We start from the raw sequence: 55,773 nt of genomic DNA, 5'->3' as shown, positions 1-55,773 counted from the left end.
AACGGGTGCGGGTTCGAGCACCGGAGAGTCGAGCGGGACGCTGGAAGCACGCAGGGCATCCAGCTTGGACTCCACGCAATGGCATCCCGCATTCATTATCTCCGCGGCGACCTCCACATCGATTCGACGCCGGGATGGGGCACCGGCATCCGGGCGCAGGTGCCGTATTCCTCGAACGGGGACGAGTCCCGGGAACGGTGGAAAGTCCTCGTTGCGTGCACCCGGCCGCTTGTCCGGGCCGGACTCGTCCGCCTGCTTGAAACCTCCGAGCCGTCCGTGCAGGTCCTCGGAGAGGTGTCCGCGCTGGAGGACCTCACCGAATCGGTGTCCCTGCTCCAGCCGGACATGATCGTTCTCGACGATCCGCTCCTCGGCCCGTATGCGCGGGCACTGGCAAGCGGCGCTGACACCGTCGAGCGTCCCGTCGTCGTTGTCGCGGATGACCCGAGCTATGAGCAGCTGGCGCTGTCTGCGTCGTCAGGCGTACGCGGATTCATCTCACTGGCATCCTCGTCCGCTGAGGTGGCGCGCGTCGTCGTGGCGGCAGCACGCGGAGATGCCCTGCTGGACGGGGCCGTCTTCAGCCGCTTTGCGGAGGGCCGCGAGGGGGCGGCTCCCCCAGCGGCCCCGAGGCTGACCGCCCGGGAGCTGCAGGTACGCACGCTGCTGGCCGAGGGGCTGGCTGATAAGCAGATCGCCACCCGCCTGGGGATCTCCGTGAAGACGGTGGAGAAGCACGTGGGAGCGATGCTGCGGAAAACCGGTGCCCGGAACCGCACCATGCTGGTGACCCTGCAGTAGGAACGCGTTCAGAAGGCGGCCACCCCTGCCGAGGCAACCTCCTGGTCCTGCTCGATGGTCCCCGTGGAGACACCGATGGCACCTAGGATGCTGCCGTCGCGCACCAGCGGAATGCCGCCGGGGAACACGGCAAGCCGGCCTCCATGTGCGTCGCTCAGCCCGAAGATCGGACCGTCCGGGCGGGTCGCGCCCTGCAGATCGCCGGTCTCACCCTGGAACGCGATCGCCGTGTAGGCCTTGTTGATTGCGATGGTGATGCTGCCGATGTTGGCGCCGTCCATCCGGACGTGCGCTTTAAGGTTCCCGCCGGCGTCGACGACGGCGATGTCCATCGGCTGGCCGATTTCCGTTGCCTTCTGTGCCGCCGCATCGATCACGCGGCGGGCTTCCTCGGAGGTGATGGTCTCGAGCACTGATCCCTGGGCCATGGGTGTCCTTCGCCATTGAAGTTGAAAACGCAGCGGCTTTTGAGCAGCCGCCGCTCATTCAACCACCGGCACGGTGCGCTGGCGAGGTGGTGAATACCCCCATAGGAAGGCAGGGTTACCACCTATTCCGGCGCGTGAGAGGGGCGCCTACCATGGCCTGAAACCAAGCCGGGAGGAAGTGCTGTGGGCGTCGTACCGCTGAAGGAAATTGTTGATCCGGCGTTCCGGGAACGCTACGGCGTGCCCGCCATAAACATCTTTAATGACCTCACTATGGAAGGTGTGCTCGCCGGTGCCGTGGAGGCGAACTCCCCGGTCATCCTGCAGACCTCGGTCAAGACCGTGCGCAGCATCGGCTCCCGGGTCCTCTTCGATATGTGGCAGTCGATGACCCGCGGCATCGAGGTGCCGGTGACACTGCATCTGGACCACTGTCCGGACCGCGGCGTCATCACCGAATGCCTTCAGGCCGGCTGGAACTCGGTGCTCTTCGACGCATCCAGCCTCCCCGTTGAAGAGAACCAGCGCCAGACCATCGAGGTTGTTGCCGAAGCCCGCAGCTACGGCGCCCAGGTGGAAGGCGAGATCGAGGCGATCACCGGTGTTGAGGACGACCATGGGTCAGACGACGCCGCCAAGCAGCAGAGCCTGGAGGTGGCGCTCCGCTTCATCGACGCCACCGGAATCGATGTGTTCGCCCCCTCGATCGGCAACGCCCACGGCAGCTACAAGGCGGCACCCGTGCTCGACGCCGAACGCGTCACGCAGATCGTCGAGGCACGGAACATCCCCATCGCCCTGCACGGCGGCAGCGGGCTCAGTGCCGCGCAGTTCGCGGACCTCATCGCCCGCGGCTGCGCGAAGGTCAACATCTCCACTGCTCTCAAGGAGACGTTTATGCAGTCCGGCCTGGCTTTCCTCAAGCAGGCCGAACAGGACGGAAAGTGGGATCCGCCGTCGCTCTTCAAGCACACCCGGGGTGACGTGATCTCCCTGGTCACGGGCCTGTGCGATCAATTCGGCAGCGCGGGCAAGGGCGGCCGCTGAGCATGCCGGCCCTGATTTTCGACTGCGACGGCGTCCTTGCCGACACCGAACAGTACGGCCATCTGCCGGCGTTCAACCAGACCTTCACCGACTTCGGAGTTCCCGTGCAGTGGTCTGTCGATGAGTACGCCGAGAAAGTGAAGATCGGCGGCGGCAAGGAGAGAATGCGCAGCATCCTCACCCCGGCGCTCGCCGGCTCCCTGGGCCTGCAGGACTCCGACGCCGTCGACCGCGCAATCCTGGCCTGGCACCAGCGGAAGACCGAGGTCTACAAGGGCCTGGTGGAGAGCGGTGTTATGCCCGCCCGGCCCGGCATTGCACGGATAGCGCAGGAAGCCCACGACGCCGGCTGGACGCTCGCCGTAGCCTCCACCTCTGCCGAACCTGCCGTCCGCGCCGTCCTGAACCACGCCGTCGGGAACGATCTTGCCGCCTCCTTCTCCGTATTTGCCGGAGACATAGTGCCGGCAAAGAAACCGGCGCCGGACATTTACCTCCTCGCGCTCCGGGAGCTCGGCGTCGAACCGCAGGACGCGCTGGTGGTCGAGGACAGCGAGAACGGGCTGCGGGCCGCCCTCGGAGCCGGGCTCAGGACCCTCGTAACGGTCAGCGGTTTCACCCGGGAAGAAGACTTCGACGGGTCGGCACTGGTGGTCAGTTCGCTGGGCGACCCCGGGCAGGAGCAGGCGGAGGTGCTCGCGGACCCTTACGGCGTCGGCCTCTCCGGCACCGTCACCCTCGCCACCCTGCAGAACCTGCTGGACCTCCCCACGACGCATGAAACGGAGACACCATGAGCAGCACCGACCTGAGTTCCGTCGAATTCATCGTCCAGTCCCTGGCCCAGACCGCCGTCGACGAGGAGAAGGCGTTCGGCGACCTCGACGCCGTCGTGGGCGACGGCGACCTGGGGTACTCCCTCGCCCGCGGTTTCGAGAAAGTCCTGGCCGACTGGGACACGTTCAAGCGCGACGACGTCGCCACGTTCCTGCAGCAGATCGCACTCACCATCACCAGCCGGATCGGCGGAACCTCCGGGCCGCTGTGGGGCACCGCCTTCCTGCGGGCATCCGCGGCTGCGAAGGAGACGGACACGATCGACGGCGCCGCAGCGGTGGCCATGCTGCGCGGGGCCACCGACGGCATCAAGGCACGCGGCAACGCCGACCTCGGTGACAAGACCCTGCTGGACGCCCTCATTCCCGCCACCGACGAACTTGAGCGCCAGCTCGCCGCCGGTGCCTCCCCCGCCGAATGCCGCACCGCGTTCGCCGCCAAGACCCGCGAATGCGCTGACGCCACCTCGGCAATGGAAGCCAAGCGGGGCCGGGCCAGCTACAGCGGCGAGCGCAGCATCGGTTCCCCGGATGCCGGCGCGGCGGCGGTCGCCGTCATGGTCGAACGCATGGTCGCCGACTGGCCCTAAGAAACCACCCGCACAGATTTGTCCCTGCCAACTCACAACGACGTGGAGTCCCCATGAAAAAGTTCGTCAATGATCCGCAGCAGTTCGTCCCGGATGTCCTCGAAGGCCTCGCCCTCGCGAACCCGGACACCCTGAAGTACGTACCGGAATACAACCTGATCATGCGCGCCGACGGTCCGGACCAGAACAAGGTCTCGATTGTGCAGGGCTCCGGTTCAGGGCACGAGCCGGCCCACACGATGATTGTGGGCAAGGGAATGCTCGACGCCGCCTGCCCGGGCGACGTGTTCGCTGCGCCGCCGCTGGACTACGTGTACGAGACCACCAAGCTGATGGCTTCACCCAAGGGTGTGCTTCTCCTGGTAAACAACTACACCGGGGACAAGATGGTTTTCGAGATGGCGCAGGAGATGTCTTCCGCGGACGGGATGGATGTCAGGACCCTCTTTATCAACGACGACGTCTCCGTGGAGGACTCCACCTACACCATTGGGCGGCGCGGGGTGGCCGGCAACTTCTTTGTCATCAAGGCCGTGGCCGCGGCCGCCGAGCGCGGAGCGGACCTCGACGAAGTAATCCGCATCGGCGAGAAGGTCAATGCCGCCACCCGGACCATGGGCGTCGCCCTGACCGCCTGCACCCCGCCGGCCAAGGGCAGCCCGCTGTTCGAACTCGGCGAGGACGAGATCGAGATGGGCGTCGGCATCCACGGGGAACCGGGCCGGCGCCGGGCCCAGATGATGGGCGCCAGCGAAATCGTCGAGGAGCTCCTGGGCCCGGTGGTCCGCGACCTCCCCTTCGCCGATGGAGACCGGGTGGCGCTGATGGTGAACGGCCTGGGCGGCACCCCGATCAGCGAGCTGTACCTGCTCTACGGGCTGGCGCACAAGAGCCTCGCGGAGCAGGGCATCAGCGTGGGCCGCAGCTACGTTGGGGAGTACTGCACGTCCCTGGACATGGCCGGTGCCTCCATCACGCTGGTGAAGCTCGACGACGAGATCGAGTCGCTGCTGATGGACCCGGCGGAGGTGCCGATCCGCGTCTTCTAGTAGGCTGGCAGTCGAACGTTTATTCGAAAGGCGGTGCGGCTTGGCAGGCAGACTGCAGCGGATCGCCCTTGTGGACGTCAACAGCTTCTATGTCTCCTGCGAGCGCGCCTTCGATCCGCGGCTGGAGGGCGTTCCGGTTGTTGTGCTTTCCAACAATGACGGCTGTGTGGTGGCGCGTTCCGACGAGGCAAAAGCCCTGGCCATCAAGACCGGAGAACCGTGGTTCAAGCTGGCCGACGCGGCACCCCGGCTCGGCCTGATCCAGCGGTCCAGCAACTATGAGCTGTACGGCGACCTGAGTTCGCGGGTCATGGAGCTGCTGGGCCGCTTCGCCCTGTGGCAGGAGGTCTATTCGATCGACGAGTCCTTCCTCGGGCTAAGCGGCACGGCGCAGGAGCTGGACGTACAGGGTGCCCGCATCCGTACCGCCGTCGCCAGCCACACCGGGCTTCCCGTGTGCGTCGGGATCGGCACCACCAAGACCCTGGCCAAGTTCGCCAACCGGATCGCCAAACAGAACCGTCATCTGGGCGGGGTCTGCAACCTGGACACCATGGATCCGGCAGCTGTGGAAACCATCATGTCCCGCGTGCCAGTGACCGGGCTCTGGGGTGTGGGGGCGAAGCTGGGCAAGCGGCTGGAGGCCATGGGAATCCGAACCGTGGCCGATCTGAAGGCGGCCGATCCCGCGGTGATCCGCAGCCGTTTCTCCGTGACGCTGCAGCGGACCGTCCTGGAGCTCAACGGCACACCCTGCCTGCCGCTTGAGGAAGAACGCGCGGACCGGCAGCAGCTGATTTTCTCCCGCAGCTTCTCCGTGCCGGTGACGACGGCAGCCGAGATGCGGCAGGTGATGAGCATCTACGCGCAGCAGGCCGCCTCGCGGCTGCAGCGGGAACACCAGCAGGCCCGGGTGCTCACCGCTTATGCCGGAACGTCGCACTTTAGCTCCAAGGCGGCGTCGTTCCCTTCCGTCACCCTGAAACTCCAGAGCCCAACGTCGGATCCGCTGGTGCTGACCCGCGCCGCTGTAGGCGCGCTCGAAGACCACATCGTGGAAGGGGTCCCCTACACCAAGGCAGGGGTGATGCTCACCGGCCTGTCCGACGCCGGGGCCCAGCCTGTCTTCGACGCTTTCATTCCGGCGCAGGAGCACCGCCACCTCGGGGAGCTGCTGGGCAAGGTGGCGGGCAAGTACGGTTCGGCCAGCATTGGGCTGGGTGTGGCAGGCATGCCCAGCGCCCGCCCGGAGTGGACCATGTCCCGGAAGTTCTCTTCCCCGCGCTACACCACGGAGTGGGACGAGCTTCCCGTGGTGAAAGCCCGCTGAGACCACCCGCCGGGTTTATCCACATGGGCAGTTCTGCCCATCGACCCGGACCTCATCCTGGCCTATGTTGTCCGGCATGGGGGAAATCCGATGGGACATCCAAGTACCAGGCGTACTGTCGCTGCTGCGCGACGCCGAAAACCTGATTCTTGAGTGCGAGCCCGCCAAGGACTCCGCCCAGGAAGCACTGAACGCGCTGGAAACGGCGCTGGCAGACTGCCCGGAACTCGCCGACGCCGTCGACCGGCTGCGTTTTGAGGTCATCGCCAATGACATGACGGACATTATGGTGCGCTGCAACAATGCGGTTGAGGGAACCCGGGAAAGCGTGCAGGCGTACGTGGACGGAGACCGGGAGATGGCCGATCTGGCAGACAAGGCCGCGTCGCTGGCCAACCCCGGAGCAGCAGGCTACCGCCCCGGCTCACACGGACACCGGATGGTGCAGTAGATGGGTTTGATCAACGTAGACCTTTCGGCGTTCGAGAAGCTTCCGCAGGCCGGAATCCTGCGGATCCAGGCCTCGAAGCTGGCTGCAGCCGGAAACAGCTTCACGGAGCCGGTAGCGGATGCCGCAGGCAAATGGCAGGCCCTTGACGGTCTGTATGAGACACCGCAAAAACACCTCGTCCTGAACGCGCTGACCTCCCCGGCCCGCCAGACCGCTGAGCTGGCCGGGAACACAGAAGCCGCCGCCGGTGCCATCCGGACCTTCGCGGACGCTGTCGACATCATCCGGACCACAAGGGCGTCCCTGCGCAGCGACATAGCTGCTGCGGACCGGGAACTGGCCGCAATGCTGGAGGACCCTGCTGCCGGCCTCGGCGAGCAGTTCGAGAACTCCCTGGTCCGCTACCAGTGGGATTTCCAGGGCCGCGCAGTGCAGCTCGCCTCCGACTACGAAGAGGCGAGGGCCGCGTGCCTGAGGGCCCTCTCAGCGGTGGGAAGAGCCAGCACCGACGTGAACTCCTACTATTCCTCCGGCCGGCTGGACCTGCTCAGCCACGATGCTGAGCGCCTGCACCGGCTCGCGGTGTCCCCGGATGCCTCGCTGGAGGACGTCCAGCGCTACTACGACCATCTGGCCGGCATGGACGCAGCCCGCTACCGCGAGTTCGCTGCAGATTACCCGGAAGCGGCAGTTCTTCCGCCCCGGCTGGGCCTGGCAGCAGAGCAGCAGGCCGCTTTCTGGCATTCCCTGGGTTCAGAGCAGCAGGCCGCGCTGGTTGAGGCGCTGCCTGCGGTCGCCGGCAATACCGAGGGGGTGCCCTACGGTATCCGGGCCGCAGCCAACGCCGCAGTCCTGGCCCTGGTACTCAAGCCCACGTGGCGGGCAACGGAAGGGCAGAGATCTTCCTACGAGGCGATCAGGCGGTCCCTGGACAATACCGGCTCCAAGGGCGTAAGCCGCAGCCTGATTTCCTTCGATCCGGCAGAGCCGCCGCTGGCGGCCGTAGCCGTCGGAGATATGGATACGGCCAGCAGCATCACGGCCAATATCTCCGGCATGGGCAGTTCCACCGAGGACATGGAGAGCGCCGTACGGCTGGCCAGAAACCTCTACAGCGAACAGGAGATGCTCGGAGGGCAGCCTGCGGTGCTGGCCTGGATCGGCTATGACGCTCCGGACATGCCGATGTCCACCGAGGTCCTCTTCTCCGACAAAGCGCGGACCGGCGGTGCGAAACTGGCCACGGTCATTGACGGTTTCTACCACACCCGTGGCCCGGAGAACCCGCCGTGGGTCAGCGTGAGCGCCCATTCCTACGGCACCACCACCGCTGCGTATGCCCTCGCCGAGACCGAACACACCATCGATTCGGCGGTCTTCTACGGTTCGGCCGGCATTGACCCCGAGGCTGCTGGGAGCGCAGCTGATCTGAACGTACGCAGCGGGGAGGTCTACGCCACGCTCGGCCGTGCCGACTTGGTCGCTCCGCTGGGAAGAGCAGGATCCCAGCTCGGCGATCCGCGGCTGAGCCCTTCGTCAGACACCTGGGGGGCGAAGGTCTTCAGCTCCGAGACAGCCGTCATTGACGGCGAGGAACTCCGCGGCAACGGCGGGCATGGCGGAGAAGGCACAACGGTTGGAGCAGGCATCACGGAGACCGAAAAGGGCGGCGGATACCTGGACCCTGACACGGTGAGCCTGCGCAACATTGCCGCGGCATCTTCCGGCCAGGGCGGCATCGTTGATCTCATTCCCCAATCGGACACCGATGCTGCGCTTAGCCGCCTCTCCGAACAGGCCGCCGGCATCTACTACGCTCCCGGCCGGGCAGTCGACTCGGTCCAGGAAGGCGCAACGGCGTTTGTAGACAAAACCCAGGTGTCAGGCGACAAAGTCGTGGACATCGTTCAGGCAGGTCTGATGGTCGCCGCGGACACGCTGCAGGAACAGTACCTGCCTGATGTTGGGCCTTTCCGGAATCCGCTGAACCCGGTGGTCGACGGCCTGCAAAGCACGGCCCTGGAGACAACGGACGCTCTCCAGGAAAAGTTCAATAACGCAATAGACAAGTCCCAGAGTACCGTTGACACAATTGTCGATGCCCATCAGAAAGCAGCAGATGAATACTTCAAGAGGCCGTGGCGCGTGGTCGAATTCGTGGCGGGGAAACTCGTTGCGGTTCGGGGTGCTGACTAGCGCCGGACTGCTTGCCGTACTGACCCTGAGTTCATGTGCCCAAGGAGCCAATGTGCCTGACAACGCTGCAGCCTCATCCACCCATGCCTCTGCGGACCCCTCCGCCGGAACCGGCGGCCGTCCCGCTCCCGAAGTTTTCGACCGTTTTATGTCCATGACCAGCGCCGCCGTTGAGGCCACAAAAACCGACGGCTGGAAGCATGAGGACGGATCAGCCTGGGAACCGTGGGCAGCCGATCTGACTTTCAACCCGCAGCTCTGCCCGGATTCGAAGGGCGGCCAGGACGCCCGCGACCTGCAGCTCTCCCTCAAGGGTCCGGTACCCGCCGATCCCCGTGAAGCACGCGATGAGATGCGCACCTACCTGGAAGCCAGCGGGTTCACACTCCGGTCGGTCATTGATCCGCCGGACGGAAAAGAATCCAACCTGCCCTACAGCGTTGCCGCTGCGGGGGAAGATGGTTCGTTGATCGTTTACGCGGCCAACGGGGTGGGGGCCTTCCTGAACCTTGAGAGCGAGTGCTCCAGCCATCCCTCGCTCGAGCATGAGGTCAGCGCCGTGACGCGTTAGCGGCGCGGGCATCACTCATCACGGTCCGGTTGTGTGAGGCGCAGTTCCTCCACATCAAGCCGGGTTTCGAGCAGGCGGAGCACACGGTCATCGATGGTGCGTCCGTCGCGCAGCGCAAGGATTACCGTGCGCTTGCGTTCTAGGAGCGCCAGCCGCAGCTCGGTCTCCTGCTGCCAGCGTTCAAGGGCCGGGGCGGGCTCTCCCTGCGATTGTGCTTCATTGTTGGCCCGCAGCACCTCCAGATGATGGCGGTACTCATGCTCAAGGCGTGCCACCACTCGCCCGTCCGTTCCGAGCCGGGCTGCCAGCTCCGGCAGCAGGGACAGTCCGTCCTCGGCAGAGCGCATCTCCGCCAGACGGCGTTCCTCTTCCAGCCGGGTGTCCTCCGGCAGCTTCGCCCAGCGGACGATGACCGGAAGCAGCGGACCCTGGACGGTCAGCGTCACCAGGATCACCCCTGCCGTCACGAAGATGATCTGGCCCCGGTCCGGAAAGGGCGTGCCGGCCGCCGTCAGAGCCGGGACGCCCAGTGCTGCTGCCAGGGACACAGCACCGCGGAAGCCTGCCATGCCGCTGAGGATGCGGGAGCGGTTGCTGACCCGGCGCAGCTTCTGCGACGGCCGCCGGTCGATCAGCCGGATCAGGTAGGTCGTGGAGAACAGGAACGCGATGCGCACCAGCACCAGCACCACTGACACTGCTGCCACCGCCACCAGCCCCACGGCGATCTGCGGTCCGTTCAGCAGCCGCACCGCCACGTGCAGCTCAATCCCGATCAGCACGAACAGCGCCGCGTTGAGCATAAACGTGGAGAAGGACCAGAAGGCCTGCGACTGGCGGCGGGCCAGTGCCGCCGTCACCCGGGGACCGGCCTGGCTCATGATCAGGCCGACGACGACGACGGCGAGCACTCCCGATCCTCCGGTTTCCTCCGCCAGCAGGAAGGCAGCGAAGGGGGTGACGAAAGTGGCGACGTTGCTCAGCATGGGATCCTGGATGCGCCGGCGCACCCAGATCCCGGCCCAGGCCGCCAGCAGACCGGCAACTATTCCGCCGCCGTAGGAGAGCGCCAGGATCCCGGAGATGGACAGCGGCGTGTACCCGCCGTCTCCGGCCACGATCCCCACAGCGACGGCGTAGATGACCAGTGCTGTGCCGTCGTTTATCAGGCTTTCAGCACGCAGCACGGTGACATTGCGGTGGGGCAGACTCCGGGCGAGGGCCGCCACAGCCGTCGCGTCGGTCGGTGCCAGGGCGGCGCCCAGCACCCACGCCGGCCCCCAGGGCATGCCCAGGGCATTGGCCGTGAACGCGACTGCTGCTGCGGTCACCAGGACGAGCCCCGTACCGGTCAGGACAATGCCGCGCAGGTTGCTGCGGATCTCCCGCAAAGACGTTGTCAGGCTTTCCCAGTACAGCAGGGCAGGCAGGAAGAGCAGCAGCACCACTTCGGAAGGCAGCTCCACCTGCCGGAACGCCGGCACAAATCCCAGCGCCACTCCCCCGGCCAGCAGCAGCAGCGGCGGGGCAATCCGAAGCCTTTGCGCTCCCAGCGAGCAGGCCAGAATCGCGACCCCGAGTGCCACTACAAGTTCAAGACCGAGCACGGGCCAACCTTCCCTCGGGCAGTCTTCCGGCTGGGCAGCCTCCTTAAGTGTGCCGAGCGCGGACAGCTCCGTCGAGGGCAGGCAGCATCAGGCCGCGGCGCCCGCCCGGCGGCTTAGCTGCCCGGCCGGCGCAGCATCGACCAGACCGGCGGTCCACCGCCGGGCATGTCCGAGACCGACCACACGTCGAATCCGAACCGGCGGTAGAACGCCACGTTGGATTGTGCGGAGGTCTCCAGCGCTATTGCCCGGTCCGGGCCGGCCGCCAGCATTGACTCCATCAGCTGGGTGCCCAGGCCGTTTCCTTGTTCCTGCGGGGCGACGGCGATGGTGGCCAGCGTCCACGCGCCGGCCGGAGGCTGTGGAAGGGGATACTCAAGGTTGCGGACGGATTCGCCGTGGAGGGAGGCGATTTTCTCCTGCAGTTCCGGGCTCAGGGATGCCAGTTCTTCCAGATTGGGAGGGAGCAGGACCGCGACGGCGGTGAACACCGCGTTGGTCCACACCTCGCCGTGCGGGAGGGCGAGGTGTTCCAGATAAATCCGCTGGATGGCACCGATCCGGGCTTCGCGGCGCTCGTTGTCCACGGTCCAGCGGGTCCAGGCGTAGTCTGCGAAGGCTTCTCCCAGAACGGCGGACAAGCCCGCTATCTGAGCTGCGGAGGCCTGCTCCAGCCGTGCAATCCCCATGCTTTGGTCTTCTCCAAGTCCCTGTTTCACCTCCGTCTTTGCCGGAGGTGAGCTACTGCTGCCGGTTCCAGACCCTGCGCCACCACGGTCTGTGCGGCTCCGGCACCGGATCCGGAGCGGCATCCCCGGCCCGGCGATCCCGCCAGCGCTGCACCTCCAGCTCGACGTCCCGCAGCTTGGTAATGACCGGCGGCCCGCCCAGCAGCTGCCTCCGGGCCTCGATGATCCGCCGGTTGAAGTCTTCCACAGTTTCGCGCACCTGCGCAGCCGAGGGTTTGGCGTCCAGGACACCGTCGAGCTCCGCGTCCTCCACCCTCAGCAGCAGCGCAGGAGGGCCCAGTCCGCTGATATTCTCACGTTCGATCAGTCCCTTGACCCACCAGTCCGGGTCATTGGCTTCCCCCAGGTTGGGGATGGGTTTGCCCGCGTACTGCAGGTTGTCGAAATCCCCGCGCATCATTGCATCCCGGATCAGGTAGTCCGCCTTGCTGGCTGGATCAACCTGTTCCTTCCTGCGCCGCAGGTCCGCTTCCTCGGGAGTCTCCTCACCGGCCGTTTCAGGAGCTCCTGCTGCCCGTAACCTTGCTGCCCGTTCCATCCGACGCCGGTAGGCGTCAGCCCCGCGGTTGCCCATTTGCTGCTTGTCCTCCCAGCCCTCAGGGGCTAGCGGTCGATCGTTTTCTCCAGTTCTTCAGGGAAGCGGGCGCCTTCAATCGGAATCCGGGCAGCGGCGTCGTCGAGCGCTTGAAGGTCCTCCGCACTCAGGGTGACGCTGGTGGCTTCGAGGTTCTCCTCCAGCCGCTCAAGTTTCCGTGTTCCCGGAATCGGCACAATCCACGGTTTCTGTGCCAGCAGCCAGGCCAGGGCGATCTGGGCGGGCGTCGCGTCCTTGGCCTCACCGGTTCTCTCCAACAGGTCCACCATGGCCTGGTTCGCCTGCCGGGCCTGGGGCGTGAAGCGCGGCATCCTGCCCCGCATGTCCCCGGGAGCGAACTCAGTTGAGGAAGAGATCTTCCCGGTGAGGAAACCCCGCCCCAGCGGACTGAACGGAACAAAGCCGATTCCCAGCTCCGCGCAGGCCGGCAGCACGTGTTCCTCCGGTTCGCGCCACCACAGCGAGTACTCGCTCTGCACCGCAGTGACGGGCTGAACGGCATTGGCGGCCCGGATGGTATCCGCCGAAGCCTCGGACAGGCCGAAGTGCTTGACCTTGCCCTCGCTGATGAGGTCCTTCACCGTTCCGGCCACATCTTCAATTGGCACGTTGGGATCGACCCGGTGCTGGTAGAGCAGGTCGATCGACTCCGTCTGCAGCCGCCGCAGGGATCCCTCCACGGCTTCCCGGATGTGCTCGGGGCGGCTGTCCCGGCCCACCTGGCGGCCTTCCCCATTGATCGTGAACCCGAACTTGGTGGCCACCACCACCCGGTCCCGGAACGGTGCCACTGCCTCACCCACGAGCTCTTCGTTGATGTAGGGACCGTAGACTTCCGCCGTGTCGAAAAGCCGCACCCCGCGGTCAAAGGCGGTACGGATCAGGTTGATCGCATCTTCACGGCTCCCCGACGGCCCGTAGCCCTGGCTGAACCCCATGCAGCCCAGACCCAGCTCCGATACTTTCAGGCCCGCCATCCCCAGTTCACGCGTTTTCATCCGTTGTCTCCCGTCACCCGGACACTCAGCGCTCGACGCCGGATGGGCTGGCTGGGGGTCCGTTCCACTGGTTTTGCCTTCCACCCTGCGCCCGGCCGGCCGCGCCGTCAACAACTTCGGCGACGTGCCCCGGGAAATCCTCAGTCCACCTGCACTACCGCGCCGCCGGTGAGCCGGACGAGTTCGTCCAGATCGGTCCGGAACACGGAGAACGGCGTTCCGGCTGCCACCCACACGTCCGGGTAGCCGCCCAGGTCACGGTCAATGACGGTCTTCACGGCCGCGGGATGTCCTACCGGGGCCACACCACCGACCCGCTGGCCGGTCGCTTCGTATACCTGCTCCGCTGAAGCGCGTTTGATCTTCTGCTTGTTCAGCCGCTGTGCCAGTGCTGCGGTGTCCACCCGGTGGGCGCCGCTGGTGATCACCAGGAGGGGAACGCCGTCGGCCATAAACACCAGCGAGTTGCCAATGGCTCCGACGTCGCAGCCCAGGGTCTGTGCCGCCTCGGCCGCCGTCCGCGCCGAACCATCCGTGAGAACCACCTGCGCTGCTGACCCCTGGTCTGCCAGTGCCTGTTTGACGCGCTCCACCGCAGCTGCCCATGCCGGATTCTCCATGCCCGCGACACTAGCAAAACCGAGCAGTGCTGCGTCGTCATATTCCGGCTGGAACGTTCTGGCCTAGCTGCGGGTAATGGTGTCCGGCTCCGGTCCGGAGCGGACACCGGTGTCCAGGGCACTGATGCTGGAGAGTTCTTCGGCGCTGAGGGAGAAGTCGAACAGGTCAATGTTCTCCGCGATCCGCTTGGGCGTGACGGACTTGGGGATGACGCAGATGCCAAGCTGGATCTCCCAGCGGAGAATCACCTGCGCCGGGGTCTTGTGGTGCGCCGCAGCAATGCCAACGATCACCGGATCGTGCAGCGGGTCTTTCGGCGCAGCGCCGGAGCCGTGTTTCCAGTAGCGGGTGACGCCTCCGATGGGTGACCACGCTTCAGTGAGGATGCCGTTCTCCAGGTTGAAGGAGCGCAGTTCCGGTTCGCTGAAGTACGGATGGACCTGGATCTGGTTCACCGCCGGTACGACGTCGCTGCGCGCGAGCAGCTCGCTCAGCTCCGCTGTGCTGAAGTTGCTGACGCCGATGGCCCGGACCCGGCCCTGCTCGTAGAGTGTCTGAAGCGCCCGCCAGGAGGCGATGGTCGCTTCGAAGTCAGAGGGCAGCGGCTGGTGAAGCAGGTAGAGATCCAGCACGTCCAGCCCCAGCCGGGCCATGCTGGCGTCGAAGGCGCGCAGCGCTGAGTCATACCCGTAGTCATCCACCCACAGCTTCGTGGTGATGAAGAGTTCGGCGCGGTCGACGCCGGACTGCGCCAGGGCAGCACCCACCTCGGTCTCGTTGTGGTAGGCAGCTGCGGTGTCGATCAGCCGGTAGCCGTTGGCCAGTGCGGTCTCCACCGCAACTGTGGTTTCTGCGGGAGCGCTGCGGTACACCCCAAATCCCACAGCATTCAGCGCTATGCCGTTGTTCAGGGTCAGCTTGGGCATGATGGCGTTCATCGCAGCTCCTAGCACGCAATTGCTCCGGTCTTCCAAGAATCCCGCAGTCTGCCTGCAGTGGACAGCCTTTGACGCTTTGGCGGGTGCTGGTTTGGCGACGCCGGTCAGGCGCGTGCCGCCCGGTGCCGGCGCACGGCAGCGCGGTTGCCGCAGCGGACGGAGCAAAAACGCTGCCTGCCGTTGCGGGTAACATCCACCACGACGTTTCGGCAGTAGTCCCCGGGCGCCTCGCCTGCCTCGCAGCGCCGTAGCCGGGACATGCCCCGAGTGGTCAGGTGCAGCGCCGTGCCCACGCTGAACACTGCCAGCAGGACCTCCGCCAGCGACTGGCCGCCGTCGCGGTAATGCAGGTGCCAACCCTCCTGGTCGTGATCCGTGAGCCGCGGGTAGGCCGCGGCGTCCTTCATCAGGACGTTCAGCAGCATGGCACGGAGATCCGGGGTTTCGGCGTCCACAACCTCAAGCCAGCGCTGGATAACCCGGTGCACCTCCCGGTGATCACCCGGGGCCTCGGGAAAGGTCATGGTCATCCCGAACTCGCGGGTGCGCTCGATGATTCCTGCCCGGGAATCCGGCCAGTCGTTGGCCAGCGAGGCGGCCAGCAGCACGGCGTATTCACCGTAAGGGTTGAGATGCATAAGAGCATTACAGCATGCTCAGGGACATGAACAGTGATTTGGACCCGGGACGCAGACCATCAGCAGCGGCATTGACCTGCGAGCATGCCTGGGCCACGGACTCCCGGCACCCGACCTCGCAGGGAATCGTTGCTTATGTGCGGTGTGTCCGCTGCCCGGCGCTCCGGGTGGAGCTGGGCACCTCGGGATCCACGATGCCTGCCAGGGCGGTAAGCGTTCCCGTAGGGGTATCCGCCAGCACCAAGGCTGCAGCGCCGTCGTCCTTCCGTCCCGCACGCCTGCCAACCCGGCCGTAGCCGGGGCCATCGACCCGTCCGGCGTTGTTCGGCGGCTGCCGGCGGGGAAGACTGGGACCAGTCGAGGGAACGGAGCGGATCATGGCTGCTGACGTTTTGGTCGTCATCGGAGCGGGAGGCATGGGGCTGGCGGTGGTGCGCCGCTGCGGAGCGGGGCGCAAGGTCCTGCTGGCCGATTTCAATGAGGCCCTGCTGCAGGACGCCGTGGATACGGCGCTCGCGGACGGGTACGACGTCGAATCCTCCGGTGTGGACGTCTCCTCGCGGAATTCGGTGGCTGCGCTGGCAGCGATTGCCCGGGAATTGGGCCGGGTCACCGCCGTCGTGCATACGGCGGGCCTCTCCCCCGTGCAGGCACCGGCTGAGGCGATCTGGAAGGTGGACCTGTACGGAGTGGCAGTGGTGCTGGAGGAATTCGAGAAGGTCATTGCCCCGGGAGGCGCGGGAGTGGTGATCGCATCCATGTCCGCCTACCTGGCCGGCGGCAGCATCCCGTCCGATGTTCTGGCGGAACTGGCTGCCAAACCGGCCGATGACCTGCTGGGCCTGCCATTCGTGACCGGCATTGATAACCCGGGATATGCGTACTCCGCCGCCAAGCGCGCCAACCAGGTGCGGGTGCAGTCCGCCAGCGTCCGCTGGGGTGCCCGCGGCGCGCGGGTCAACAGCATCAGTCCGGGAGTCATCTCCACACCGATGGGCCAGCAGGAACTCGCGGGCGAGTCGGGAGCGCAGATGCGGGCCATGATCGACGGTTCGGGAACCGGCCGGGTGGGAACGCCGGGCGACATCGCCAACGCTGCGGCGTTCCTGCTCAGCCCGGATGCCTCGTTTGTGACGGGTGTGGACCTGCTGGTCGACGGCGGTGTGGTGGCGGCGCTGGAAGCCGGGCGGGCGGCGGCGTCGGCCGGGTGATTTGGTTCCGGTTTGCTGGCGGGGCGGGTGCCGGGGCGGGGCGCCGGCTGCACAGATTCCCAGCCGTCGTTGCAGTTGGTATCTCTTGGGGTCACAGCAGTGAACAGGCGTAACGAAGAGTGGGAAGCCGTGCGCTGGAAGTCTCAGTAAGTCGGCGCCGGCGGCAGGCCGGCGAATTCTTCAAGAGTCTTTCCACTGCGGTGCAGTTTCGCGGCGACTTCCGTACCCACATAACGCAGGTGCCAGGGTTCGTAGGCGAACCCGGTCACGTTTTCTTTCCCGGCGGGATACCGGATGAGGAATCCGTACCGGTGCGCGTTCTCCGCGGCCCACGCCCCAGCCGGTGTGGCCTCGAAGCAAGTCTCCAGAGCACAGGTTCCATCTGCGTTGCCAATGTCCACGGCCAGTCCGGTCTGGTGCTCACTGTGCCCCGGCCGTGCCGAAATGCCGTCCGCCGCGGCATCCCCGTAGCTTGCCGAGTAGGAGGAATGGATGTGGGCCTGGTCCTCGGCGGTCCGATACCCGCTGACTGCAGTGATGCCGACGCCGGCAGCGGCCGCGTCAGCACTCAGCTGCCCGTACGCTGCAGCGGCCTCGGGCCGCAGCAGCACTCCCTGAGCGTCGTGCAGTTCCTTCGGAATGTACGCCGGATCCGCCAGCGGCCTGTTCTTGTTGACGACGACGGCGAGGCTGTCCGGAGAGTCAAAGTCCAGCTGCGCTGTTTGTGCGGAGGCCTGCTGGGCCAGCGACTCGGACCAGGACAGATACCCCAGCAGGCAGAGACAGATACACCCAATGAGGGCAATGTGTGTCTTGACGAGCTGGCGCGGCATATCTTCCTCCACCGCAACTTTCCCATAATTCCGGTGCACGCAGCAGTATTGACGCGGAGATTCACTGGCCGACGGCCAAGGCTGGACATGCCCGGGGCACCCACGCAGCCACGGAACCCGCAGGGTAGCGGAAGGCTCAGCCCGCCGGCAGCTCCAGGTAACGCCCGCCGAGCTCATAGGCGAGGTCCCGCATGTCCTCTTCCGATGGGACCGGCCCGCGGAGCAGCGGAAACACGTACCAGTTGCTGCCTTCAGCGATGCCCGCCGGCCCGTTTTCTGCGCCTTCGGCAAGCTTGCCGGACACGGTAATCCGGTCCTCGGCACTCGCGAAACGGATGACCTGCAGTGTATCGGTGCACATGGCGTACTCCAGGGTCGCAATCTCCTCGAACGCCATGATGACCGGCTCTGCTGACGTTCCTGCATCGCACCCGTGCAGGCCGTTGACTGCGGCCAGCAGTTCCTGCGCCGACGTGAAGCTGGACAATTCAGCCGGCTCAGCCACCTGCTCGCCGGTGCTTCCGCAGCCAGCGGCCAGGACGACGGCGGCCGTCCCTGCCGCCAGCACAAGTTTCCGGTTGCTCTTCTGCATGTGTCCCCCACGTTCCACGGTGCCCGGGATGGGCAGCACCCCATCCTTACATGCCGCAGACACGTTCGGCAGATTAGACCTGTTCAGCCAGTACCGAGTAGGGAAGCTTCGTCCCAAGGATCCGCTCGGCAGCACGGTGCCCGGAACACAGGGCCGCGTTTACCGTCGCGGGGTCCGCTTCCCAGGTTGCTTCCCCGGCCAGATGCAGGACGCCGTCGATCGGCTCTGCGATACGGGTGTGGTCCTCGGCGGTGCACCCGCGCGCCATGTACGCATAGGCTCCGCCAGCCCACTCGTCGCCCTGCCAGTCGGTGATCCTGGCGTGCGCCGGATCGAGGGTCCGCTCACCGTAGATCTCCCGAAGCGAAGCCATGACCGACTCCACCACGCGCTCGTCGGACCAGTTCCGGATTTCCTGCGCGCACTCCCCTGCCGCGAACGTCAGCAGCGTCGGTTCTCCATGCAGATCGGTGAGGTCGTACCAGGAATGCCACCACTTCGCGGCGCTGCCCTGGCGGCGGATGGCGTACACGCCGTCGTCCCAGAAACGTTTTGGAAAGCGCAGGAAGACCTTCTCGAAAGCGTTCATCCGGAATTTGGAGAGCGCACCGGTGACCGCGTCAGGCAGCGGCGGGTCGAACGCGATGCACTTCGACTGCAGGACGCCGACCGGAACCGTCACCACGGCCTGGGCAGCGGTAAAAGTCCCGCGGTCCGTCTCCACGACGACGCCGGACTCCACCCCGGCGGCTCCCACACGGGCCACGCATGTCACCACGTGTTCAAGGCGCACATCGAGCCCCGCCGCGAGGTTTGACGCCAGCTGGTCGTACCCGTCCGGGAAGACCACCTCATCCCCAACGATCACCTCGTCCTCGAGTCCGTGTGCGTCGAGGAGACGGGAATCGGCGCCGTACTGCTCCTCCGACCGGTGGTCCAGGTACTCAACCACCCGTACCGCGCGTTCCGCGTCCCAGCCCCCAGCTGCCGCCACCTGCGCTACGGCAGTGCGGGCCGCCTCCGCGTAGCTCGCGCCCGGCGGCATGGCCTCAATGACGGTGGTGAGCTGGTCTTCAACGCGGGCGGCATCGGCGATGAACTGATCAGCGGCACTGTCGGAGAGCCGGGCGCCGTCGGGCCCGTAGTAGGCGATCGGCCGGCCACCGGGCTGGTAGCTGCCCACGGTGAACTCGACGTCGGCCATGCCGAACGCGCCAGTCAGCGCGTGCAGCGGACCGCCGTCGATCCCATGGATCCAGGAGGCTCCGAGGTCCGTGACCCGGCCGTCCAGGCGCTCGGTGTGCAGCCGTCCGCCGATGCGGTCCCGTGCTTCCAGCACCGCGACCTTTTGCCCGAGGGCTGCGAGGACACGGGCAGCACTGAGGCCGGACACTCCGGCGCCCACAACGATTGTGTCGAATTCCTGCGTACGGATATCCACGTGTAACTCGCTTTTCAAATAGCGGGAACCTTTTCGATTTTTACATTAGTGCGACGCCGTTATACCCATGATTTCTGTGTCATCTCGGAGACGTTCGACTTCACAGAGAGCCCGGTGCTCGTTCACGATGTCTACTGGATGCCATTCGTAAGGAGCCGAAACCATGACAGACCTTCAGTGTCCGGCCATTGTCGTCCTCATCGCGGGTGATGCTGCAGCTCCATCCTGGCTCAGCCGTGTCGCCGCCGAATTTGTAGTGGACGGGGACGCTGCGGACCTTGGACGTTTGGTCGAAGAGTCGACAGATCTGTTTCGGGGCGAAACCTTTGTTGTCCGGGCAGCCCTCTCCGGAATCCGTGAGGTCCTTCGGAAGCGCGGCATTCCCTCGGACCCTCCTGTCGCAGTGGAAGTTGATTCCAGCGGGTGGCGCTTGGCCTCTCCCGGTTAGAAGAGTTGCGCCTGCGCCGCGCACCGGGCATCCCGGTGAGGCACTTTCGTGGAAGGCTGGACCCATGGACCTCGTGGTAACACCGGAGCTGACGATTCCGGCGGCGGAACTCGAGTGGCGTTTCTCCCGTTCGTCTGGTCCGGGAGGCCAGCACGTCAACACCACGGACACCCGCGTTGCCCTGTCCTGGAACGTTGCCGACTCAGCAGTGCTGTCGGACGACCAGCGCACGAAACTGCTCCAGCGCCTCAAAAGCCGCCAAATCGCCGGCGCCCTGGTTGTCACGGCTTCCGAGCAGCGTTCCCAGCTCCGTAACCGGGAGATTGCGCTGGCGAAACTGGCCGCGATGGTGGCGGACAGTCTGGCACCGGCCCCCGCTGCCCGCCGCCGGACCAAACCCACACGCGGGTCCAAGGCCCGGCGCCTCGATGCGAAAAAGCAGCGGTCTGCCACCAAGCAGCTGCGGCAGAAACCGCCCAGGTATTAGGGCTTCCTCCTGCGCCTCAGGTTGGGCAGAACAGCGCCACCCCGCCGGATCCACCGCGAACAGCTTTGCGGCTGGCGGGCAGCTATTGCCTGGGTCCGTAGCCCTTCTCGTGGAAGCGGTACATAAACGCTGCCATGGCATCCCGGGCAACGGGCTCCACAGGAGCGAACTTCCGAGTTCCGTTGGGCTGTTCCCAGCCGGTGGAAATACCAGTGGAGGCAAGCCACGCGATCTCGCGGTAGAACTGGTTGTCCGTGCTGACATCCGTGAACGGCGACGTCTTCGGGGGAGTAAACGACGGGTAGCCGGCCATCCGGTACAGGTAGGCAGCCATGGCATCACGGTTCACCGTGGCATACGGGCGGAAGGTCCTGTCCGGGTAGCCAGTGGTGATGCCCGAGGCAAGCAGCCATCCGATCTCGCCTTCGAACTTGGTGCCTGACACGTCGGAGAACATCGGAACGCTGGAGGGGAGGTCATCTTTGACGCCCTTCAGCGCATCCAGACGGTGCATGAATGCAGCCATTGCTTCGCGGGATACGGGCGCCAGGGGACGGAAGGTGCCATCGGGCCAGCCGGTGGAGATACCGCTCTGGGCCACCCAGACAATCTCCTTAGCGAACTTGTTGTTCCAGGCGACATCCTTGAACGGCGCCCCCGCAACGGCCTGCGGCTCGACCGTCTGTGCCGGGCCCGCGGGCCGGGATTCGACAGCAGCAGCCGGGACGGCGCCGACGCCGCACAGCATGGCGCCGGACAGGGCAACAGCAGCGGCAGCTTTGACGCTATTGAGCCCTGACATGGGAAGAAATCTCAATGTAGGTCCTCTCTTATGATCCACTCAGATCATCGAGGGCAGCATACGCATAAAGTGCCTGAGTGGGTGGGGCAGAATCGCGGCTGGTTCAGGGTGCCGCGCACAGGCAGGCATGGACACATTCAAGATCAGGAGACAGCCCCGCAGAATACCCGCCGGCGGCCGTTTTTGTCCTCCAGGATTCTCCCGCCGGCCAGCCCGTACGGGTAGATAAGTATGCAGATGGAGATCCCGACTGTCAGACCCAACGATGCCCCGGACGGTAGCGCCGCGGTAATCATCTACTCCGACCGCCCGACCACTGAAACACCTGGATGGCCAACGGATACCGGCCGGACCCGGCATCCGGAGGGTCTGCCAATGACAGTGCAGATGGCCAACAGCGCTGGCTCAACTAGGAGCCAGCGCCCCCTCACCGACCCCGGTGTCGGGCACGAACTGGCCGCAGGAATGGTAGAGGACTACGAATCGATTTAGGGGCGGTGACATCGTGGCCCGCGCGGGCGGATGGAGTTCCCCAGATCTGTGAGTGCCGGCTGAAGAGAGTTGGCATCGGCATGCCGGAAGCCCGTGCATTTGCACGGGCTTCCGGCATAAATCCAAATCGGTCTCGATACCTATGTATTTCGGTGCTGCTTCGGTTCGATGAGACGTACAGATACTGCCCAGGCGACCAGGATAATCAGTGCGGTAATGAGCAGTTGCGGGAGACCGATGGGGCCATCCAGGATTACCGCGTAAATGAAAACGGCAACGAAAAATAAGATGGGCGGGCCTATCCGAATGAGCATTTTGCGATTCAATGTTTTGCCTCGATCCTGCTCTCGTACTCGGGTCCTTCCAAGCCTAACTTTGTGCGACCAGTAGCGGCGAGACAAGGGCGACGCCGATGCCAGTTACGACGGTGCAGGTCAAGCTGTTGTTCGAGCACCAGGCCTGGGCTGCTTCATAGCCCTGTTTGATTTCCTCCCAGACGTCACGCTGGCCGGGCTGGATTTGGAGCACTACTGTCCAGTTCTCCAAGAGGGCGTATGTGCCGGTTGTACAGTCTCGAGGGTCTTTCCCTGTCCAGTCCTGAACGGTTGTACCGACCTGGCACTGGGCGTAATTTCCGTCTGCGGGGCTTGCCTGGGCCGGTGTGGCAGTGAATGCAAGCCCCACTGCGACGAGCAGGCCGGCGAACAGGGTGGCCAGATACCTTTTTGCGCTTTTCATGACATCCTCCTATTGATAATTTCTATCTTTCGGACGCCTAAGCGACGGTACCACTATATATTCTTATTGCAACAGGTAGTCCCAGATATTCTGACTCAAGATTCAGCTACATGAAAATGAATGTGCATTGCGAGAGTTGTCGAAATGTCGACCTCGTACACTCTCAGCGAAGGAGGTGCTCCTGCAGGCATAACCGCAACATTCAAGGATCCAGCGCGGCGGCCGCAGTTCTGGCCGCTCGAAGCGCAGTCAGACCTTGAACGCCTCTTCGGTGGCTGCCGCGGCAGCATGAAGGTCCAGCGTCGCGGGCCGACGCCCCGTAGCTGCGGCTGTGGGTAACCTCTGCGATGCCCTACACCAAGTGTCGTCATTCATGTCCAGCGCCAGGGCATGGATGCCAGTTCCGGGCCTTCCCCGCCGACAGTGTTTTCACCCCATTCGTCGCAGTCGTCCGGTTCAGCGAGATCATCGTTATTGCCGTCGCGGATGGTAAGCACCTCATACTGCCCCTCCCCGTCTTCATTTTCACGCAGGAGCAGGGTCTGAGCTCCCGGGGAGTTCCGGAGGAGTGCTGCCCCACCCAGCGCGATGGAGGCACGCTGGCAGTGCACGGAGCGCAGAGAGGTCCGCGGCCAGGTCTTCGAACCGCTGCGGGCCCCGACCCTCGAGGCGGCGAGGCTTACTGCCGAGGGGCTCTTGGTGTCCGGAGCGAATCCGCCGACAGAGAAGCCTGCTGGACTTAGGCAAGCTGCTGCAGCGGCAGTACTTGCACTGAGTGCGCTTGGTCTGGCGGCAGTCAGTCTCTGCCAGCACAGACACGTCGAAGATGGTCTCCGCCAGCTTGCACCGCAACCGGGATAGCGGCGTAGGCAGAGGATGCAGTGGGCCCCCTCCACCTGAGCAATGCTCAGATAGCGGGGTTAAAGCAAAGCGCCGCGGCAGGCCCGAAGGCCCGCCGCGGCGGCATCACTGGATAGCCGGGAGGAACTAGAAGTCCCAGTCCTCGTCTTCGGTGTTCACGGCCTTGCCGATCACGTAGGAAGAGCCCGAGCCAGAGAAGAAGTCGTGGTTCTCATCCGCATTCGGAGACAGCGCCGACAGGATGGCCGGGTTCACGTCCGTGAGGGTGGCCGGGAACATGGCCTCGTAGCCCAGGTTCATCAGGGCCTTGTTGGCGTTGTAGTGCAGGAACTTCTTGACGTCCTCAGCCAGGCCGACGCCGTCGTACAGATCATGCGTGTACTGGACTTCGTTCTCGTACAGTTCGTACAGCAGTTCGTACGTGTAGTCCTTCAGTTCCTGGCGGCGCTCTTCGGAAACAGTCTCCAGGCCACGCTGGAACTTGTAGCCGATGTAGTAGCCGTGCACAGCCTCATCACGGATGATCAGGCGGATCAGGTCGGCAGTGTTTGTCAGCTTGGCCCGTGAGGACCAGTACATCGGCAGGTAGAAGCCGGAGTAGAAGAGGAAGGACTCCAGCAGGGTGGAGGCCACCTTGCGCTTCAGGGGATCATCGCCGCGGTAGTAATCCGTGACGATGTGGGCCTTCTTCTGCAGGTTCTCGTTCTCCGTGGACCAGCGGAAGGCTTCTTCGATCTCCTTGGTGGAGCACAGGGTGGAGAAGATCGAGGAGTAGCTCTTGGCGTGGACAGACTCCATGAACGCGATGTTCGTGTAGACCGCTTCCTCGTGCGGGGTCAGCGCGTCGGGAATCAGGGAGACGGCACCGACGGTGGCCTGCACGGTGTCCAGCAGGGTCAGGCCGGTGAAGACGCGCATGGTCAGCTGCTGCTCTTCCGGAGTCAGGGTGTTCCATGACTGGACGTCGTTGGACAGCGGCACCTTCTCAGGCAGCCAGAAGTTGTTCACCAGGCGGTTCCAGACTTCTACGTCCTTGTCGTCCTGGATGCGGTTCCAGTTGATCGCCTGCACGTGGTCGATCAGCTTAAGCTTCTCGGTCATTTTTTTCCTTGTCTTGAAGAAGTTGAAGCGGGACGGCGTTTACAGCATGCAGCTGACGCAGCCCTCAACTTCGGTGCCTTCCAGGGCGAGCTGGCGCAGGCGGATGTAGTAGATGGTCTTGATGCCCTTGCGCCAGGCGTAGATCTGCGCCTTGTTGATGTCACGCGTGGTGGCGGTGTCCTTGAAGAACAGCGTCAGGGACAGGCCCTGGTCCACGTGCTGCGTGGCAGCGGCATAGGTGTCGATGATCTTTTCGTAGCCGATTTCGTACGCATCCTGGTAGTACTCCAGGTTGTCGTTGGTCAGGTACGGGGCCGGGTAGTAGACGCGTCCCAGCTTGCCTTCCTTGCGGATCTCGATCTTCGACGCCACCGGGTGAATGGAGGAGGTGGAGTTGTTGATGTAGGAGATCGAGCCGGTCGGCGGCACAGCCTGCAGGTTCTGGTTGTAGATGCCGTGCTCCATGACGGAGGCGCGCAGGGCCGCCCAGTCAGCCTGGGTGGGGATGTGCACGTTCTCGAACAGTTCCCGCACACGCTCGGTCTGCGGCACCCATTCACGGTTCACGTACTTCTCGAAGAACTCGCCCGAGGCGTACTTGGACTTCTCGAAGCCGGCGAAGGTGCGGCCGGTTTCGATGGCCAGCAGGTTCGAGGCACGCACGGCATGGTAGACCACCGTGTAGAAGTAGATGTTCGTGAAATCGATGCCCTCTTCGGATCCGTAATGGACCCGCTCACGGGCCAGGTAGCCGTGCAGGTTCATCTGTCCCAGGCCAATGGCGTGCGACTGGTCGTTGCCCTTGGCGATGGACGGAACGGAACCGATGTGGCTCATGTCGGAGACGGCAGTCAGGGCACGGATGGCGGTCTCGATGGTGCGGCCGAAGTCCGGGGAATCCATGGTCTTCGCGATGTTCAGCGAACCCAGGTTGCAGGAGATGTCCTTGCCGGTCTGGTCGTAGGAGAGGTCATCGTTGTACGTGGTGGGCTGGGAAACCTGGAGGATTTCCGAGCACAGGTTGGACATGATGATCTTGCCGTCGATCGGGTTTTCCCGGTTCACGGTGTCTTCGAACATGATGTACGGGTAGCCGGACTCGAACTGGATCTCGGCGAGGGTCTGGAAGAACTCGCGGGCCTTGATCTTGGTCTTCTTGATCCGGGAATCATCGACCATTTCGTAGTACTTCTCGGTGACCGAGACGTCGGAGAACGGCATGCCGTACACCTTTTCGACGTCGTACGGGGAGAACAGGTACATGTCCTCATCCCGCTTGGCCAGCTCGAACGTGATGTCCGGAATAACGACGCCGAGGGAGAGGGTCTTGATGCGGATCTTCTCGTCAGCGTTTTCGCGCTTGGTGTCCAGGAACCGGTTGATGTCCGGGTGGTGGGCATGCAGGTACACGGCACCGGCGCCCTGGCGGGCACCGAGCTGGTTGGCGTAGGAGAAGGAATCTTCGAGCAGCTTCATCACGGGGATGACGCCGGAGGACTGGTTCTCGATCTGCTTGATCGGGGCGCCGACCTCGCGGATGTTGGTCAGCGCGAAGGCGACGCCGCCGCCGCGCTTGGAGAGCTGCAGTGCGGAGTTGATCGAACGGCCGATCGACTCCATGTTGTCTTCGATGCGCAGCAGGAAGCAGGAGACCAGCTCGCCGCGCTGCTTCTTGCCTGCGTTAAGGAACGTGGGAGTTGCCGGCTGGAAGCGGCCCTCGATGATTTCATCCACCATCTGCTCGGCCAGCTGCTCGTTGCCGCGGGCCAGGTGCAGGGCAACCATGCACACACGGTCCTCGTAGCGCTCAAGGTAGCGCTTGCCGTCGAACGTCTTAAGTGTGTAGGAGGTGTAGAACTTGAACGCGCCAAGGAAGGTCTCAAAGCGGAACTTCTTCTTGTAGGCCCGGTTGTAGAGGTCACGGATGAAGTTCATCGTGTACTGGTCGAGCGTCTCGCGCTCGTAGTACTCGTTCTTGACCAGGTAGTCCAGCTTCTCTTCCAGGTCATGGAAGAACACGGTGTTGTTGTTAACGTGCTGAAGGAAGTACTGGCGTGCAGCCGCACGGTCGGCGTCGAACTGGATTTCACCGTTCTTGCCGTAGAGGTTCAGCATGGCGTTGAGCTCGTGATAGCCCAGGCCCTTATAGGCTTCCGGCAGCTCCTTGGAGTCCGTCATGCCGGCTTCTGCGACTGATGTGTCCAAAACTCTTCCAATCCTTGGTTTACCTTGGCAGCGTCCTCGGACGTGCCCATGAGTTCAAATCGGTACAAAACGGGAACCCGGCACTTGGCGGAAATGATGTCCGCCGCCAGGCAGTAGTTTTCACCGAAGTTTGTGTTGCCTGCACCGATGACGCCCCGGATGAGTGCCCGGTTTGCCTCGACGTTCAGAAATTTGATGACCTGCTTGGGTACCGCGCCCTTGGCGGCGGCTCCCGGCTGGGCTGCCGTTCCACCGTAGGTGGGCAGCAGCAGCACGTACGGCCGCCGCGCCAGGAGTGTTGGTGCTGAAGTCAGCAGGGGAATCCGTGCGGAGGGGCGGTCCAGTTTTGCCGCGAACCGTCCGGTGTAGCCCGACGCCGAGGTGAAGTACACCAGGTCTGCCTCGGTGACCGGGTTGGATTCCGGGGAGTTCTCACCGGGTTCCGGGTGAGCCGGGAGGTGCAGTGCGCCGGGGCCTGCGGCGGCCCCGGCTCCCGGAATCACGGTTCCCAATGTCATTGCGTCCTGCTTCTTTGACAACGGTTCTGGCTGCTTCTTGGTTTGCTGCGCTGGTTAATGCGAAGTCTTGCTGGTCTTGCTGGTGGTTCCTCCGGGACGAACCCGGACAAACCGGTAAGGCTTATTCCAGCCTAGGCGACGGAGGTGACACTGGCCTGGGCCAGTTCCTCGATCTTGTCCGGGCGGAAGCCGGACCAGGAGTCCTGCTCGGTGATAACAACGGGGGCCTGCATGTAGCCCAGTGCACGGACGCGCTCGAGGGCTTCCGGGTCCTGGGACATGTCCACGCTCTGGTAGGCGATGCCCTTCTTGTCGAGCGCGCGGTAGGTGGCGTTGCACTGAACGCACGAAGGCTTGGTGTAAACCGTAACGGTCATGATGGTCTCCCCTAGATGATGCGAAGTCTGTCCATTGATACTACATCCAGCCACAACATCTAGTGCGACAGCCGAGGCCCTACCCCAAGATGATGTATTACAAGTATGTCATTCGACACGTCCGTCGTCCACAGTTTCTGCACAGGCAGGTCCGTGGATTTACGTGGGATTTCGCAGGCTGACCGGGACTTCTCCACAGCCTGTGGAGACCGGGTGCACAGGCTGTGGGGCTCTGTGAATAATCGCGTGTCGCCCTTATTGGGCGTGTCGCGCGTAGTGCCTGCTACCACTAGATATTGTGGTCGACGTCGATTCAGGGCACCACAGAGGGGAAGGGAGGAGTAAGGAAGAGCCATGGTCAATCCGATCCACCTGAAAACCCTGCTTGAGGTGATGCGCTCCGGCTCCTTTGCTGCCGCCGCCCTGCACCTGGGTTACACCGCCTCCGCCGTGTCACAGCAGATGTCCGCACTGGAACGCGAGACCGGCACCACCCTGTTCGAGCGTTCGGCACGGGCAGCGGTCCCCACGGAAGCCGCCGCAGTGATGTCCCGCCATGCCGCCAAGGTGCTCACGGACATGGATGCCCTCATGGCAGCCGCGGCCCGCGCTGAGGCAGGGACCGGCCACGAGCTGCGCCTGGGCATCTTCCCCAGTCTTGCAACGTTTGCCCTTCCCCGGCTGGTGGGCTCGCCGGACTGGAAAGACCTGGGCATCAACCTAAAGATCTTCGTGGCCGAGCCCGGCCAGACCATCCAGGGCCTGCGCGCCGGCGGAGAGCTCGATGTGGCGCTGGTGTTCCAAGTGGGACAGGGCGGACTCGCCTGGCCCGCCACGGTCAGCCGGCAGTGGCTGGGCGACGACAACTTCCGGGTGGTGCTGCCCGAACAGTGGGGCATCCGCCCAGGCGCCAAGGTCACCGCCGAGCAGCTCTCGGACATGCCCTGGATCATGCACCACCCCGGCACACCGGATGCCCTGGTAATTGAACGGCTCTTCGCCGGCTGCAGCCTTCACCCCCGGGTTGCCGCCTACTGCGATGATTTCAATGCCAGCCTGGAGATGGCCGCCGCGGGCATTGGCGCGGCGCTGGTGCCGGAACTGGCCATGCTGAACCACAGCCGCGGCGTCGTGGTCCTTGACGTCCCGGAGATCCGGCTGGCCCGGAGCATCTTTGCCCTCGTCATCAACGACCGGCAGGGACCGCGCACCCGTGTTTTCCTGGACCGGCTGGCAGACGTGCTGCAGGGCATCAGCATCTCCCCCTCCCCTGGTCCGCCGCTGGCCGCCCGAGGTTAGCGGGCCCGCTGCACCACAGTGGGCCAGCTCGCAAAAATCGACGCTCCTGCGGCCAGCGGGCATACTGGCCAAATGGCACTGCGAGGCAAGACCCTGCCCAAACCATCCATGGCAGCCGTGTCCAACCGGCTGACGGGGATGCTGCGCTACACCCGGTTCCAGCTGGCGGCGAAGGCCGCCGTCGCCGTCGGGATCGCCTGGACGCTGGCGCCGCTGGTCCCCGGTGTGGCGGCCGAGTACCCCTATTACGCTCCGCTGGGCGCGCTGGTGAGTATGTACCCCACCGTGGCCGGCACCGCACGCGCCGGCATCCAGACCCTGATCGGTTTGGTGATTGGAATCGCCCTGGCGCTGGTCGCCCTGCTGTTCGGGGGACCAACCGTGTGGACGATCGCCCTCATTGTTGGTGTGGGTGTGCTGCTTGCCGGCATCCCCCGGCTCGGCGCAGGGCGGGACTATCTGCCGGTCGCGGCGCTGTTTGTCCTGGTGCTGGGCGGAGACGACGCCGACGGCTACTCCTACGGCTATGCCGTGCAGATGTGCGTGGGTGTGCTCGTTGGCCTGACCGTCAACGCAGTGCTTTTTCCGCCGCTGCATCTCAACGGCGCCGTGGACGGCCTCGCCTCGCTGCGGCTGACCCTGGCGCGGCAGCTGCGCGAAATGGGCATGGCAGTCGGTGAATCCTGGCCTCCGGAGCATGAGGACTGGTCCAACCGCCGCACCGAGCTCATTTCCTTCAGCCGGGAGGTCCGTGAAGCCGTTCAGCTGGCAGATTCAAGCCGGCACGGCAACCTGCGCCGGAGGCGGCACCAGCGGGACCTCAATGCCGACTTCCGGGCCCTGCGTGCCATGGAACGGGTCACCCTGTATGTGGAGGACATGACGGAGGTGCTGGCCACAGCCATCTGGACCTCTCCGGAGGAGACGCCTGTGCCAGGAACCGTAGCCGATGCACTGGAGCGTGCCATGCTCGCCTCCGCGGATGCCGTGGAAACGTGGGACGCCGAGACCGAGGAGTACACCGAGGCGGTCAACGCCGTGCAGAACCTGGTCACCACCATGAACGGCCAGGCCTCCCCGGATACCCCCATGGACGCCACTGCGTCCCTCGCCATGAGCCTGCGGCGGATCATGCGCACGATCCGCACCGAGGAAGACCAGCCCTAACCGGCGTCGGGCAGCAGTCCCTTTTCCATCAGCTGCCGGGACATACCGGCGCCGTCGGGAGCGTAGATCCAGGGGATGTCCCGGGGCGGGGCTCCCGGACCGGAGGAGCGTCCACCGGCCAGCACTGCCTCGCTCGGGGACAACTCACGAATGGCCACAGCCCGGACGTTGGCCGGGTGAGTGCGGCTGAACTCCGCGTAGATCGCCTCATCGTGCTGACCGTTGTCCCCAATCAGCAGCCAGCTCACATCCGGAAACTCCTTTGCCAGCCGTTCAAGCTGCGTGCGCTTGTGTTCGGGCCCGCTGCGGAACCAGCGGTCCCTGGTGGGTCCCCAGTCGGTGAGCAGCAGCGGACCGGCCGGGTACAGGTTGCGCGTAATAAAACGGGTGAGCGTCGGAGCAACATTCCAGGCCCCGGTGGAGAGGTAGAACACCGGGGAACCCGCGTTCTCCCGCACCAGCCGGTCCATCAGTACCGCCATGCCCGGTGTGGGCGTGCGGGCATGCTCATCAAGCACAAAGGTGTTCCAGGCTGCCAGCAGCGGACGCGGCAGGGCCGTGACCATGATGGTGTCATCAATATCGGAGATGACGCCGGTTTTCGCGGCCGGGTCAACAATGTAAACCGGCGAGGCCACTGGTGCGGCGTCCGGTTCTGCCTCCGGGCGCAGGGTCACGCTCTGCCAGCCCGGTGCCAGCGAGGCCGGGAGCACGACGTCGATCACTCCCCCGCGGTCGGCGGTCACCAGATGCTTCTCGTCACCGATTTCAATGCAGACGACGGCGTCATTGACCGGCGGGCTGATGAAGTTGCGCCACCCCCGCACGCCGTCCCGCAGCGCCTGCGCTGACCGGCTGCTGGGCGCCGACAGCTTGCCCGGTTTAGCCAGCACCACCCGTCCCAGCACCCGCACCCAGGAAGTGGACCCGTACCCGGTGAAGGAGAGCACCGTCTGCACGCCCCCGCGTTTGCGGGCAGCGTTCATGCGGTAGCCGTGGATCCGGTCCTCAAGCCTGGCGCCGATGTGCATCGCCTGGTCCTTGGTCCGTTTCACTGCGGGCAGTCCGGGTACAGATGTTGAAGGCATGCCCCCAGTCTCGCAGACGCTCCGGACACATGATATTCAGCGTTCACACTGCGAACCGCATAGTCCGGTCCGGGCAAACAGAGGAAGGCTCCCGAATTCGGGAGCCTTCCTCTGTTTGTGTCTGGATCTGCTGCGGGCTACCGGTACCGGTTGCCGCGCGGTTGCCTACCGGTACGGGTTGCCTACCGGTACGGGTTGCCTACCGGTACTGAGACCGCACCGGGCAGTCGAACGGATCGCGCGCGGAGAGGCCAACGCGGTTCAGGTACTTGACCACGATGCCGTAGGACTCAACGAGCGTTGCCTCCGTGTACGGGATCTTGTGCTTGGCGCAGTGCTCCTTGACGATTTCCGAAGCGCGGGCCAGGTGCGGGCGCGGCATGCTCGGGAAGAGGTGGTGTTCCACCTGGTAGTTCAGTCCGCCCATGAACGTGTTCATGCCGCGGCCGGTGATGTTCCGTGAGGTGAGGACCTGGCGGCTGAGGAAGTCCACGCGGGAATCGCGCGGGATCAGCGGCATGCCCTTGTGGTTCGGAGCAAATGAGGCTCCCATGTAGACGCCGAAGACACCCAGCTGGACGCCGAGGAAGGCGAACGCCATACCAACCGGCAGGAAGAAGAACACTGCTGCCACGTACAGGCCGAGGCGGAGGAAAACCATGGTGATTTCGGTGTAGCGTCCCTTGACCTTGTTCTTGGAGAACAGGTGCTTGATGGACGTGGCGTGCAGGTTGATGCCTTCAAGCAGCAGCAGGGGGAAGAACAGCCATCCCTGGCGGCGGGTCAGCCAGGCCATGATGCCCTTGCGGGTCTCGGCCTGCTCCACCTGGAAGGAGATGGTGTCCATTTCGATGTCCGGGTCCTTGCCCATCGTGTTCGGGTTGGCATGGTGCCGGCTGTGCTTGTTCATCCACCACTGGTAGCTGATACCTACGACGGCGTTGGCGAGGAAGCGTCCGGCGCGGTCGTTCGCGGGGCCGGACTCAAATACCTGGCGGTGGGAAGCTTCATGGGAAATAAAGGCAAGCTGCGTGAACAGGATGCCAAGTGCTGCAGCGATCAGCAGCTGGAACCAGCTTTCCCCGATGAGGAAGAAGCCGGTGCCGGCAGCGATGAGGCCGGCACAGAGGAACACGAAGGTGGTGATGTAAAAGGCACGGCGCCGCTTGAGCAGCCCTTCGTCGCGGACAACCTTCAGCAGGGCTGAATAGCTGCTCGTGACAGCGTTCTCGCGGTTCCTGGTGGTACGTGGTTGTGCAGCAATGCTCATAAGCGCCTCTGAAGTCTCTTCGACTTCCCAGCCGCGAAGTAGAGCAAGTGCCCTGTAGATGTGGCAAGCGTAACCCAAATTACTGGTAATACGCTGTGACCGCTCCGTAACAATCAGGTTCTGCCGCTGACCGGACGGATCCGGTCCGCACCGTTGACCGCCGCAGAAGGCAGCAGGAAGCATGGCTCCCACGCACCATCACGCCTGCCCAAATCCCGGGAGCTGCAATGATCCGTGTCCTGACCATCGACGGCGGCGGCATCCGCGGGATACTCCCCGCAACGTGGCTGCTGGCGCTCGAGGAACAGACCGGAAAACCGGTGGCTGAGCTCTTCGATCTGGTGGTCGGCACCTCTACCGGCGGCATCCTCGCCCTGGGTCTGACCAGCCCGGCGAAAGACGGAAAGCCGCACAGCGCAGCGGAACTGCGCAGTCTCTATGTGGATCATGGAGCGGAGATCTTCTCCGGGTCCGGACCAGCAGCCGGCGCGGAAGGTTCCGCCGGCACACGGGCCCGTTACTCCTCCGAGCCGCTGCGCCGGTATCTAAATGACTTCTTTGGCACTCTGCCGCTTTCCGGCGCACTCAAACCGGTAGCCGTGGTCACCGTGGATGTCCGGAACTTCGCCGGCCTGCTGTTCAGCGGCGGCGGCCTGGGACAGGATCCGCTGGGAGACGCACCCATGAAGCTGGCGGCGCTGGCGACGTCGTCAGCCCCCACCTACTTTGAGCCGGTTCCCTACACCGGACCAGACGGCGCAGAACGGGTCCTCGTGGATGGCGGGCTGGCCGCCAATGACCCTGCCTTCGTCGGGTTTTCCATCGCCCTGGTGCAGCAGCGCACGGTCCGCAAGGGAGAGGAAATCCTGCTGGTCTCCATGGGAACCGGCCTGCACAACAGCGGGGAATCCCTGGAGTCCAATTCAGTTTCCCAGCTGGCCCATCCACAGCAGCTCGCCGCCCTGGAACCGATCATCGAATCGCTGTACGGGGCGCCCGGCCGGCTCACCCGCCGGCTGCTGCGCCTTGCGCTGGGAGACCGGTACGTGCGCGTGCAGACTCCCCTGTTGCCCGGCGTTGACCATGCGCTGGACGATGCCAGCCCGGAAAACATCAACGGCCTGCTACGGACCGCAGAGGCGGTAGTGGCCACCGGCCAGCTGCAGGACATTGGAGCCCGGCTCACCAGTCCGGATTGACATTGACGCAGCGTCAACCTCTAGCGTTGCAGTATGACGTCCAGAGATCCGGAAGAGGCCAGGGAGTTCTCCGTCCAGGACGTAGCACGGCAGGCCGGAATCACCAGCCGCACCCTTCGGCACTATGACGCGATAGGGCTCCTGCCGCCGGCCCGCACCGGCAGCAACGGTTACCGGTACTACGGCCGGGACTCCCTGGTACGCCTGCAGCGCATCCTGCTGCTGCGTGAACTGGGGCTGGGCCTGCCGGAGATCGCCGGCGTCCTCGAACGCCGCGAGGAGCCCGCCGAGGCGCTGCGCAGCCACCTGGAGTGGCTGGAAAAAGAACAGGACCGCCTGCTGCGGCAGGCCGCCTCAGTAAGGAAGACCATCACAGCTTTAGAGAAAGGACAGCAGATCATGCCCGGGGAAACCTTCGACGGATTCGACCACAGCCAGTACAAGGAAGAGGTTGAAAGCAGATGGGGCAAGGAAGCTTACGCCCGTTCGGATGAATGGTGGCGGAACATGGACGACGGCGAGCGCACCGCCTGGCGGGAAAAGACAGACGAGCTGGGCCGGGCGTGGTCCGACGCCGCAGCACAGGAAACGGATCCCACCGGACCTGTGGCGCGGGGGCTGGCTGAACGCCACATCGCCTGGCTGAAGGACGTGCCCGGTGCACCGACGGGCGAGGGCCAGCTGGAGGGCTACGTCCGTTCCCTGGCGGAAATGTATGTGGCCGACCCCCGGTTCGCCGCGAACTACGGCGGGGCCGGCGGCGCAGCATTCGTCCGCAGCGCCCTGCTTGCGTATCTGGAGGATGCGCCTGAGGGATAAACCGAGGGCACGCCGCTAGTATCCAGGCATGAAAGATACCGGCTCATCCTCCCACCGGCTCCCTGTCCCGCCCGCCGGGACCATGCTGGACCTGACCGGCGGGTCCGGCGCGCAGCCGTGGCTGGATCCGGAGGCGTACTGGATTTCGCTGGGCAAAGCCGTCTCCGGCGTCCCTGCACCCGCCGCCGTCCTGGAACTCGATGCGCTGCGATTCAACACCCGGGACCTGCTGCGGCGGGCGGGCGGCGTGCCGCTGCGGATCGCCAGCAAGTCCCTTCGGGTGCGCGGAGTGCTCGAAGCGCTCCGGGAAGTCCCGGGGTATTCGGGCATCCTCGCCTTTACGCTGGCGGAGGCGCTGTGGCTCGCCGAGCGCTTTGACGACGTCGTAGTGGGCTACCCGACGGCGGACCGCCAGGCGCTGCGCCGCCTCGCGGAAGGTGAACTGCTGGCATCCAGGGTGACGCTGATGGTTGACGGCGAGGAGCAGCTGGACCTCATCGATTCGGTGATGCCTTCCGGGCGGCGCCCGGAGCTGCGGATCTGCCTCGATGCGGACGCTTCCTGGCGGAGCAGGGTACTGGGCTTCATCGGCACCCGCCGCTCACCGCTGCACACACCGGAACAAGTTGCGGAGCTGGGCCGGAGGGCAGCCGCCCGTCCCGGTTTCCGGCTCGTTGGCCTGATGATGTACGAAGCGCAGGTCGCCGGAGTTGGAGACGCCGTCCCCGGTGCAGCGGTGAACAACCAGCTCATGCGGCTGATTCAGCGGCGGTCCATGGCAGAGCTCACCGATCGGCGCAGCCGTATTGTGCAGGCCTTGGGCCAGATAGCTGACCTCGAGTTCGTCAACGGCGGAGGCACGGGGTCCATCGAGGCCACTGCCGCGGACCCCTCGGTCACGGAGATCACTGCCGGGTCCGGACTCTTTGCGGGGCATCTGTTCGGCGGCTACCGTTCCTTCTCCCCTGCCCCGGCCGCCGCCGTCGCCCTGGACGTGGTGCGCCGGCCCGGCCCGGGTTTCGCAACGGTGCTCGGCGGCGGCTGGATTGCGTCCGGGCCTCCCGGCCCCAGCCGGGTTCCTCAGGTGGCCTGGCCGCAGGGCCTGCGGCTGCTGAAGCGGGAGGGAGCAGGTGAAGTCCAGACTCCGCTTGCCGGCGCTGCAGCCGGCCGCCTGCACCCCGGTGACCGGGTATGGCTGCGGCACGCCAAGTCCGGAGAACTTTCCGAACGGGTTAATGAATTCCACGTTGTGCAGGGCGGGCAAGTGAAGACCGTCCTGCCGACGTACCGCGGTGAGGGAAAGGCGTTCCTGTGAAGTCCGGGGCGGGTTTGCTGCGCACAGCCGGACGCCGGGGAACCTGGCAGAACTGGGCGGGGACCGTCCGGGTACACCCGCAGCAGATGCATGCTCCGGCGTCGGTCGCTGATCTGCAGCGCGCCGTAGCGGCGGCGGCCGCAGCAGGGCTGCGGGTGAAAGCAGTAGGTGCAGGCCATTCCTTCACGGGGATTGCCGAAGCCCCGGATGTACTGCTTGACCTCTCCCGTTTGCAGGGGCTGCTCCACGCCAATCCGTCGACCGGACGTGTGACACTGCTGGCCGGCACCCGGCTGCACGCGGTTCCGCGCCTGCTGGCTCCCTATGGTTTGGCCATGCCGAATCTGGGCGATATAGACCGGCAGTCGATCGCCGGCGCCATCTCCACCGGCACGCACGGGACCGGCGCCGGGTTCGGCGGGCTCTCCACCCAGGTGGCCGGGTTGGTGATCATCCAGCCCGACGGCGGGCGGCTCACTGTGGCGGACGGAGATCCGCTGCTGCCCGCCGCAGCACTGGCGCTGGGGGCACTTGGCGTGATCGCTGAAGTCACCCTGCAGTGTGTACCGGCTTTCCTGCTCCGCGCCGAGGAGCGTTCCGAGTCACTGGACACTGTTCTGGCTGAACTGGCGGACCGGGTGACGGAAGCGGACCACTTCGAGTTCTACTGGTTCCCGCACACAGACCGCGCCGCAACCAAGACCAACACCCGGCTTCCTGCCGGTTCCCCCCGGGCGCCGCTTCCGCCGCTGCGCCGCTGGGTTGATGATTCGCTGCTCTCAAACACCCTGTTCCGGGCCACCTGCGCAGCCGGCACGGCCGTGCCGGCCATGATTCCTGCAGTCAACCGGGTGGCGGCTGCGGCACTGGGCGGAAGAGAGTACACCGAGAACTCACCGCGGGTGTTCACTCAGGACCGTACGGTCCGCTTTCGCGAAATGGAGTACGCGGTCCCGGCGCAGCTGCTGCCGTCCGTGTTCGCCGGGCTGCGGAAGGTGGTGGAGGAGAACCCCGGCTGGCGGCTGTCCTTCCCGGTGGAGGTCCGCTGGGCCGCCGCCGACGACCGGTGGCTTTCCACCGCCTATGGACAGGACAGCGCATACATCGCCGTACACCGCTACTATCGCGAGGATCCTGCCGAGTACTTCGCCGCCGTGGAAGAGCTGATGCTCGCCAACGGCGGCCGGCCGCACTGGGGCAAGGAACACAGCCTTGCCGCGGCCGGCCTGGCCGAACGTTATCCGCGCCTGGCCAAGTTCCAGGAACTGCGGAGCGTACTGGACCCGGACCGGGTCTTCACCAATGCCTACCTTGACCGGGTCCTGGGGCCCTAGGTCCGCCTAGTGGATTGCAGCTGCTTCGGCAGGAGCTGCGTTTTTGGGCCGGCGGACCAGGAAGGACACCGCCAGCGCGCCCAGGGAGACAACTGCTCCCCAGAAGAAGGCCGTGTGCACGCCTGCGGCTGCAGCCCCAATCGCGTCCGCGCCCTCGCTGAGGGCACGAGCCGTTCCAGTGGTCATCAGGGTGATGAACACTGCCGTTCCCGCACCGCCGGCCAGCTGCTGAAGGGTGTTGAGGATGGCGCTTCCATGGGAATACAGTGACCGGTCCAGGGAGCCCAGCGACGAGGTGAACAGCGGGGTAAAGATGAAGCCAAGGCCGGCGTTGAGCAGGCAGTGCAGGGCGATCACCATGGCAACCGGTGTGCTCTGGTCCAGCATGGTCAGTCCCCACAGTGCGGCTGTGAGCACCAGGGCGCCGGGAATCACCAGGGGCCGGGGTCCGATCCGGTCGTAGAGCCGGCCCACGATCGGAGAGAGGATGGCCATAACAACGCCGCCGGGCAGCAGGAGCAGCCCGGTGTTCAGGGCACTGAGGCCCAGGACGTTCTGCAGGTAGAGCGGAAGGACGATCAGGGCGCCGAAGAGCGCCATCATGCTGATCAAGACCATCACAATCGCGACGACGAAGGGCCGGCTGGCGAAGGTACGCAGATCCATGAGGGCACGGTCGCTGCGCTGGAGGACCAGCTGGCGGGCTACAAACGCCGCGAGCGATGCGGCGCCGAGGGCCAGCGGAATCCACACCGGCATGGGGGCCTCGCCTGCAGCTGCTTCACCGATACTGCTGAGGCCGAAGATCAGGCCGCCGAAGGCAACCGTGGAGAGCAGGATGGAGAGCACATCGAACGGGGTACGCCTGGTTTCGGTCAGGTTCTGGACCTTCAGCGCTCCCAGTCCCAGGGCCAGCAGCGCGATGGGCAGGACCAGCCAGAACATCCAGCGCCAGTCCAGCACGCTGAGGATCAGGCCGGACACTGTGGGACCGATGGCCGGTGCCACGGCAATGACAATTGAGATGGTGCCCATGATGGTGCCGCGCCGGTGGACCGGAACGGTGTTCAGCACAGTGGTCATCAGCAGCGGGATCATGATGGCCGTGCCGCTGGCCTGGATGATCCGTCCACCCAGGAGCACGCCGAAGCCCGGAGCCAGGGCAGCAAGCAGTGTCCCGGCGCTGAAAAGTGACATGGCGGCCAGGAACAGGGCACGCATGGTGAAGCGCTGGAGCAGATAGCCGGTAGCCGGAATGACCACGGCCATGGTCAGCATAAAACCTGTGGTCAGCCACTGCGCCGTGGCTGCGGTGATCTGCAGGTCTGCCATCAGTCGGGGCAGCGCCACGCTCATGATGGTCTCGTTCAGGATCACCACAAAGGATGAGACGAGCAGCAGCCCGATCACGGTCTTGGTGCGTGCGTCCAGACGGTCCGGACTGGGCCTGCGGTCCTCCGCCGGCTTGGGAGCCGGGACAGGACGGGTTTCGGTACTCAAGGGGGAGAATTTCCTCTTCACGGGTGGTCGGCGCCGGCTAACACAGCCGGATTATCCGGCTCCGATCGGCGAAGATGCGGGCAGTGCCAGGACCGTTCCCGGTCCTCGCTCCTCATAGGTAACGCCAGTATCAGTTCTTTCATTCCTGCGTCACCGGGCTTTTAATCTGACCCGGCGGGTCCGGGACCGTGGCGAAGCAGGTTCCGGCGCCGCAGCGGCCATAGGATGCTCAAAACCCCGATTCCCAGGAGTGTCTGTGTCCACTGCACCTGTCCGCGAGCAGTCCGCCGCGCTGTCCCGGCGCTGGTGGTGGGGTTTCATCCCCTTTGCCGCCATGTCCGCGGTCCATGTTGCTGCCCGGGCCGTGGAAGCGGACTGGCTTGCCGCGCCAACCAAACTGACCCTGATGCCGCTGCTGGCAGGGGCTGCCTTGTGGGCACTGCGCGGACGCTGGCAGCGTGGTTACGGCACACTGATTCTTGCGGCTTTGTTCTTTTCCTGGATTGGCGACGGCGCCGCGGCGTTCCTGCCGATGCTTCCAGAGCTGCCGGTGATGCTGGGGGCCTTTGGCCTGGCGCATCTTTGCTACATCCGGCTGTTCTGGAAATATGCGGCGGTTCGCGGTTTCCCGCGGTGGGCGCTGGTCTTCCCGCTGTGGTGGGCCGCGATGCTGGTGGTCCTCTGGCCTGCGCTGGGATCCCTGGCCCCGGCCGTCGCACTGTACGGGCTGGTGCTGGGAGGAACGGCTGCGACCGCAGCGCGCTGCACCCCGATTGTGGCTGCAGGCGGCGTGCTTTTCCTGGCATCGGACACGATCCTGTCCTTCCGGATCTTTATGCCGGAATCAATGCCGGACATCACCAGTGCACTGGTGATGCTGACCTACTGCGCCGGGCAGGGCCTGATCATTGCCGGATTCCTCTCCTCCTCATGGTCCCGTTCTGGAGGGAGCGCCGGACTCCGCAGCCAGGAGTCCGGCCGCAGCTAGGCAGCCCGGCCCGATCTCAGGAATCCAGTCGGTCCCGGAATTCCCCGGCCCCGGTTACATGTGCACCCAGCCCGCGGCAGGTCTCCGCGAGCCCGCGGTCGCTGGTAACGGTGGTGACCTGACGTCCGGCTGCCCTCAGTTCACGGACAGTGGCTGCGACCGCGTCGTCGCCGGATCCCTCAGCACGGATAACTGTTAGGCCGCCGCTGCCCTGGGCGGAGCGTGCACGGCCCTCCAGGACCACGGTGATCTCCGGATACCAAAGATCCTCAGGCAGCTGCAGCACGTGGGCCGGTACGCCGGACAGGTTTAGCCGGGCCAGTTCCGCCATCAGCTTTTCGGCTGCACCGGCTCGGTCCTTCCACCAGCCGTCCGGCACTGAGCCGACGACGTTCGCGGCGTCCACGACCAGCGCAGGGCGGATGTCCAGCAGCGGGCGCAGCCGCTGCCATGCGTCGGCAAAAGCCGGATGAAGCGGGAGTTCTCCCACTTCCTCCGGTGCAACCCAGGAAAGTTCAACGCTCTCCTGGTCGCTGATCACCGGCTCAAAAGGTTTCTCCACATCGGCAACAAGCGTGGCGTAGGACCAGACGCCAAGATCCAGGATGCTCATAAAGCGGGGACGGAGGGCAGCGGCGGGCACCCCGGCTTCCTCCGCGGACTCACGCACAGCGGCGTCGAGCGCGGACTCCCCCTGATGCCGGGCACCGCCCGGGAGCGCCCAGGTGCCGCCGTGGTGGCTCCACGAAACGCGGTGCTGGAGCAGGATCCCGCGCACGGGGTCGCAGGCAAGCAGGCCGGCCGCACCGAACCGGCCCCAGTACCGCTGCCCGTCCGGGGCAATGACCCAGGCATCTCCGGGGTCGCGTGGTCCGTGCGGGCGGCGTGGCTCTCCGGGAGCGGGCGGTTCGATCCTCACCTGCCCTACACTGCCATATCTCGTCCCTGCAGTCCGGTACGACGGCAGTATGCTCTCTCCCCTGTGCCCGGCATGAAGTTAGACTGCGCTGAACAACCGGTGCAGGCTGCACCGGAAGCGGCACAGATACGCGGAGGAAGCAATGACCCCCAAAATCGTGGTTTTCGGTGCCTCCGGCTACACCGGCAGGCTGGCGGTCAACTCACTTCTGGCCCGCGGGTCGCGCCCTGTACTCGCCGGCCGAAGCGAAGGTTCCCTGAAATCCCTCGCTGACCCGCACGGCCTCCCGTACCGGACGGCTGATGTCACCAAACCGGATACAGTCCGGGCGCTGGTTGAACCCGGAGACGTACTGGTCTCCACTGTCGGGCCGTTCAACAGGATCGGCTATGCCGCGGCGGCGGCCGCTGCCGAAGCCGGAGCCCATTACGTTGATTCAACCGGCGAGGTCGACTTTGTCCACCGGGTGCAGCAGGAGTTCTCCGCCCGCGCCGCCGGGAACGGTGCCACCATGGTTCCATCCTTCGGTTACGACTATGTGCCCGGAACCCTGGCCGGCGCCCTCGCGGCCCGCGCCGCCGGAACACCCGGTGGGAACCTGCGGATCGGCTACTTCACCCTTGGATCTCTGCGGCGGGGAATCAGCGGGGGGACGCGCGCAACGCTCGCGGAAGCCCTCAGCCGTCCAACCAGTGTCTATCGCGGCGGCACACTGCGTACCCGCAGGATGGGCAGCACAACATATGAGTTCAAAGTCCAGGACCGGACCCGGAGGGCCTTTTTGGCAATGGGCACGGAGGTCCTTTTCCTACCCGAAACCTACCCGGGCCTTTCGGCCGTGGAAGTTTACAACGGGTGGTTCCCGGCACTCAGCCGCGTCGCGGGGCCGCTCTCCTTCGCCGCTTCAGCCCTGGAGCGGCTGCCGGGCGGCGGTAAGGCACTGGCCAAGGCGGCTTCACGTGGCGGGGCGCCGGGCGGCGGCCCGGATGAACAGGAACGAGCCAGGTCCGGCAGCTATGCGGTGGCGAACCTTTCAGACAGCCGCGGGTACACCGTCGTCGAAGTCCATGTGCAGGGCCCAAACGTGTACACCCTGACCGGAGAACTGCTCGCAGAGGCTGCGGTCGCGCTCCGGGACGGACATGCTGCTGCACCCGGAGTGCAGGGTCCTGCGGGTGCCTTCGGCGTTGACGGGCTGACCGCCCTGTGTGCGCGCGCCGGCCTGCGCGTTCTCTGATGGGCCAGGCCCTGGTTAACGAAAAAACCCGGATCCTAAGGATCCGGGTTCTTCGCTGATTACCTCAGTCGGGTGGAGCTGAGGGGACTCGAACCCCTGACCCCCTGCATGCCATGCAGGTGCGCTACCAGCTGCGCCACAGCCCCAATTCAGTTGTGATTTCCACCGAATGGCGAACATTCAGCCCTAGATACCGGCTGCCCGGATGATCTATCGGTGGAGCTGAGGGGACTCGAACCCCTGACCCCCTGCATGCCATGCAGGTGCGCTACCAGCTGCGCCACAGCCCCGAACTGCCTGAACCGCGTTCAGGCGGACAATCGGTGTTTTCCTCAGTCCGGATTCTTCCGTCCGGGCCGAAGCAACTCCTCTACTTTAGTACAAATGAGCCACAGTGCAAAATCAAACTACACGGGTGAAATTCGCCCGGTGCGGAGCAGATGAGGGCACCTGCTCCGCACCCGCGCAGGCTTATTCCGGCTCGGCGGCCGACTCGGCGTCGGGCAGCTGAAGGTCCACCATCGGGCAGTCCTTCCACAGCCGCTCCAGGGCGTAGAAGACGCGGTCTTCCTCATGCTGGACGTGCACCACAACAGTGGCGTAATCCAGCAGGACCCAGCGTCCCTCGCTCCGGCCCTCGCGGCGGACGGGCTTAAGCCCTTCCTTGGCGAGTTCTTCCTCGATGCCGTCGACGATCGCGTTGACCTGGCGTTCGTTGGAGGCGGAGGCGATAAGGAAGATATCCGTGATCGCCAGCCGTTCGCTCACGTCGATAGCGACGATGTCATCCGCCAGCTTGGCCGACGCCGCTTTGGCAGCGGTCCGGGCGATATTCATGGATGATTCGGTGGCGCTCACATGTCTCCTTGTTTGGTATCAGCTGCCAAGGCCGCCGACGATCATTAATACCCCGAGGGTGAGGGCTATAAGACCCACGCCCACGATTCCCAAGGATACAAACCGTATCCTCCGGGTGCGGCCGAGGCCTGCAGTCATAACATCCAGGGGGTCCAAGCCGAAGGCACTGCGCGCACCCACCGGCTTGGCGCCCTGGTCAGCTTCAAGCGGTGCGTTTACCAGCGCATCGGCCCGGGCAAGGATCTTGGAGTGACGCACTTCGGCGGCTGCTGCCGGTGCGGTCTCCCCTGCCCTGGGAGGACGCCGGTCGCTGCCGGATTTGGGTGTCCCCGGCGCCCGGCCGGCAGACGGAGCCTTGCGCGCGGCAGTTTTCGGCGACGTCACCACCGGAACGTGCGACGTGGGCGGCGGCTTCATAACGGGGCGGTCCAGTCCCGGCATCTCCACGAATTCAAGCGGGGTAACCATGGCGAGATTGTGGGCCGTGGTGGGGTCCGACGGCGCGGAGCGGCGCTGCTCGTTCTCCTGGGCCAGCCGCTGGATGTTCGCGGTTCTGCGGTTCAGAACTGCGGCCCGTTCTGCGAGGGCGCGCTGCTGCGCCAGCAGTTCCAGATCCACAGCATGCGGATCCGACTGCTGCAGGGCTTCCATGGCCGCAACCTGGTTCCGGGCCTGGTGCTTCAGGGCCTCGCGGGCAGCCAGCGCCTGTTCCACGGACATATTGGCGACGTCGGCATTGGGTTCGGCTGCCGCTGCAGCCTTGGCCCGCGGGTTTTCGTTGCCGGCCGGTACCTGGGATGGCTGCTTCCGTGCGGACTTTTCCTGGACGGCAGGCGCCCGGTCCGGCGCCGGTGTGACGGGCTGGACCACGGGCGCAGCAGTTGGCCCGGGCTTAGCTGCGGGCTTGGATTCGGCCTTGCCCTCCGGCGGCTTGGATTCAGTCTTGGCCGCTGCGGGCTTGGCCGGTTCAGCCTTGGCAGCGGCAGGCTTAACAGCCGCGGGCTTCGCCGCTTCAGGCTTCGCCGGTTCAGTCTTGACGTGCGCGTGAGCTGCGGGGGTTCCGGGCGCTGCCGCGGGCGGCGGCGCTGCGGCCGCGGCGGCGGCACGGCGCCGTTCCCTGCGGCTGGCGGGCTGAGGAACGTCCTGCTGCGCTTCGTTTGCTAAGCCGGATGCCCTGCCCGAAGGCATATCGCCGGAACGCTGCGCGTTGGCCGGGCGTGCTTCAGCCGCACCGGCCGAACCAGTGGATTCCGCCGATGCCGCCGGGGCTTCCTGCTGCTGCGCGGAGCGCAGGGCGGCCTGCGCAGCTGCCTGCTGCGCTGCGGCCTGCTGGGCAAGCCGGAGCTGGCGGCGGGTAGGCGGATTCGCGTCATCAGACGGTTCGGGCCGGGGCTGGCTGTCCGTCAGTGCCTTGTAGGCCCGAAGGGCTTCCCGGTCCCTGGCCCGCTGCTGGGACTCCCGTTCCTGCGCCCCCGCTGTGCTCCCTGAACCAGCCGCACGGCGGCTGCGTCGGGGTGCATCTGCGGACTCTGGACCGTTCGTCATTTCCTACCCATCCGGTGTGTTGATCGCTCAGGCTACTGGCTCAGTGGTGGCGGGTCGCGCCTTTTGCTGAGCTGGGGTGTACAGGTTGTGCTTGGCGATGTACTGCACCACGCCGTCCGGTACCAGGTACCAGACCGGCTCTGACGCGGCAACGCGCGCCCGGCAGTCTGTGGAGGAGATGGCCATCGCCGGCACCTCCAGAAGGCTTACGTCGTCGCGGCCCATGTTCTGCAGTTCATGGCCGGGCCGGGTGACGCCCACAAAGTGGGCCAGGGACCAAAGTTCCTGAACGTCTTTCCAGGAGAGGATCTGTGCCATGGCGTCCGCCCCGGTGATGAAGAACAGCTCGGCGTCGGGGCGCGCACGGCGCAGATCTCTCAGCGTATCAATGGTGTAGGTGGGACCCGGCCGGTCGATGTCCACGCGGCTCACCTTGAAGCGCGGATTCGATGCGGTGGCAATCACTGTCATCAGGTACCGGTGCTCGGCCTGGGTGACTTCCTGCGCCGATTTGTGCCACGGTTCGCCGGTGGGTACAAACACGACCTCATCGAGGTCGAATACAGAGGCCACTTCGCTTGCGGCCACTAGGTGGCCGTGGTGGATGGGATCAAATGTCCCACCCATCACGCCCAGCCGGTAGGGACGCCGGGTCGCGTCCTGCTCTGCGCTATTCATGGTCCCAGCCGGTTCCACCTGGTTCGGTGACCTATTCGGGGATGCCCTGGCCGTGGTCGTGCTTGTTCGGGAACTGGCGCTGCGGATCAACGTGCTCCGGGACGGCCTCGTGGCGGTGGCCAAGGCTGGTGAAGGCCATGGTCGCGAACATCAGCACCATGAAGATCGCGAAGATAACCCCGCCGTACACGAACGGCGACGTTTCTGCGTGTTCTTCGGCAACTTCGGCCGCCATCAGCGCAGCACTTGAAAGCTGGATCAGCATGAATCTCCCTAAATCAACCGCCGGGCATACCGGCGGAGCATCGTTTCTAGATCAATGGTACGCGTACGCGGCGCGAACACCGCAGTCTGCGCCTGTGCGCCCGGCCCTTAGGCGCGTACCTGGCCGTCTCCCTGGATGATCCATTTGGTGGTGGTCAGTTCCTTCAGCCCCATCGGCCCGCGGGCGTGCATCTTCTGCGTGGAGATGCCCACCTCGGCTCCAAGTCCCAGTTCACCGCCGTCGGTGAAGCGGGTGGAGGCGTTGACGATCACTGCCGCGGAGTCGATCTCAGCGATGAAGCGCTCTGCGTTGGCCAGGTCATTTGTGATGATGGCTTCGGTGTGGCCGGTGGAGTACGTGCGGATGTGCTCCAGCGCTTCGTCCATCGTGTCCACCATGGCCACGGCCAGGTCCAGGTCCATGTATTCCCGGCCCCAGTCCTCTTCCGTGGCGTCCTGCACCGGGGTGCCCTCAGGCAGGATTCCCCGGATCCGCTCGTCGGCGTGGAGGCGGACTCCGGCGTCGGCCAGGACCGCCAGGACTTCGCGGGCAGCGGCGGAGCCGCTGTGCACCAGCAGGGTTTCCACGGTGTTGCAGACACTGGGCCGCTGAGTCTTGGCGTTGAGCAGGATCTCAACCGCCATCTCCTCGGGAGCTGACTCGTCCAGGTAGATATGGACGTTCCCCTCCCCCGTCTCGATGACGGGAACAGCAGCATTGGTGACGACGTTCTGGATCAGGTCCCGGCCGCCGCGGGGTATCAGCACGTCGACGCGGCCGCGGGCCTTCATCAGGAAGTTCGCTCCCGGCCGTCCGTACTGGTCGATGGTCTGCACTGCGTCCGACGGCAGCCCTACGGTGTCCAGGGCGTCACGGATCAGGTTGACCAGCACGGTGTTGGTGGCCGCTGCCGCGCTGCCCCCGCGCAGAATCACGGCGTTGCCGCTCTTCAGAGCAAGGCCGGCAATATCCAGTGTGACGTTGGGACGCGCCTCGTAGATGGCCCCGACGACGCCGAGGGGGACGTGCACCTGGCGCATCCGCAGCCCGTTGGGCAGGGTCTGGCCTCGCGCCACTGACCCAACCGGATCGGGGAGCCCGGCAAGGTTCCGCAGGGCCGCAGCGAGGCCGTCGATCCGTTCAGGGGTCAGGGTCAGCCGGTCCAGAAGCGCTTCGGAGGTCCCGTTCTCCCGGCCGCGCTGAACGTCCCGGGCGTTGGCAGCCAGGACGGCGTCACGGCGGGCAACCACGTCCTGGGCAATCTGCTCCAGGGCGAGGTCCTTCCAGGCGCGGTTGGCGCGTGCCATCCGGCGGGAAGCTGCACGGGCCCGGTCGGCGATGCGGTGGACGCCGGCTTCGACTTCCTCCGGCGAGGGCGCGGATTCAGCGTTGCTGTTCACGGACGAGGTCTCTTGGACGGTCATGCTCCCAGTGTAGCGGCGGCGTCCTCGGCCTGTGGGGTCCGTGACGCTGCCTGAACTGCCGAAGAACCGTGCGGCTGCAGGATCACCAGGTCATTGACATGCACCACTGAACGTTCGTACCCGCGGCCCAGTTCCTTCGCTAGTTCACGGGTGGAACGGCCCAGCATCCGGGGCAGCTCGTCAGAGGCATAGTTGGTCAGCCCGTGGGCCAGGACCCGGCCGGAGGTATCAGCCAGGGCGACTGGATCTCCGGGCTCAAAGTGGCCCTCGACGGCCACAATCCCGGCGGGCAGCAGCGAACGGCGCCGCTCCCCCACAGCACGGGCAGCGCCGTCGTCCAGTACAAGCGTTCCCTGGATGCGGGCCAGATGGGCCAGCCACAGCAGGCGGATCGGCTGGCGTACACCGCGCGTAGTGAACCAGGTCCCCACATCTTCGCCGGCCAGCGCCGCTGCGGCGTTCTCAGTGGAGGTGACCAGAGCGGGAATGCCGGACTGGGCGGCGATCGTAGCTGCCTCAACCTTGGTGACCATCCCGCCGGTGCCAACACCGGCCTTGCCAACCTTGCCGATCCGGACGTCCTCGAGGTCCTTCATCCCGGTGACCTCGGGAATGCGGCGCGCGCCGGCTGAGGGCGGGCCGTCGTAGAGGGAATCGACGTCGGAGAGCAGGATCAGTGCATCGGCTTTTACCAGGTGCGCTACCAGCGCGGCCAGCCGGTCGTTGTCGCCGAAGCGGATCTCGTGGCTGGCGACGGTGTCGTTTTCATTCACGATAGGCACAACGCCGAAGTTCAGCAGGCGCTCCAGCGCACGGTGGGCGTTGGCGTGGTGGGTGCGCCGCATGAGGTCCTCGATGGTGAGCAGCACCTGGCTCACGGTAACCCCGTGCCGGCCAAAGGCCTCCGTGTAGCGGGCCATCAGCAGGCCCTGGCCAACACTGGCTGCGGCCTGCTGGGTAGACAGCTGCGACGGGCGCTTGGACAAGCCCAGCGGTGCCAGGCCGGCAGAGATGGCGCCGGAGGAAACGAGGATGATTTCCGTTCCCTGCCGCCGCCGCGCCGCCAGGACATCCGCCAGGGAGGTCAGAGCCTCGTCGGAAATTCCGCCTGCAACGGATGTCAGGGAGGAGGAACCTACCTTGACGACGACGCGGCGCGCCCGGGCAAGTCCTGCCCTGGACTTCAGCGGCCGCTTGGGTGCGGTGATGGTCTGTGCTTCAGCGTTTTCTTCACTCATGACCGAACCAGCCTATGCCCAAGCCCGCCCGGGCTCCGCGTCTGTGAAGCGATTAGTCGTCATCGCTCACTGTGGGGCGGGTGTGCTTGTAGTTCACCGACTCAGTCCAGATACCGGCCTTGCGCTCAGCCTCAAGCTCGGCGCGGGCCGCCGCACGGGCGTCCTTGCGCTTCTGGTGGTCCTCACGCTTTTCAGTGCGGGTGGGGCGGGAGAACTCTTCAATGCGGATGTCTGAACCGCGCGGGGACGCGGCAAGCAGTTCCGCGCCGCCGATCATGGTCGGTTCCCAATCGAAGACGACGCCGTCGCCCTCGCCGATAACCACGGCGTCGCCGGGCTTCGCCCCGGCCTTGAACAGCTGGTCTTCGACGCCGAGCTTCGCCAGGCGGTCCGCCAGGTAGCCCACTGCTTCGTCGTTGGTGAAGTCTGTCTGCTGGACCCAGCGCACCGGCTTGTCACCGAGAACGCGGAACAGCGGTTCCAGGTTGCGCTCCTCGCGGCGGATGGTGAATCCGCCCTTGGCGTTGACCGAACGGGGCCGGACAACGGGTGCAGCAATGCGCGGCGGGGCCGTCTCGACGGACTTGCGGGCCTCGGCCACGATCGCAGCCATCGCAAAGCCCAGTTCGCGCAGGCCTTCGTGGCTGGCAGCGGAAACTTCGAAGACACGGTAGCCGCGCTTTTCAAGTTCCGGCCGGACAAACTCTGCCATGTCCCGGCCGTCGGGGACGTCCACCTTGTTCAGCGCCACCAGGCGGGGACGCTGGTTCAGGGGCACGACGTCGCCGTCGGCACCGGCGTAGCTCATGTCCACTTCGTACTTCTCGAGTTCGGCCTCGATGATGTCCAGGTCGCTGAGCGGATCACGGTCCGCCTCAAGCGCGGCACAGTCCAGGACGTGGACCAGCGCGGCGCATCGCTCAACATGGCGCAGGAAGTGGTGTCCCAGGCCCTTGCCTTCCGAAGCGCCTTCGATCAGGCCCGGTACGTCGGCAACGGTGAAGCGGACGTCACCGGCCTGGACTACGCCAAGGTTCGGAATCAGGGTGGTGAAGGGGTAGTCGGCAATCTTGGGCCGCGCAGCGGACATTGCTGCGATCAGCGAAGACTTGCCTGCGGACGGGAAGCCCACAAGGGCGATGTCTGCAATCGACTTGAGCTCCAGGACAATGTCCCGCTCGTCGCCGGGGGTGCCCAGCAGCGCGAAGCCCGGGGCCTTGCGCTTCTGCGAGGAGAGCGAGGAGTTACCCAGGCCGCCCTGCCCGCCGGCAGCAGCGATGTATTCGGAGCCCATGCCAACCAGGTCGGCAAGCACCTCACCGTCTTTTGACTTGACGACCGTTCCTTCCGGAACGGAAAGCACCAGGGTCTCCCCCGTCTTGCCGGCGCGCCAGTCACCCATGCCCGGTCCGCCGTTGCCGGCGTGGCGGTGCGGTGCGTGGTGGTAGTCCAGCAGCGTGGTGGTCTGTCCGTCGACGCGGAGGATGACGTCGCCGCCGTCGCCGCCGTTGCCGCCGTCGGGACCGCCCAGGGGCTTGAACTTCTCACGCTTTACGGACACGCAACCATGGCCGCCGGCACCGCCTGAAACATGCAGTACAACACGGTCTACAAAGCTGGCCATGGTTCTCCTTGTTGAAAATTTGGTTCAAGCCAAGTCTACTCGGCTTAAAAAAGAAGTGGGGCGGGCCATCTGGCCCGCCCCACCGGAAAAGCTGTGTGCCGAAATTACTCGGCGGCTGCGACGATGTTCACGACGCGGCGGCCACGACGGCTGCCGAACTCAACAGCGCCTGCCTCCAGGGCGAACAGCGTGTCGTCTCCACCGCGGCCAACGCCTGCGCCGGGGTGGAAGTGGGTGCCACGCTGGCGAACGATGATCTCGCCGGCCTTGACGACTTGGCCGCCGAAGCGCTTCACGCCCAGGAACTGAGCGTTGGAGTCGCGGCCGTTGCGAGTAGAGCTCGCACCTTTCTTATGTGCCATTTTCTAATCCTGCCTTTGCTATGACTGACTTTGATGCCTAGGTGCGGGCACAATTCCCGCGGTCTGGAACCAAGCGGTCCCGGACGTTAGGAATCAGGAGTTGATGGAGGTGACCTTGACCTTGGTCAGCGAGGAGCGGTAGCCCTGACGCTTCTTGTAGCCGGTCTTGTTCTTGAACTTCTGGATGACAATCTTCGGACCCCGGAAGTTTTCGATAACTTCTGCCGTAACCGTAACCTTGGCCAGGTCCTTGGCGGCAGAGGTGACCTTGTCGCCATCAACCAAAAGCAGGGCAGGCAGCTCAAAGGTGCTACCGGCTCCACCGGGGACGCGGTCCAGGGTTACGAGGTCTCCGACGGAAACCTTTTCTTGGCGGCCGCCAGCGCGGACAATCGCGTACACCACTTGGGAACTCACTTCTCTCGACGTTTAATACTTGGATGCGCACTTCCCCGGACCTTCAATGTGTCCGGCTTGCGCCATGCAGTCACGCCCTGTACCGAATAACGGCTTAGAAGGCGTTCGCACCGAAGTTCAAGGCTACGCTAACGGACCCACATGCCGCAAATGCACGGCAGGCCCAGCGTGCCATCCTCCGGCCGTACTGGGGACGTCACTGCGCTGACTCCCATTCTATAGCACTCCGGGAGCGCCCCCAACCGCAGCCGCGCGCCAGCCTGCTCCCCCGCCCGGGCGCGGCACACGAAACCCCTTAAGAGCAGTGCAGCTCCCGGCCCTTCCCGGGCGGGAGCTGCACTGTTCGCTGCTGTTAGGACACCGTTAGAGGTCCGACGCCGGAACTCCGACGCCGAGGATCACCGGTGCGGCTGCCTCGGTACGCGGCGCGGCGGGAGCTGCTGCCACCGCAGTGGTGCTGCTCCCCTGGGCTCCGGAGCTGTCCTCCGAACCGGCCTTGATGATCTGGGCGTCAGCCGAACCCTGCGGGCTGCGTGCTGCACGCCGGCGGCGGGGGCGCCGTACGGGTTCGGCAGCGGGCGGAGCATCTTTCTTGCCGTTGCCGTTGCCGTTTTCCTGACGGCTGCTGCCGGCCGGCGCGCTGCCGCCGTCGGGCGCAGTTTCCGCCTTCGGTGCCTGAGATTCGCGGGAGACCGGCGAAACCTCGTTGAACGCCTCAGTGAGGCTCTCAAGGGTCAGCTGGACGTCCTGGCGGACCGGGCGGCGCCGTTCACGGCGCGGAACCACCACGGTTTCACCCTGGATTCGCAGGATTGCACCTGCCTCGGCCGGCACGTCCTCATCCTTGGGTTCGCGGATCAGCGGCTTCTCTTCGGTGCTGCTGCCGGAGTCCTTGCCAGGTGCCTGTTCGGAAGCCGCCGTGTCCTTGGCGTCCTGCTCCGAGGCGGTTCCGGCGTCGTGCGCTGCTGCCGTAGCGGCCGCGATGGTCGCCAGTGCCGCACGGGCGGCTTCGGCCTTTGCTGCGCGCTCGGCATCGTCAGCCTGGGGTTCTTCCACCTTGGGCTGTTCCACCGGCGCTGCGGGCGCCTGCTGGTTCTGGCCCTGGTTCTGGTTCTGGCCCCCGCGGCTGCGGCGCTTGCGCTCTCCGCGGGAAGCCTTCTCCTGCTTCAGGTGCTGGGAGTGGTTGTCCTCAGAAACAGCGTGGCTGGTGCTGCGGCGGTGCTCCACGGGGATGTCATGGGTGATGACGCCGCGGCCGGCACAGTGCTCACACTCTTCGCCGAAGACTTCCAGCAGGCCGGTACCCATACGCTTGCGCGTCATCTGGACCAGGCCCAGCGAAGTGACCTCGGCGACCTGGTGCTTGGTGCGGTCGCGGCCCAGGCATTCAACCAGGCGGCGCAGCACAAGATCCCTGTTGGCTTCGAGCACCATGTCGATGAAGTCGATGACGATGATGCCGCCGATGTCCCGCAGACGCAGCTGGCGGACTACTTCTTCTGCTGCTTCCAGGTTGTTCTTCGTGACGGTCTCTTCGAGGTTGCCGCCGCTGCCGGTGAACTTGCCGGTGTTGACGTCCACCACGGTCATGGCTTCGGTGCGGTCGATGACCAGCGAACCGCCGGAGGGCAGGAAGACCTTCCGGTCCAGGGCCTTGGAGATCTGCTCGTCGATGCGGCTGGCCGCAAAGATGTCCTCGTCCTTGGTCCACTTCTCAAGCCGGCCAACCAGGTCCGGGGCCACGTAGGTTACGTAGGCCTCGATGGTGTCCCAGGCTTCCTCACCGGAAACGATGAGCTTGGAGAAGTCTTCGTTGAAGACGTCACGGACCACCTTGATGGTGAGGTCCGGTTCTCCGTACAGCAGCTCCGGCGGAAGGGTCTTGGTGGACTTGGCTTTCGCCTCGATGTTCTCCCACTGGGCGCGGAGGCGGTTGATATCATTCATCAGCTCTTCCTCGGAGGCGCCTTCAGCCGCCGTGCGCACAATGACGCCGGCGTTCTGCGGAAGGTGGTCCTTGAGGATCTTCTTAAGCCGGTTGCGTTCCACATCCGGGAGCTTGCGGGAGATGCCGGTCATGGAGCCGCCCGGGACGTACACCAGGTAACGGCCAGGCAGGGAGATCTGGCTGGTCAGGCGGGCACCCTTGTGACCCACCGGGTCCTTGGTGACCTGCACCAGCACTGAATCCCCGGACTTCAGGGCCAGCTCGATGCGGCGCGGCTGGCCGTCCAGGCCGGCTGCATCCCAGTTGACCTCGCCGGCGTAGAGCACGGCGTTGCGTCCGCGGCCAATGTCAACGAAGGCTGCTTCCATGCTTGGCAGCACGTTCTGGACCTTGCCGACGTAGACGTTGCCGATCAGGGAGTCCTGCTGGGTGTTGGAGACGAAGTGCTCGGCCAGGACGCCGTCCTCGAGGACACCGATCTGGATCCTGTCGTCGCGCTGGCGGACGATCATCTGCCTGTCAACGGACTCGCGGCGGGCCAGGAACTCTGCCTCGGTGATGACGTGGCGGCGGCGGCCCGACTCGCGGGATTCGCGGCGGCGCTGCTTTTTGGCCTCGAGACGGGTGGAACCCTTGACGGAGGTCACGCGGTCGCTGGCCGGTGCATCCGCGTGGGCACGCGGGGCGCGGACGCGGGTCACCGTGTTGGGCGGATCATCGTCGGATCCGCCGGTCAGTTCAAGGTCGGCGTCTCCGCGGCGGCGGCGACGGCGGCGGCGGGAGGTCACGCCCTCAGCGTTCTCCTCGCCGGCTTCGGCGGACTCGGTGCCCTCAGTGTCCGTGCCGCTCTCGCCTTCAGTGCGTGAACGTCCCCGGCTGCGGCGGCGGCTGCGGCGGGAGCGGTTGGAGTCGCGGCCCTCGTCGTCGGAGTCCTCGTCTTCATCCGACCCGGCGTCTGCAGCTGCGGCGGCCAGCGCCTGCACGGCCGTGAGGTCCGGTGCGTGGAAGAGCACCGACGTCGGCGATTCAGGAATGGCGAAGGGATCAAGGACCGAGGACTGGACCGGCGTGGTCTCCGCAGACTCTTCGGGTGCCTCAGGCGCAGCGTCCTCAGATACGGCTGCTGCGGGCTTGGACCCGGCGGTTGCTGCGGCCGGCTCAGCTTCGGTGTTCGCCGCGGCGTCATCAGTTGCTGCCGGTGCGGAAGCGGCGGAACCTGCCTTGGCGGTGGTCCGGCGGCGGGTACGCGTCCGGGCCGGCGCGGGCTCGTCAGCTTCCTTGCTGCTCGTGGTTTCAGCCGGGGCGCCGGTGTCCTGGGCCTGGGCCGCGCCGTTATCCGCGCCTTCGGTGGTCTCTGCTTGGTCAGTCTCTGCTGCGGTGGTTTCGGCTGCGGCCTTCTTGGCGGGTGTGCGGCGGCGCCTTACCGTCTTGGCGGGTGCTTCGGCTGCCGGCTCTTCGGCGGCGGGCGACGCTGCTTCAGCGTTCCCGGCAGGAACGGCACTTTCAGCGGCAACAGGGATTTCTGCTGCGGCCGGCGCTTCATCGGTGCTGGCCGCGGGCTTGCGGCGGGGTGCGCGCGTCCGCTTGGGTTTAACTGCGGGTTCTGCGACTGCTTCCGCGGATTCAGTTTCGGCACCGGTCTGGATCAGGGCCGGCTCCTGTGTTTCGTCTGCAGCGGCCTCGGCGGCAGCTGCGGGCTTCCGGCGGGCACGCGGTGCGCGCTTTGCCGGCGCTTTGGCAACCGGTGCCGTTTCTGCCTCAGCCTGCACTGCCTCAGCAGGTGCCGTGACCCCTGCGGCGGGATCGACTGCTTCTTCTGTTGTGCGATCAGTATTCATATACAGCTATGCTCCGGCCCCCGCGGCACTGGCCACATTCCAATGCCCGGAGGGCAATGTATCGGCTGTGCGGGGGCATCGGAGCCAGCGCCAGCCGGAAGTCGTCTAAATGTCTTCCGAGGTCGCACCATCGTGAGGGCACGGCATCACTCGCAAGACCAGCGGCGCTTTTCCTGCTACCTGCTCGGAACGGCTAGGCGTTTGGGCCGTGGTAGGGCTGTACGGCGGATTCCCCTGCCCCATCCGGATTGATGGGCATTCCTTCTTGGGAAGCATCGCCAACAGCACCGGAAGCCTGTCGCTGGACCAATGACGGAATGTGGATCCGACACCAGCCAAAGCCATTATCTCACACGGAGGTCATTTCGGTCTCTAGCACCACATAGAATCGGACCACCGATACCCGGCCAAAGGAGCAGCGCGTGCCTGTCAGTTCCACCAGCACCACCACCGGCGCCCATCGGGACGGGAGCGCCGGCGAAGCCGGGCTTGCCCGTTCCGTTCAGCAGAAGCCCTTCGCGTGGCTGGTCCTGATCACCTCGATCGTTGGCTGGCTGGGTTCCGGGATCCTGGTCATTGAGCGCCTGCGGGTCTACGCGGACTCCTCCTACATCACAAGCTGTGACATCAGCCCCTGGGTTTCCTGCGGAACGGTGTTCCAGACCTGGCAGGCCGCTCTGTTCGGGTTTCCGAATCCGCTGATCGGCATTGTGGCGTTTGCCGTCATGATCACGGTGGCAATGTCCATGCTGGCCGGCGCCCGGTTCAGCCGCTGGTACTGGGCCGCTGTCCAGGCCGGTGTCACGCTGGGCATGGTGTTTGTGGTCTGGCTGTGGAGCCAGGCACTGTTCGACATCTATGTGCTCTGCATTTACTGCATTGTGGTGTGGACGGCCATGATTCCGCTCTTCGTCTTCACCACGGTCCGCAACCTGGCGCACGGCGTGATTCCGGCGCCGGCCGGCCTGGTCCGTTTCGTCTCAGAATGGGCCTGGGCCATCACGGCCCTGCTGTGGGTTGCGACCGCGGCATCGATCTTCTTCCGGTTCATGAATTCATTCCTCGGCAGCTAGCCGGGGCAGGCCCGGCCAGTCTGAGGGAACCTAGCCCAGCGGCAGGGCCCAGCCAAGCACAGCCGGTTCGCGCTGGCCGTCCCACTTACCCACCAGCGACGGCGGCGGCGCGGCGCGTCCGTCCAGGTCCAGTACCCGGACCAGGGAGAGTTCCCAGCCGTCACGGTGCATGAGCGTGACGGTCCAGCCGGCAGGTTCGCGCTCGGGGGCTTCCACCAGCTCCTCGCCGTCGGGCATCCCGCTGGTCTCCAGCTCCATGGACTGCGGCAGCTCTCGGCGAACCCCGTCCTCCTCGACGTACAGCGGAGCCTGGCCTACGCCGTCGAGCACTGCCGCGGCGAACGCATTCACGTAGACCGGATCCCCGCAGGCGTCATAGACCCAGCGCTTGCCCAGCACCGAATGTTCCAGAGTGCCCACCAGGTACCCGTCACCGCCCTCGAGCGGTTCCGGGCGGTAGGTCAGTGGAACCTGGAGGGTGCTCTCTCCGCAGCGCACGATGTGCGTCTCCATGCCTACCTGGCCCTGCGGGTCATCAAAGCGGTAGGCGGCCAGCGGCTCGGCCTGGACGTCGCCGCGGCTGGGGAACCACGGAGCCGCGGGAAGCCAGCGGGAAACCAGTTCCATTTTTGACGGGTGCAGATCAGCCATATAGATGAGTGCCATGGGCCCCAGCCTAGCCAGACCGCTCGGAATGTACAGGAGGCCGGCACCCGTGGCGGGGGGCGGGCGCCCGTGTGGGCCAGGTGGGGAAACGGGGCGGAATTTCGCCACCCCCATACGGATTAGGGGGGTGCGGGGTGGGGGGGGGGCCCGC

General features: G+C 65.4%; 55 protein-coding genes and 2 tRNA genes (1 of these 57 only partly in view). 21 read left to right on the top strand and 36 right to left on the bottom strand.

Annotated features, from left to right (window positions below):
• Positions 1–801 carry the 3' portion of a hybrid sensor histidine kinase/response regulator transcription factor gene (locus tag ACWGQ2_RS12705; protein ID WP_452017785.1) on the top strand. Its footprint begins 1,020 nt before the window's first position, so the window shows 801 of its 1,821 coding nt (coding positions 1,021–1,821); the start codon falls outside the window, past its left edge; it ends in the stop codon at positions 799–801.
• A gap of 8 nt (positions 802–809) precedes the next feature.
• Here the strand turns inward: ACWGQ2_RS12705 and ACWGQ2_RS12700 are convergent, their stop codons facing one another.
• Positions 810–1,229 carry a GlcG/HbpS family heme-binding protein gene (locus ACWGQ2_RS12700; protein WP_452017783.1) on the bottom strand — a complete coding sequence of 140 codons (420 nt, stop codon included), beginning with the start codon at positions 1,227–1,229 and terminating at the stop codon, positions 810–812.
• Between the two features lie 183 nt (positions 1,230–1,412).
• On the opposite strand from ACWGQ2_RS12700, the gene ACWGQ2_RS12695 reads away from it, so the two are divergent.
• The 8 genes from ACWGQ2_RS12695 (at position 1,413) to ACWGQ2_RS12660 (ending at position 9,299) form a co-directional block, all read left to right on the top strand.
• The gene (locus tag ACWGQ2_RS12695; protein WP_452017781.1) at positions 1,413–2,276 is read left to right on the top strand and encodes a class II fructose-bisphosphate aldolase; all 864 of its coding nucleotides are present in this window, start codon (positions 1,413–1,415) and stop codon (positions 2,274–2,276) included.
• Between the two features lie 2 nt (positions 2,277–2,278).
• Positions 2,279–3,073, top strand: a complete 795-nt coding sequence (locus tag ACWGQ2_RS12690; protein ID WP_452017779.1) for an HAD-IA family hydrolase — start codon at positions 2,279–2,281, stop codon at positions 3,071–3,073.
• Positions 3,070–3,702, top strand: coding sequence for a dihydroxyacetone kinase subunit DhaL (dhaL, locus tag ACWGQ2_RS12685; RefSeq protein ID WP_452017777.1), 633 nt, complete (start codon positions 3,070–3,072; stop codon positions 3,700–3,702). Before ACWGQ2_RS12690 ends, dhaL begins: the two co-directional genes overlap by 4 nt.
• A 53-nt stretch (positions 3,703–3,755) precedes the next feature.
• The gene (dhaK, locus tag ACWGQ2_RS12680; protein WP_452017775.1) at positions 3,756–4,751 is read left to right on the top strand and encodes a dihydroxyacetone kinase subunit DhaK; all 996 of its coding nucleotides are present in this window, start codon (positions 3,756–3,758) and stop codon (positions 4,749–4,751) included.
• Positions 4,752–4,791: 40 nt separating this feature from the next.
• Positions 4,792–6,081: a Y-family DNA polymerase gene (locus tag ACWGQ2_RS12675; RefSeq protein WP_452017773.1), complete on the top strand. Its 1,290-nt coding sequence runs from the start codon at positions 4,792–4,794 to the stop codon at positions 6,079–6,081.
• 76 nt (positions 6,082–6,157) lie between these two features.
• A complete protein-coding gene (locus ACWGQ2_RS12670; RefSeq protein WP_452017771.1) occupies positions 6,158–6,532 on the top strand; it encodes a DUF6507 family protein in 375 nt (124 codons plus the stop codon).
• The gene (locus tag ACWGQ2_RS12665) at positions 6,533–8,728 is read left to right on the top strand and encodes an alpha/beta hydrolase (RefSeq protein ID WP_452017769.1); all 2,196 of its coding nucleotides are present in this window, start codon (positions 6,533–6,535) and stop codon (positions 8,726–8,728) included.
• Positions 8,729–8,780: 52 nt separating this feature from the next.
• Positions 8,781–9,299 carry a hypothetical protein gene (locus tag ACWGQ2_RS12660; protein WP_452017767.1) on the top strand — a complete coding sequence of 173 codons (519 nt, stop codon included), beginning with the start codon at positions 8,781–8,783 and terminating at the stop codon, positions 9,297–9,299.
• An 11-nt stretch (positions 9,300–9,310) separates the two neighbouring features.
• On the opposite strand, the gene ACWGQ2_RS12655 is transcribed toward ACWGQ2_RS12660, so the two are convergent.
• The 8 genes from ACWGQ2_RS12655 to ACWGQ2_RS12620 all read right to left on the bottom strand — a co-directional run bounded on the left by ACWGQ2_RS12655 (position 9,311) and on the right by ACWGQ2_RS12620 (position 15,824).
• Complete coding sequence (locus ACWGQ2_RS12655; protein WP_452017765.1) at positions 9,311–10,906, bottom strand: Na+/H+ antiporter; 1,596 nt, start codon at positions 10,904–10,906, stop codon at positions 9,311–9,313.
• Positions 10,907–11,019: 113 nt separating this feature from the next.
• Positions 11,020–11,595 (bottom strand): GNAT family N-acetyltransferase, encoded by a 576-nt coding sequence (locus ACWGQ2_RS12650; protein WP_452017763.1) that lies wholly within the window; start codon positions 11,593–11,595, stop codon positions 11,020–11,022.
• 52 nt (positions 11,596–11,647) lie between these two features.
• Positions 11,648–12,229 carry a DnaJ family domain-containing protein gene (locus ACWGQ2_RS12645; protein WP_452017761.1) on the bottom strand — a complete coding sequence of 194 codons (582 nt, stop codon included), beginning with the start codon at positions 12,227–12,229 and terminating at the stop codon, positions 11,648–11,650.
• Positions 12,230–12,258: 29 nt separating this feature from the next.
• Complete coding sequence (locus ACWGQ2_RS12640; RefSeq protein ID WP_452017759.1) at positions 12,259–13,248, bottom strand: aldo/keto reductase; 990 nt, start codon at positions 13,246–13,248, stop codon at positions 12,259–12,261.
• Between the two features lie 140 nt (positions 13,249–13,388).
• Positions 13,389–13,868 carry a YbaK/EbsC family protein gene (locus tag ACWGQ2_RS12635; RefSeq protein WP_452017757.1) on the bottom strand — a complete coding sequence of 160 codons (480 nt, stop codon included), beginning with the start codon at positions 13,866–13,868 and terminating at the stop codon, positions 13,389–13,391.
• Between the two features lie 63 nt (positions 13,869–13,931).
• Positions 13,932–14,807, bottom strand: coding sequence for an aldo/keto reductase (locus ACWGQ2_RS12630; RefSeq protein WP_452017755.1), 876 nt, complete (start codon positions 14,805–14,807; stop codon positions 13,932–13,934).
• A 104-nt stretch (positions 14,808–14,911) separates the two neighbouring features.
• On the bottom strand, positions 14,912–15,445 hold the full coding sequence (locus tag ACWGQ2_RS12625; RefSeq protein WP_452017753.1) for a CGNR zinc finger domain-containing protein: 534 nt from the start codon (positions 15,443–15,445) through the stop codon (positions 14,912–14,914).
• 133 nt (positions 15,446–15,578) lie between these two features.
• The gene (locus tag ACWGQ2_RS12620) at positions 15,579–15,824 is read right to left on the bottom strand and encodes a hypothetical protein (RefSeq protein WP_452017751.1); all 246 of its coding nucleotides are present in this window, start codon (positions 15,822–15,824) and stop codon (positions 15,579–15,581) included.
• Here ACWGQ2_RS12620 and ACWGQ2_RS12615 point away from each other — a divergent pair.
• A complete protein-coding gene (locus ACWGQ2_RS12615) occupies positions 15,823–16,656 on the top strand; it encodes an SDR family oxidoreductase (protein WP_452017749.1) in 834 nt (277 codons plus the stop codon). The genes ACWGQ2_RS12620 and ACWGQ2_RS12615 overlap by 2 nt on opposite strands.
• 143 nt (positions 16,657–16,799) lie before the next feature.
• Here the strand turns inward: ACWGQ2_RS12615 and ACWGQ2_RS12610 are convergent, their stop codons facing one another.
• From ACWGQ2_RS12610 to ACWGQ2_RS12600, 3 genes are all read right to left on the bottom strand, one after another.
• Positions 16,800–17,489, bottom strand: coding sequence for a M15 family metallopeptidase (locus ACWGQ2_RS12610; protein WP_452017747.1), 690 nt, complete (start codon positions 17,487–17,489; stop codon positions 16,800–16,802).
• Positions 17,490–17,625: 136 nt separating this feature from the next.
• Positions 17,626–18,081: a hypothetical protein gene (locus ACWGQ2_RS12605; protein ID WP_452017745.1), complete on the bottom strand. Its 456-nt coding sequence runs from the start codon at positions 18,079–18,081 to the stop codon at positions 17,626–17,628.
• Between the two features lie 73 nt (positions 18,082–18,154).
• Positions 18,155–19,540 carry a flavin monoamine oxidase family protein gene (locus tag ACWGQ2_RS12600; RefSeq protein WP_452017743.1) on the bottom strand — a complete coding sequence of 462 codons (1,386 nt, stop codon included), beginning with the start codon at positions 19,538–19,540 and terminating at the stop codon, positions 18,155–18,157.
• A 145-nt stretch (positions 19,541–19,685) separates the two neighbouring features.
• Between ACWGQ2_RS12600 and ACWGQ2_RS12595 the strand changes: the two genes are divergently transcribed.
• Entirely contained in the window at positions 19,686–19,970 is a 285-nt protein-coding gene (locus ACWGQ2_RS12595) for a hypothetical protein (RefSeq protein WP_452017741.1), read from the top strand.
• 64 nt (positions 19,971–20,034) lie between these two features.
• Positions 20,035–20,457: an alternative ribosome rescue aminoacyl-tRNA hydrolase ArfB gene (gene arfB, locus ACWGQ2_RS12590; RefSeq protein WP_452017739.1), complete on the top strand. Its 423-nt coding sequence runs from the start codon at positions 20,035–20,037 to the stop codon at positions 20,455–20,457.
• A gap of 82 nt (positions 20,458–20,539) precedes the next feature.
• On the opposite strand, the gene ACWGQ2_RS12585 is transcribed toward arfB, so the two are convergent.
• From ACWGQ2_RS12585 to nrdH, 7 genes are all read right to left on the bottom strand, one after another.
• Positions 20,540–21,259 carry an S-layer homology domain-containing protein gene (locus ACWGQ2_RS12585; RefSeq protein WP_452017737.1) on the bottom strand — a complete coding sequence of 240 codons (720 nt, stop codon included), beginning with the start codon at positions 21,257–21,259 and terminating at the stop codon, positions 20,540–20,542.
• Between the two features lie 861 nt (positions 21,260–22,120).
• Positions 22,121–22,489 (bottom strand): hypothetical protein, encoded by a 369-nt coding sequence (locus tag ACWGQ2_RS12580; protein ID WP_452017735.1) that lies wholly within the window; start codon positions 22,487–22,489, stop codon positions 22,121–22,123.
• 371 nt (positions 22,490–22,860) lie between these two features.
• Positions 22,861–23,100 carry a hypothetical protein gene (locus tag ACWGQ2_RS12575; protein ID WP_452017733.1) on the bottom strand — a complete coding sequence of 80 codons (240 nt, stop codon included), beginning with the start codon at positions 23,098–23,100 and terminating at the stop codon, positions 22,861–22,863.
• Between the two features lie 376 nt (positions 23,101–23,476).
• Entirely contained in the window at positions 23,477–24,451 is a 975-nt protein-coding gene (gene nrdF, locus ACWGQ2_RS12570) for a class 1b ribonucleoside-diphosphate reductase subunit beta (protein ID WP_452017731.1), read from the bottom strand.
• A 39-nt stretch (positions 24,452–24,490) separates the two neighbouring features.
• On the bottom strand, positions 24,491–26,629 hold the full coding sequence (nrdE, locus tag ACWGQ2_RS12565) for a class 1b ribonucleoside-diphosphate reductase subunit alpha (RefSeq protein WP_452018138.1): 2,139 nt from the start codon (positions 26,627–26,629) through the stop codon (positions 24,491–24,493).
• Positions 26,626–27,174, bottom strand: coding sequence for a class Ib ribonucleoside-diphosphate reductase assembly flavoprotein NrdI (gene nrdI, locus ACWGQ2_RS12560; protein WP_452017729.1), 549 nt, complete (start codon positions 27,172–27,174; stop codon positions 26,626–26,628). Before nrdI ends, nrdE begins: the two co-directional genes overlap by 4 nt.
• A 131-nt stretch (positions 27,175–27,305) precedes the next feature.
• Entirely contained in the window at positions 27,306–27,551 is a 246-nt protein-coding gene (gene nrdH / locus ACWGQ2_RS12555; RefSeq protein ID WP_055240898.1) for a glutaredoxin-like protein NrdH, read from the bottom strand.
• Positions 27,552–27,905: 354 nt separating this feature from the next.
• Between nrdH and ACWGQ2_RS12550 the strand changes: the two genes are divergently transcribed.
• Together ACWGQ2_RS12550 and ACWGQ2_RS12545 are read left to right on the top strand one after the other, a co-directional pair.
• The gene (locus ACWGQ2_RS12550) at positions 27,906–28,850 is read left to right on the top strand and encodes a LysR family transcriptional regulator (protein ID WP_452017727.1); all 945 of its coding nucleotides are present in this window, start codon (positions 27,906–27,908) and stop codon (positions 28,848–28,850) included.
• 72 nt (positions 28,851–28,922) lie between these two features.
• Positions 28,923–30,017 carry an FUSC family protein gene (locus ACWGQ2_RS12545; RefSeq protein WP_452017725.1) on the top strand — a complete coding sequence of 365 codons (1,095 nt, stop codon included), beginning with the start codon at positions 28,923–28,925 and terminating at the stop codon, positions 30,015–30,017.
• Here ACWGQ2_RS12545 and ACWGQ2_RS12540 read toward each other — a convergent pair.
• Together ACWGQ2_RS12540 and ACWGQ2_RS12535 are read right to left on the bottom strand one after the other, a co-directional pair.
• Positions 30,014–31,105 (bottom strand): App1 family protein, encoded by a 1,092-nt coding sequence (locus tag ACWGQ2_RS12540; protein ID WP_452017723.1) that lies wholly within the window; start codon positions 31,103–31,105, stop codon positions 30,014–30,016. The genes ACWGQ2_RS12545 and ACWGQ2_RS12540 overlap by 4 nt on opposite strands.
• Before the next feature lie 199 nt (positions 31,106–31,304).
• Positions 31,305–32,375, bottom strand: a complete 1,071-nt coding sequence (locus ACWGQ2_RS12535; RefSeq protein WP_452017721.1) for a fatty acid desaturase family protein — start codon at positions 32,373–32,375, stop codon at positions 31,305–31,307.
• Between the two features lie 227 nt (positions 32,376–32,602).
• On the opposite strand from ACWGQ2_RS12535, the gene ACWGQ2_RS12530 reads away from it, so the two are divergent.
• The 4 genes from ACWGQ2_RS12530 (at position 32,603) to ACWGQ2_RS12515 (ending at position 37,042) form a co-directional block, all read left to right on the top strand.
• Positions 32,603–33,574: a patatin-like phospholipase family protein gene (locus tag ACWGQ2_RS12530; protein ID WP_452017719.1), complete on the top strand. Its 972-nt coding sequence runs from the start codon at positions 32,603–32,605 to the stop codon at positions 33,572–33,574.
• Between the two features lie 33 nt (positions 33,575–33,607).
• Complete coding sequence (locus ACWGQ2_RS12525) at positions 33,608–34,393, top strand: MerR family transcriptional regulator (RefSeq protein WP_452017717.1); 786 nt, start codon at positions 33,608–33,610, stop codon at positions 34,391–34,393.
• 82 nt (positions 34,394–34,475) lie between these two features.
• Positions 34,476–35,708 carry an alanine racemase gene (locus ACWGQ2_RS12520; RefSeq protein ID WP_452018136.1) on the top strand — a complete coding sequence of 411 codons (1,233 nt, stop codon included), beginning with the start codon at positions 34,476–34,478 and terminating at the stop codon, positions 35,706–35,708.
• The gene (locus ACWGQ2_RS12515; RefSeq protein ID WP_452017715.1) at positions 35,705–37,042 is read left to right on the top strand and encodes a D-arabinono-1,4-lactone oxidase; all 1,338 of its coding nucleotides are present in this window, start codon (positions 35,705–35,707) and stop codon (positions 37,040–37,042) included. The genes ACWGQ2_RS12520 and ACWGQ2_RS12515 overlap by 4 nt, the downstream gene beginning before the upstream one ends.
• Positions 37,043–37,048: 6 nt before the next feature.
• Here the strand turns inward: ACWGQ2_RS12515 and ACWGQ2_RS12510 are convergent, their stop codons facing one another.
• Positions 37,049–38,542 (bottom strand): MDR family MFS transporter, encoded by a 1,494-nt coding sequence (locus tag ACWGQ2_RS12510; protein ID WP_452017713.1) that lies wholly within the window; start codon positions 38,540–38,542, stop codon positions 37,049–37,051.
• A 256-nt stretch (positions 38,543–38,798) separates the two neighbouring features.
• Here ACWGQ2_RS12510 and ACWGQ2_RS12505 point away from each other — a divergent pair, with 256 nt between their 5' ends.
• Positions 38,799–39,530 carry a lysoplasmalogenase gene (locus ACWGQ2_RS12505; RefSeq protein WP_452017711.1) on the top strand — a complete coding sequence of 244 codons (732 nt, stop codon included), beginning with the start codon at positions 38,799–38,801 and terminating at the stop codon, positions 39,528–39,530.
• Positions 39,531–39,546: 16 nt separating this feature from the next.
• On the opposite strand, the gene ACWGQ2_RS12500 is transcribed toward ACWGQ2_RS12505, so the two are convergent.
• The gene (locus ACWGQ2_RS12500; RefSeq protein ID WP_452017709.1) at positions 39,547–40,449 is read right to left on the bottom strand and encodes an NUDIX domain-containing protein; all 903 of its coding nucleotides are present in this window, start codon (positions 40,447–40,449) and stop codon (positions 39,547–39,549) included.
• 142 nt (positions 40,450–40,591) lie between these two features.
• Between ACWGQ2_RS12500 and ACWGQ2_RS12495 the strand changes: the two genes are divergently transcribed.
• Positions 40,592–41,686, top strand: a complete 1,095-nt coding sequence (locus ACWGQ2_RS12495; RefSeq protein WP_452017707.1) for a saccharopine dehydrogenase family protein — start codon at positions 40,592–40,594, stop codon at positions 41,684–41,686.
• 73 nt (positions 41,687–41,759) lie between these two features.
• Here the strand turns inward: ACWGQ2_RS12495 and ACWGQ2_RS12490 are convergent.
• The 12 genes from ACWGQ2_RS12490 to ACWGQ2_RS12435 all read right to left on the bottom strand — a co-directional run bounded on the left by ACWGQ2_RS12490 (position 41,760) and on the right by ACWGQ2_RS12435 (position 53,883).
• Positions 41,760–41,832 (bottom strand) — tRNA-Ala (locus ACWGQ2_RS12490).
• Positions 41,833–41,903: 71 nt separating this feature from the next.
• A tRNA-Ala gene (locus ACWGQ2_RS12485) sits at positions 41,904–41,976 on the bottom strand.
• A gap of 181 nt (positions 41,977–42,157) precedes the next feature.
• Positions 42,158–42,544 (bottom strand): ribosome silencing factor, encoded by a 387-nt coding sequence (gene rsfS / locus ACWGQ2_RS12480; protein WP_452017705.1) that lies wholly within the window; start codon positions 42,542–42,544, stop codon positions 42,158–42,160.
• Positions 42,545–42,562: 18 nt separating this feature from the next.
• Positions 42,563–44,089 (bottom strand): hypothetical protein, encoded by a 1,527-nt coding sequence (locus tag ACWGQ2_RS12475; RefSeq protein ID WP_452017703.1) that lies wholly within the window; start codon positions 44,087–44,089, stop codon positions 42,563–42,565.
• Positions 44,090–44,116: 27 nt separating this feature from the next.
• On the bottom strand, positions 44,117–44,767 hold the full coding sequence (nadD, locus tag ACWGQ2_RS12470; RefSeq protein ID WP_452017701.1) for a nicotinate-nucleotide adenylyltransferase: 651 nt from the start codon (positions 44,765–44,767) through the stop codon (positions 44,117–44,119).
• 31 nt (positions 44,768–44,798) lie between these two features.
• Entirely contained in the window at positions 44,799–45,032 is a 234-nt protein-coding gene (locus ACWGQ2_RS12465) for a hypothetical protein (RefSeq protein WP_091604235.1), read from the bottom strand.
• A gap of 107 nt (positions 45,033–45,139) precedes the next feature.
• Complete coding sequence (locus ACWGQ2_RS12460; protein ID WP_452017699.1) at positions 45,140–46,456, bottom strand: glutamate-5-semialdehyde dehydrogenase; 1,317 nt, start codon at positions 46,454–46,456, stop codon at positions 45,140–45,142.
• Entirely contained in the window at positions 46,453–47,694 is a 1,242-nt protein-coding gene (proB, locus tag ACWGQ2_RS12455) for a glutamate 5-kinase (RefSeq protein ID WP_452017697.1), read from the bottom strand. The genes ACWGQ2_RS12460 and proB overlap by 4 nt, the downstream gene beginning before the upstream one ends.
• Before the next feature lie 52 nt (positions 47,695–47,746).
• A complete protein-coding gene (gene obgE / locus ACWGQ2_RS12450) occupies positions 47,747–49,318 on the bottom strand; it encodes a GTPase ObgE (RefSeq protein ID WP_452017695.1) in 1,572 nt (523 codons plus the stop codon).
• A 104-nt stretch (positions 49,319–49,422) separates the two neighbouring features.
• Positions 49,423–49,680, bottom strand: coding sequence for a 50S ribosomal protein L27 (gene rpmA, locus ACWGQ2_RS12445; protein WP_055240884.1), 258 nt, complete (start codon positions 49,678–49,680; stop codon positions 49,423–49,425).
• Positions 49,681–49,773: 93 nt separating this feature from the next.
• A complete protein-coding gene (rplU, locus tag ACWGQ2_RS12440) occupies positions 49,774–50,085 on the bottom strand; it encodes a 50S ribosomal protein L21 (RefSeq protein WP_055240883.1) in 312 nt (103 codons plus the stop codon).
• 375 nt (positions 50,086–50,460) lie between these two features.
• Entirely contained in the window at positions 50,461–53,883 is a 3,423-nt protein-coding gene (locus tag ACWGQ2_RS12435; protein WP_452017693.1) for an Rne/Rng family ribonuclease, read from the bottom strand.
• Positions 53,884–54,305: 422 nt separating this feature from the next.
• Here ACWGQ2_RS12435 and ACWGQ2_RS12430 point away from each other — a divergent pair, with 422 nt between their 5' ends.
• Positions 54,306–54,956 (top strand): vitamin K epoxide reductase family protein, encoded by a 651-nt coding sequence (locus ACWGQ2_RS12430; protein ID WP_452017691.1) that lies wholly within the window; start codon positions 54,306–54,308, stop codon positions 54,954–54,956.
• A 30-nt stretch (positions 54,957–54,986) separates the two neighbouring features.
• On the opposite strand, the gene ACWGQ2_RS12425 is transcribed toward ACWGQ2_RS12430, so the two are convergent.
• The gene (locus ACWGQ2_RS12425) at positions 54,987–55,622 is read right to left on the bottom strand and encodes a CG0192-related protein (protein WP_452017689.1); all 636 of its coding nucleotides are present in this window, start codon (positions 55,620–55,622) and stop codon (positions 54,987–54,989) included.
• Positions 55,623–55,773 lie beyond the last annotated feature (151 nt).

This window comes from Arthrobacter sp. NPDC055585 (genome assembly GCF_053619115.1).
This window is presented reverse-complemented; position numbering and strand designations above follow the sequence as displayed.

Bases quoted from the DNA above. Each gene is read 5' to 3' on its own strand.
- ACWGQ2_RS12640 (WP_452017759.1), bottom strand. From the start codon at position 13,248: ATGAAAACGCGTGAACTGGGGATGGCGGGCCTGAAAGTATCGGAGCTG.
- ACWGQ2_RS12625 (WP_452017753.1), bottom strand. From the start codon at position 15,445: ATGCATCTCAACCCTTACGGTGAATACGCCGTGCTGCTGGCCGCCTCG.
- rpmA (WP_055240884.1), bottom strand. From the start codon at position 49,680: ATGGCACATAAGAAAGGTGCGAGCTCTACTCGCAACGGCCGCGACTCC.
- dhaL (WP_452017777.1), top strand. From the start codon at position 3,070: ATGAGCAGCACCGACCTGAGTTCCGTCGAATTCATCGTCCAGTCCCTG.
- ACWGQ2_RS12435 (WP_452017693.1), bottom strand. From the start codon at position 53,883: ATGAATACTGATCGCACAACAGAAGAAGCAGTCGATCCCGCCGCAGGG.
- ACWGQ2_RS12700 (WP_452017783.1), bottom strand. From the start codon at position 1,229: ATGGCCCAGGGATCAGTGCTCGAGACCATCACCTCCGAGGAAGCCCGC.
- ACWGQ2_RS12630 (WP_452017755.1), bottom strand. From the start codon at position 14,807: ATGAACGCCATCATGCCCAAGCTGACCCTGAACAACGGCATAGCGCTG.
- ACWGQ2_RS12535 (WP_452017721.1), bottom strand. From the start codon at position 32,375: ATGAGCATTGCTGCACAACCACGTACCACCAGGAACCGCGAGAACGCT.
- ACWGQ2_RS12670 (WP_452017771.1), top strand. From the start codon at position 6,158: ATGGGGGAAATCCGATGGGACATCCAAGTACCAGGCGTACTGTCGCTG.
- nrdI (WP_452017729.1), bottom strand. From the start codon at position 27,174: ATGACATTGGGAACCGTGATTCCGGGAGCCGGGGCCGCCGCAGGCCCC.
- ACWGQ2_RS12610 (WP_452017747.1), bottom strand. From the start codon at position 17,489: ATGCCGCGCCAGCTCGTCAAGACACACATTGCCCTCATTGGGTGTATC.
- ACWGQ2_RS12595 (WP_452017741.1), top strand. From the start codon at position 19,686: ATGACAGACCTTCAGTGTCCGGCCATTGTCGTCCTCATCGCGGGTGAT.
- ACWGQ2_RS12620 (WP_452017751.1), bottom strand. From the start codon at position 15,824: ATGATCCGCTCCGTTCCCTCGACTGGTCCCAGTCTTCCCCGCCGGCAG.
- dhaK (WP_452017775.1), top strand. From the start codon at position 3,756: ATGAAAAAGTTCGTCAATGATCCGCAGCAGTTCGTCCCGGATGTCCTC.
- ACWGQ2_RS12635 (WP_452017757.1), bottom strand. From the start codon at position 13,868: ATGGAGAATCCGGCATGGGCAGCTGCGGTGGAGCGCGTCAAACAGGCA.
- ACWGQ2_RS12525 (WP_452017717.1), top strand. From the start codon at position 33,608: ATGACGTCCAGAGATCCGGAAGAGGCCAGGGAGTTCTCCGTCCAGGAC.
- ACWGQ2_RS12690 (WP_452017779.1), top strand. From the start codon at position 2,279: ATGCCGGCCCTGATTTTCGACTGCGACGGCGTCCTTGCCGACACCGAA.
- ACWGQ2_RS12550 (WP_452017727.1), top strand. From the start codon at position 27,906: ATGGTCAATCCGATCCACCTGAAAACCCTGCTTGAGGTGATGCGCTCC.
- ACWGQ2_RS12460 (WP_452017699.1), bottom strand. From the start codon at position 46,456: ATGACCGTCCAAGAGACCTCGTCCGTGAACAGCAACGCTGAATCCGCG.
- ACWGQ2_RS12585 (WP_452017737.1), bottom strand. From the start codon at position 21,259: ATGTCAGGGCTCAATAGCGTCAAAGCTGCCGCTGCTGTTGCCCTGTCC.
- nrdE (WP_452018138.1), bottom strand. From the start codon at position 26,629: ATGACGGACTCCAAGGAGCTGCCGGAAGCCTATAAGGGCCTGGGCTAT.
- ACWGQ2_RS12665 (WP_452017769.1), top strand. From the start codon at position 6,533: ATGGGTTTGATCAACGTAGACCTTTCGGCGTTCGAGAAGCTTCCGCAG.
- arfB (WP_452017739.1), top strand. From the start codon at position 20,035: ATGGACCTCGTGGTAACACCGGAGCTGACGATTCCGGCGGCGGAACTC.
- ACWGQ2_RS12425 (WP_452017689.1), bottom strand. From the start codon at position 55,622: ATGGCACTCATCTATATGGCTGATCTGCACCCGTCAAAAATGGAACTG.
- ACWGQ2_RS12530 (WP_452017719.1), top strand. From the start codon at position 32,603: ATGATCCGTGTCCTGACCATCGACGGCGGCGGCATCCGCGGGATACTC.
- ACWGQ2_RS12475 (WP_452017703.1), bottom strand. From the start codon at position 44,089: ATGACGAACGGTCCAGAGTCCGCAGATGCACCCCGACGCAGCCGCCGT.
- nadD (WP_452017701.1), bottom strand. From the start codon at position 44,767: ATGAATAGCGCAGAGCAGGACGCGACCCGGCGTCCCTACCGGCTGGGC.
- ACWGQ2_RS12580 (WP_452017735.1), bottom strand. From the start codon at position 22,489: ATGAAAAGCGCAAAAAGGTATCTGGCCACCCTGTTCGCCGGCCTGCTC.
- ACWGQ2_RS12465 (WP_091604235.1), bottom strand. From the start codon at position 45,032: ATGCTGATCCAGCTTTCAAGTGCTGCGCTGATGGCGGCCGAAGTTGCC.
- ACWGQ2_RS12605 (WP_452017745.1), bottom strand. From the start codon at position 18,081: ATGCAGAAGAGCAACCGGAAACTTGTGCTGGCGGCAGGGACGGCCGCC.
- ACWGQ2_RS12545 (WP_452017725.1), top strand. From the start codon at position 28,923: ATGGCACTGCGAGGCAAGACCCTGCCCAAACCATCCATGGCAGCCGTG.
- ACWGQ2_RS12650 (WP_452017763.1), bottom strand. From the start codon at position 11,595: ATGGGGATTGCACGGCTGGAGCAGGCCTCCGCAGCTCAGATAGCGGGC.
- nrdF (WP_452017731.1), bottom strand. From the start codon at position 24,451: ATGACCGAGAAGCTTAAGCTGATCGACCACGTGCAGGCGATCAACTGG.
- obgE (WP_452017695.1), bottom strand. From the start codon at position 49,318: ATGGCCAGCTTTGTAGACCGTGTTGTACTGCATGTTTCAGGCGGTGCC.
- ACWGQ2_RS12645 (WP_452017761.1), bottom strand. From the start codon at position 12,229: ATGGGCAACCGCGGGGCTGACGCCTACCGGCGTCGGATGGAACGGGCA.
- proB (WP_452017697.1), bottom strand. From the start codon at position 47,694: ATGAGTGAAGAAAACGCTGAAGCACAGACCATCACCGCACCCAAGCGG.
- ACWGQ2_RS12540 (WP_452017723.1), bottom strand. From the start codon at position 31,105: ATGCCTTCAACATCTGTACCCGGACTGCCCGCAGTGAAACGGACCAAG.
- ACWGQ2_RS12495 (WP_452017707.1), top strand. From the start codon at position 40,592: ATGACCCCCAAAATCGTGGTTTTCGGTGCCTCCGGCTACACCGGCAGG.
- ACWGQ2_RS12520 (WP_452018136.1), top strand. From the start codon at position 34,476: ATGCTGGACCTGACCGGCGGGTCCGGCGCGCAGCCGTGGCTGGATCCG.
- ACWGQ2_RS12615 (WP_452017749.1), top strand. From the start codon at position 15,823: ATGGCTGCTGACGTTTTGGTCGTCATCGGAGCGGGAGGCATGGGGCTG.
- nrdH (WP_055240898.1), bottom strand. From the start codon at position 27,551: ATGACCGTTACGGTTTACACCAAGCCTTCGTGCGTTCAGTGCAACGCC.